General features: G+C 58.9%; 46 protein-coding genes, 1 tRNA gene and 2 pseudogenes (2 of these 49 cut by a window edge). 20 read left to right on the top strand and 29 right to left on the bottom strand.

All coding sequences use genetic code 11. The annotated features are described in order from the left end of the window. From O9X91_RS16985 to O9X91_RS17000, 4 genes are all read right to left on the bottom strand, one after another. On the bottom strand, positions 1 to 425 hold the 5' end (the start) of the coding sequence (locus O9X91_RS16985) for an ornithine cyclodeaminase family protein (protein ID WP_142913360.1). Its footprint begins 568 nt before the window's first position; only the first 425 of its 993 coding nucleotides appear in the window; it begins with the start codon at positions 423 to 425; its stop codon lies off the left edge, out of view. Between the two features lie 208 nt (positions 426 to 633). Next, on the bottom strand, positions 634 to 1,956 hold the full coding sequence (locus O9X91_RS16990; RefSeq protein ID WP_142913361.1) for an NAD(P)/FAD-dependent oxidoreductase: 1,323 nt from the start codon (positions 1,954 to 1,956) through the stop codon (positions 634 to 636). Between the two features lie 50 nt (positions 1,957 to 2,006). Further along, on the bottom strand, positions 2,007 to 2,396 hold the full coding sequence (locus tag O9X91_RS16995; protein ID WP_142913362.1) for a RidA family protein: 390 nt from the start codon (positions 2,394 to 2,396) through the stop codon (positions 2,007 to 2,009). After that, positions 2,396 to 3,553, bottom strand: a complete 1,158-nt coding sequence (locus O9X91_RS17000) for an alanine racemase (RefSeq protein ID WP_244614261.1) — start codon at positions 3,551 to 3,553, stop codon at positions 2,396 to 2,398. Before O9X91_RS17000 ends, O9X91_RS16995 begins: the two co-directional genes overlap by 1 nt. A gap of 192 nt (positions 3,554 to 3,745) precedes the next feature. On the opposite strand from O9X91_RS17000, the pseudogene O9X91_RS17005 reads away from it, so the two are divergent. Together O9X91_RS17005 and O9X91_RS23900 are read left to right on the top strand one after the other, a co-directional pair. Next, a pseudogene (locus tag O9X91_RS17005) lies at positions 3,746 to 3,967 on the top strand (ABC transporter ATP-binding protein); the annotation flags it as partial. 399 nt (positions 3,968 to 4,366) lie between these two features. Then, entirely contained in the window at positions 4,367 to 4,570 is a 204-nt protein-coding gene (locus O9X91_RS23900) for a DUF4143 domain-containing protein (protein WP_423734666.1), read from the top strand. Positions 4,571 to 4,979: 409 nt separating this feature from the next. On the opposite strand, the gene O9X91_RS17015 is transcribed toward O9X91_RS23900, so the two are convergent. From O9X91_RS17015 to O9X91_RS17030, 4 genes are read right to left on the bottom strand one after another with little or no spacing between them, the layout of a single operon-like run. After that, positions 4,980 to 5,756: an ABC transporter permease gene (locus O9X91_RS17015; protein WP_077984695.1), complete on the bottom strand. Its 777-nt coding sequence runs from the start codon at positions 5,754 to 5,756 to the stop codon at positions 4,980 to 4,982. Continuing rightward, entirely contained in the window at positions 5,743 to 6,564 is an 822-nt protein-coding gene (locus O9X91_RS17020; RefSeq protein WP_077984696.1) for an ABC transporter ATP-binding protein, read from the bottom strand. The genes O9X91_RS17015 and O9X91_RS17020 overlap by 14 nt, the downstream gene beginning before the upstream one ends. Before the next feature lie 9 nt (positions 6,565 to 6,573). Beyond that, positions 6,574 to 7,575, bottom strand: coding sequence for an ABC transporter substrate-binding protein (locus tag O9X91_RS17025; RefSeq protein ID WP_162520533.1), 1,002 nt, complete (start codon positions 7,573 to 7,575; stop codon positions 6,574 to 6,576). A 48-nt stretch (positions 7,576 to 7,623) separates the two neighbouring features. Next, on the bottom strand, positions 7,624 to 8,706 hold the full coding sequence (locus tag O9X91_RS17030) for a 4-oxalomesaconate tautomerase (RefSeq protein WP_142913364.1): 1,083 nt from the start codon (positions 8,704 to 8,706) through the stop codon (positions 7,624 to 7,626). Between the two features lie 105 nt (positions 8,707 to 8,811). Between O9X91_RS17030 and O9X91_RS17035 the strand changes: the two genes are divergently transcribed. Both O9X91_RS17035 and O9X91_RS17040 read left to right on the top strand, forming a co-directional pair. Beyond that, complete coding sequence (locus O9X91_RS17035) at positions 8,812 to 9,708, top strand: LysR family transcriptional regulator (protein ID WP_077984698.1); 897 nt, start codon at positions 8,812 to 8,814, stop codon at positions 9,706 to 9,708. Between the two features lie 214 nt (positions 9,709 to 9,922). Then, positions 9,923 to 10,131: pseudogene (locus O9X91_RS17040) on the top strand (IS3 family transposase); the annotation flags it as partial. 226 nt (positions 10,132 to 10,357) lie between these two features. Here O9X91_RS17040 and O9X91_RS17045 read toward each other — a convergent pair. The 9 genes from O9X91_RS17045 to O9X91_RS17085 form a co-directional block, all read right to left on the bottom strand. After that, positions 10,358 to 11,503 carry an alpha-hydroxy acid oxidase gene (locus O9X91_RS17045; RefSeq protein ID WP_269834332.1) on the bottom strand — a complete coding sequence of 382 codons (1,146 nt, stop codon included), beginning with the start codon at positions 11,501 to 11,503 and terminating at the stop codon, positions 10,358 to 10,360. A 50-nt stretch (positions 11,504 to 11,553) separates the two neighbouring features. After that, entirely contained in the window at positions 11,554 to 13,221 is a 1,668-nt protein-coding gene (locus O9X91_RS17050; protein WP_142913365.1) for an acyltransferase, read from the bottom strand. After that, positions 13,218 to 15,092, bottom strand: a complete 1,875-nt coding sequence (locus O9X91_RS17055; RefSeq protein ID WP_142913366.1) for a DUF2264 domain-containing protein — start codon at positions 15,090 to 15,092, stop codon at positions 13,218 to 13,220. Before O9X91_RS17055 ends, O9X91_RS17050 begins: the two co-directional genes overlap by 4 nt. Positions 15,093 to 15,161: 69 nt before the next feature. After that, a complete protein-coding gene (locus tag O9X91_RS17060) occupies positions 15,162 to 16,442 on the bottom strand; it encodes an ABC transporter substrate-binding protein (RefSeq protein WP_142913367.1) in 1,281 nt (426 codons plus the stop codon). 48 nt (positions 16,443 to 16,490) lie between these two features. Then, a complete protein-coding gene (locus O9X91_RS17065) occupies positions 16,491 to 17,195 on the bottom strand; it encodes a YesL family protein (protein ID WP_142913368.1) in 705 nt (234 codons plus the stop codon). A gap of 19 nt (positions 17,196 to 17,214) precedes the next feature. After that, on the bottom strand, positions 17,215 to 18,324 hold the full coding sequence (locus O9X91_RS17070) for an ABC transporter ATP-binding protein (protein ID WP_137412562.1): 1,110 nt from the start codon (positions 18,322 to 18,324) through the stop codon (positions 17,215 to 17,217). A 13-nt stretch (positions 18,325 to 18,337) separates the two neighbouring features. Beyond that, the gene (locus O9X91_RS17075; RefSeq protein WP_142913369.1) at positions 18,338 to 19,510 is read right to left on the bottom strand and encodes a glycoside hydrolase family 88 protein; all 1,173 of its coding nucleotides are present in this window, start codon (positions 19,508 to 19,510) and stop codon (positions 18,338 to 18,340) included. A gap of 4 nt (positions 19,511 to 19,514) precedes the next feature. Continuing rightward, the gene (locus O9X91_RS17080) at positions 19,515 to 20,351 is read right to left on the bottom strand and encodes a carbohydrate ABC transporter permease (RefSeq protein WP_142913370.1); all 837 of its coding nucleotides are present in this window, start codon (positions 20,349 to 20,351) and stop codon (positions 19,515 to 19,517) included. A gap of 3 nt (positions 20,352 to 20,354) precedes the next feature. Then, a complete protein-coding gene (locus tag O9X91_RS17085) occupies positions 20,355 to 21,284 on the bottom strand; it encodes a carbohydrate ABC transporter permease (RefSeq protein WP_202048328.1) in 930 nt (309 codons plus the stop codon). 247 nt (positions 21,285 to 21,531) lie between these two features. Here O9X91_RS17085 and O9X91_RS17090 point away from each other — a divergent pair, with 247 nt between their 5' ends. Beyond that, complete coding sequence (locus O9X91_RS17090; protein WP_142913371.1) at positions 21,532 to 23,319, top strand: heparinase II/III domain-containing protein; 1,788 nt, start codon at positions 21,532 to 21,534, stop codon at positions 23,317 to 23,319. Between the two features lie 10 nt (positions 23,320 to 23,329). After that, positions 23,330 to 24,127 (top strand): carbohydrate-binding protein, encoded by a 798-nt coding sequence (locus tag O9X91_RS17095; RefSeq protein ID WP_137412558.1) that lies wholly within the window; start codon positions 23,330 to 23,332, stop codon positions 24,125 to 24,127. A gap of 56 nt (positions 24,128 to 24,183) precedes the next feature. Here O9X91_RS17095 and O9X91_RS17100 read toward each other — a convergent pair whose 3' ends face one another. From O9X91_RS17100 to O9X91_RS17130, 7 genes are all read right to left on the bottom strand, one after another. Then, on the bottom strand, positions 24,184 to 24,936 hold the full coding sequence (locus O9X91_RS17100) for a FadR/GntR family transcriptional regulator (RefSeq protein WP_077984710.1): 753 nt from the start codon (positions 24,934 to 24,936) through the stop codon (positions 24,184 to 24,186). A 145-nt stretch (positions 24,937 to 25,081) separates the two neighbouring features. After that, positions 25,082 to 26,092, bottom strand: a complete 1,011-nt coding sequence (locus O9X91_RS17105) for a 2-hydroxyacid dehydrogenase (RefSeq protein WP_142913372.1) — start codon at positions 26,090 to 26,092, stop codon at positions 25,082 to 25,084. A gap of 60 nt (positions 26,093 to 26,152) precedes the next feature. After that, complete coding sequence (locus tag O9X91_RS17110) at positions 26,153 to 27,775, bottom strand: ABC-F family ATP-binding cassette domain-containing protein (protein ID WP_077984712.1); 1,623 nt, start codon at positions 27,773 to 27,775, stop codon at positions 26,153 to 26,155. 125 nt (positions 27,776 to 27,900) lie between these two features. Next, positions 27,901 to 29,139 carry a vWA domain-containing protein gene (locus O9X91_RS17115; protein WP_137412556.1) on the bottom strand — a complete coding sequence of 413 codons (1,239 nt, stop codon included), beginning with the start codon at positions 29,137 to 29,139 and terminating at the stop codon, positions 27,901 to 27,903. A 168-nt stretch (positions 29,140 to 29,307) separates the two neighbouring features. Further along, complete coding sequence (locus O9X91_RS17120; protein ID WP_077984714.1) at positions 29,308 to 30,186, bottom strand: transglutaminase family protein; 879 nt, start codon at positions 30,184 to 30,186, stop codon at positions 29,308 to 29,310. A 4-nt stretch (positions 30,187 to 30,190) separates the two neighbouring features. Beyond that, positions 30,191 to 32,596, bottom strand: coding sequence for a circularly permuted type 2 ATP-grasp protein (locus O9X91_RS17125; protein WP_142913373.1), 2,406 nt, complete (start codon positions 32,594 to 32,596; stop codon positions 30,191 to 30,193). 1 nt (position 32,597) lies between these two features. After that, positions 32,598 to 35,924: a transglutaminase family protein gene (locus O9X91_RS17130; RefSeq protein ID WP_142913374.1), complete on the bottom strand. Its 3,327-nt coding sequence runs from the start codon at positions 35,922 to 35,924 to the stop codon at positions 32,598 to 32,600. 292 nt (positions 35,925 to 36,216) lie between these two features. Here O9X91_RS17130 and O9X91_RS17135 point away from each other — a divergent pair, with 292 nt between their 5' ends. Continuing rightward, positions 36,217 to 38,025 carry an ABC transporter ATP-binding protein/permease gene (locus tag O9X91_RS17135; protein ID WP_077984717.1) on the top strand — a complete coding sequence of 603 codons (1,809 nt, stop codon included), beginning with the start codon at positions 36,217 to 36,219 and terminating at the stop codon, positions 38,023 to 38,025. Positions 38,026 to 38,056: 31 nt separating this feature from the next. Here the strand turns inward: O9X91_RS17135 and O9X91_RS17140 are convergent, their stop codons facing one another. After that, complete coding sequence (locus O9X91_RS17140; protein ID WP_269834333.1) at positions 38,057 to 38,251, bottom strand: hypothetical protein; 195 nt, start codon at positions 38,249 to 38,251, stop codon at positions 38,057 to 38,059. A 173-nt stretch (positions 38,252 to 38,424) separates the two neighbouring features. On the opposite strand from O9X91_RS17140, the gene O9X91_RS17145 reads away from it, so the two are divergent. The 4 genes from O9X91_RS17145 (at position 38,425) to O9X91_RS17160 (ending at position 43,212) form a co-directional block, all read left to right on the top strand. After that, positions 38,425 to 38,814 (top strand): acyl-CoA thioesterase, encoded by a 390-nt coding sequence (locus tag O9X91_RS17145; RefSeq protein WP_035260778.1) that lies wholly within the window; start codon positions 38,425 to 38,427, stop codon positions 38,812 to 38,814. 169 nt (positions 38,815 to 38,983) lie between these two features. Then, positions 38,984 to 41,227 carry a polysaccharide deacetylase family protein gene (locus tag O9X91_RS17150; protein WP_142913375.1) on the top strand — a complete coding sequence of 748 codons (2,244 nt, stop codon included), beginning with the start codon at positions 38,984 to 38,986 and terminating at the stop codon, positions 41,225 to 41,227. Positions 41,228 to 41,459: 232 nt separating this feature from the next. Beyond that, on the top strand, positions 41,460 to 42,500 hold the full coding sequence (locus tag O9X91_RS17155; RefSeq protein ID WP_269824948.1) for a four-carbon acid sugar kinase family protein: 1,041 nt from the start codon (positions 41,460 to 41,462) through the stop codon (positions 42,498 to 42,500). 4 nt (positions 42,501 to 42,504) lie between these two features. Continuing rightward, positions 42,505 to 43,212: a FadR/GntR family transcriptional regulator gene (locus tag O9X91_RS17160; protein ID WP_077984721.1), complete on the top strand. Its 708-nt coding sequence runs from the start codon at positions 42,505 to 42,507 to the stop codon at positions 43,210 to 43,212. A 47-nt stretch (positions 43,213 to 43,259) separates the two neighbouring features. On the opposite strand, the gene O9X91_RS17165 is transcribed toward O9X91_RS17160, so the two are convergent. From O9X91_RS17165 to O9X91_RS17175, 3 genes are read right to left on the bottom strand one after another with little or no spacing between them, the layout of a single operon-like run. Then, positions 43,260 to 44,387, bottom strand: coding sequence for an iron-containing alcohol dehydrogenase (locus O9X91_RS17165; protein ID WP_269827169.1), 1,128 nt, complete (start codon positions 44,385 to 44,387; stop codon positions 43,260 to 43,262). Then, positions 44,384 to 45,340, bottom strand: a complete 957-nt coding sequence (gene pdxA / locus O9X91_RS17170; protein WP_269833320.1) for a 4-hydroxythreonine-4-phosphate dehydrogenase PdxA — start codon at positions 45,338 to 45,340, stop codon at positions 44,384 to 44,386. The genes O9X91_RS17165 and pdxA overlap by 4 nt, the downstream gene beginning before the upstream one ends. Continuing rightward, the gene (locus O9X91_RS17175; protein ID WP_269827170.1) at positions 45,337 to 46,533 is read right to left on the bottom strand and encodes a sialidase family protein; all 1,197 of its coding nucleotides are present in this window, start codon (positions 46,531 to 46,533) and stop codon (positions 45,337 to 45,339) included. The genes pdxA and O9X91_RS17175 overlap by 4 nt, the downstream gene beginning before the upstream one ends. A 323-nt stretch (positions 46,534 to 46,856) precedes the next feature. On the opposite strand from O9X91_RS17175, the gene O9X91_RS17180 reads away from it, so the two are divergent. From O9X91_RS17180 to O9X91_RS17220, 9 genes are all read left to right on the top strand, one after another. Next, on the top strand, positions 46,857 to 48,365 hold the full coding sequence (locus tag O9X91_RS17180) for an ABC transporter substrate-binding protein (protein ID WP_173991335.1): 1,509 nt from the start codon (positions 46,857 to 46,859) through the stop codon (positions 48,363 to 48,365). A gap of 76 nt (positions 48,366 to 48,441) precedes the next feature. Continuing rightward, positions 48,442 to 49,356 (top strand): ABC transporter permease, encoded by a 915-nt coding sequence (locus O9X91_RS17185; RefSeq protein WP_077984726.1) that lies wholly within the window; start codon positions 48,442 to 48,444, stop codon positions 49,354 to 49,356. Between the two features lie 15 nt (positions 49,357 to 49,371). Further along, the gene (locus O9X91_RS17190; RefSeq protein ID WP_269833319.1) at positions 49,372 to 50,295 is read left to right on the top strand and encodes an ABC transporter permease; all 924 of its coding nucleotides are present in this window, start codon (positions 49,372 to 49,374) and stop codon (positions 50,293 to 50,295) included. After that, positions 50,288 to 51,931 carry an ABC transporter ATP-binding protein gene (locus O9X91_RS17195; protein WP_142913380.1) on the top strand — a complete coding sequence of 548 codons (1,644 nt, stop codon included), beginning with the start codon at positions 50,288 to 50,290 and terminating at the stop codon, positions 51,929 to 51,931. Before O9X91_RS17190 ends, O9X91_RS17195 begins: the two co-directional genes overlap by 8 nt. Beyond that, entirely contained in the window at positions 51,928 to 52,809 is an 882-nt protein-coding gene (locus O9X91_RS17200) for a dihydrodipicolinate synthase family protein (RefSeq protein ID WP_137412545.1), read from the top strand. The genes O9X91_RS17195 and O9X91_RS17200 overlap by 4 nt, the downstream gene beginning before the upstream one ends. Before the next feature lie 196 nt (positions 52,810 to 53,005). Next, positions 53,006 to 53,095 (top strand) — tRNA-Ser (locus O9X91_RS17205). Positions 53,096 to 53,180: 85 nt separating this feature from the next. Then, the gene (locus O9X91_RS17210; protein ID WP_269834334.1) at positions 53,181 to 54,749 is read left to right on the top strand and encodes a DUF6538 domain-containing protein; all 1,569 of its coding nucleotides are present in this window, start codon (positions 53,181 to 53,183) and stop codon (positions 54,747 to 54,749) included. Positions 54,750 to 54,868: 119 nt separating this feature from the next. Then, entirely contained in the window at positions 54,869 to 55,288 is a 420-nt protein-coding gene (locus O9X91_RS17215; RefSeq protein ID WP_269834335.1) for a very short patch repair endonuclease, read from the top strand. 140 nt (positions 55,289 to 55,428) lie between these two features. Beyond that, the gene (locus O9X91_RS17220; protein ID WP_269834336.1) at positions 55,429 to 56,388 is read left to right on the top strand and encodes a DNA cytosine methyltransferase; all 960 of its coding nucleotides are present in this window, start codon (positions 55,429 to 55,431) and stop codon (positions 56,386 to 56,388) included. A gap of 192 nt (positions 56,389 to 56,580) precedes the next feature. Here the strand turns inward: O9X91_RS17220 and O9X91_RS17225 are convergent, their stop codons facing one another. Beyond that, positions 56,581 to 57,671, bottom strand: partial view of a DUF262 domain-containing protein gene (locus O9X91_RS17225; RefSeq protein ID WP_269834337.1) — the 3' portion only. 37 nt of this gene lie beyond the right edge of the window; 1,091 of the gene's 1,128 nt are visible here — the last part of the coding sequence; the start codon falls outside the window, past its right edge — the gene reads right to left on this strand; the stop codon is at positions 56,581 to 56,583.

Below are 57,671 nucleotides of genomic sequence, written 5' to 3' on the forward strand. Positions count from 1 at the left end.
TGATTGCCCGTACCGATCGATGCAATGACACGGGAATTTTTTCGGGCAAGGGCCTTCACTGAGACGGCGCCAGAAGCCCCAGTTCGAAAGCCTGTGATCAGACTTCCATCCAGTATGCAGATAAGCGCGCAGCTTGTGGCGTCGAACAGCAGAATGGTTCCCATGCTGTTCGGCACGCCATGCTGCTCGGGGTTGTTGGCGAAGCCGCCGGAATGGGCTTTCATCGAAATCATTTCCGCCTGCTTGTGATAGCCAAGCTTGAAATCGATCTCTCCGCGTCCGTCCGGCAGGTGGATGCCGATATAGTCGGGTTGTGCGACCTGGTTGCTGCTATAGGCCCTGTAGGCGTCTTCCACAGCGCCTATCACCTGCCGCATGTCGATCAGGCGCCTTACCTGATCCTTGTTGAGTAGGAGCGTTTGCATCGCTGACATCGGTTTGCTCGCAGTTTCCTGCAGTCGCATGCGACTGCTCGTGTGATGACCATGCCCGATATTTGTCTTCATTTTTCGCCGCATAGACTGCCGGTGAACGCAGATTGTTGTGATTGACGTCGCGGCTTACGCATAAAGTTTGCCGACGACGATCGACCGGACGTGTGCGTTCATCCGTCGGTGGCGATCTCGACTGCAATCAAAGCGCGCCGACATTCACCTTCGATCCGTCAAAGAAGCGCGACAGCCGGAAGGGCGTGGGATCAACGCAGGGTTTGTCATTGGCAACCAGGTCGGCCGCGAGTCGTCCAATGCCCGGACCGATGCCAAAACCGCGACCGGACCCGCCGGCCGCCAGATAAAAGCCGCGCACGCGGTCGACTGCAGAGATCACCGGCACTGCGTCCGGTGTGCAGTCCACATAGGAACCCCAGCTATCGGCGATCGTGACGCCGGCAAGCGCCGGAAACTGGTCGTGGACACCCTTCAGCATGGCGGCAATTGTGCGCTTGCTGGGGGCCGGATCAAGAATCCGCATCCGCTCGAAGGGCGATGTTTCCTGCATCGTCCATCGTGCCAGCGCTTCCGGACCGCGGAACATCGAGGTACTGACGCCGACCTGTACGGCCTTGAGCCGTTTCAGGAACATCGGCATGAACCAGCGGGCATAGCGCATGCCTTGTGGCGTCAGGTCAAGTGTTGCCCTGCCGCTGACGGCAAAGGTGTAGCTGCCATCGAGCCGGCGCGTCAGCGAACATTCGGGTGTGTAAAGGGCATCGCCGACATCCACCGTCGGTACTGTGCGCACCGCCGTCTGGCGGACACTTGCCTGCGGAAATATGACGCCGTAGGGCCGGCTGAACATGGATGCCCATGCGCCGCCGGCATTGAGGACGGCCTGTGTCCTGATCGTGCCCTTTTCGGTGATGACCCCGGCGACCGCGCCGTTGACAACATCCAGCCCGCGCGCGGCGCAATTCTGGTGGATGGTTGCCCCGAACTTGCGGGCACCGCTCGCGATTGTCGGAGCGGCAATGGCCGGCTCGCCCTTGCCATCATCAACGGAATGAACCCCGCCGAGCCATCGACGCCCCTGCGCCGGAACGCTTTCATGTGCCTCCTTGGGGCTCAGCATGCGCGTATTGACATCGAACTTACGGGCGGTCGTCTGCCATTGCTCCCATTCCGCCAGCTGTTGCGGATTGTCCGTGGCATAGAACAGGCCGCACCGGCGGAAGCCGACATCCTCGCCGATCTTCGCCGCGATCTCGTCCCACAGGTCCATGGCGACGCCCGAGAGTGGCAATTCGCGCTCATCCCGGTTCTGCCGGCGGCACCAGCCCCAGTTGCGGCTCGATTGCTCCGCGCCAACCAGACCTTTTTCCAGTAGCGCCACGGAGAGACCACGTTCGGCCAGCGAAAATGCTGCGGACGCGCCGATGATGCCGGCACCGATGACCACGACATCGGCCTTGGCCGGGAGTTCCGGGTCGCTTGGGATGGATCTGAGCAGTGGAGTCATGAATCTTGACCTAGGTGAGTGGTGTTCTTGCAACCGGATGCCCGTTGGATTTAATGGCCAATGACGGCAATCGCGTCAATCTCGACGAGATAGTCATAGTGCAGTTCAGGGACGGGAACGACTGTGCGGGCGGGGCGCGCCTCACCCAGCCGTTCGGCATAGACCGCGTTGAAACGCGGCCAATTGCTGACCCCAACGATGTACGCCGTCACGCGGACGAGATCGGCCGGCTGCCCGTCGGCCGCCTTGAGGATCGCCAGCATGTTGTCGATTGCTTGCGCAGCCTGCGTCTCGAAACTGTCGTCGGGCAGGGGCTCCCCATCGGGGCGGATCGGCAACTGGCCGGATATGTAAAGATGATCACCGCCACGCCTTGCCTGGACATAATGCCCAGCCGGGCGCGGCGCGTCATCCGTGCTGATGTCCAGCAATCTTGTCATTACCAGCCTCCAAAGCGCGGCCAGACGGCTTCCACATCGCGCGAGACCCCGCGCACGATATGATAGGCGCCGTGCTGTGCCGCGGTCGCACAGGCGTGGTTGGGCAGGATGCGGACGCGGTCTCCGACGGCCAAGTCTGGAAGGCGGCCGTTGGAACCCGGCCGGACAGCAATGATCCCGTGCTCTTGGTTCGCATCGGCAACGATCACATCGTTGAAAACTTCGCCGTTGACGTCGCAGACCAGACCAAAGCCCATGTCGACGGGCTGTTTGCTGGTGCCGCGGTCCCGCGACAGCGACATCCAGCCGCCATCTGTGATGATCCAGCCCTTATCGCGCTGGTGGCCGATGACGGTGGCGAGAACGCTGAGCGCAATGTCATCCACCCGACAGATGCCGATCCCGGCCATGACCAGATCGAAGAACACGAAGACTCCAGCGCGGACTTCGGTCACGCCGGTCAAATCCTTTGCGTGATGAGCCGTCGGCGTTGAGCCGACACTAACGATGGGGCAGGGCAGGCCGGCGGCGCGCAGGACCTGCGCGGACTCGACAACAGCCCGGCGTTCTGCCTCGGCGAAGCGTTCCTGAGTCTCCGGGCCGCCGCCGCGATAGCTATCACCGGCATGGGTCAGTACGCCGCGCAACTCGGCGCCGGCGGCAAGTACTTCGCCGATCTGAAGCAGCCGGGCATGGTCATGGGGCGGAACGCCGGAGCGATGGCCGTCGCAATCGATTTCGATGAGGGCTGGAATGCGTAAACCCGCCGCCTTGGATGCTGCGGCAATAGCCTCGGCCTGCTCGACATTGTCGGCCACGACCATGAGGTCGATGCCGCGGTCCCGCATCTCGGCGACACGAGCGAGCTTGTCGGGTGCAATCCCAACCGCATAGATCACGTCGCGCACGCCTGCTGCGGCGAACTGTTCGGCCTCCTTCAAGGTCGATACGGTCGCAGGCCCTTCCGGCGTCGTCATGACCTTGCGGGCGGCCTCGATCGACTTGGCAGTTTTCAGATGCGGGCGTAGAGAAACGCCCAGTGCATCGAGACGCGTCCGCAGCCGCGTGATATTTCTCTCCATCCGATCCGCATCCACGATAAGGCAGGGCGTTTCCAGGGTGTCGAGCGTGCTGGCGAAATTGGGTTCTGTCCGCATTTGAAGCGTCCTTGCATCCATCAGTCCGGTTTCCGGTTTGATCCCAATTTGCCGCCAATTCATAAAGGCTGCAATTAATGACTAGTGAATGTTGGATTTAGCTTTCTGTTAATCTCTTCACCTCCAGGCCTTGCCTTGAGCAGGCTTTTCTCGTGGCAGTCAGAGTTTCGGCCCAGGAATATTGTCTCTGGCATGGTCGTTACGACCGAGCCTGTGTTGCCGGATGACGCGGTGATTGCGGTTCGTGGTTTGACCGTTAACCTACCGCGCGGCATGGAGCGTCCACACGCTGTTGAGAACGTACCCTTCGATCTCAAGCGTGCCTAGATTCTCCGCAACATCGGTGAATCCGGCTCGGGCAAATCGCTGACGGCCAACACCATCTTCGCGCTGTTGCCGAAAGTGATCCCCGTTTTCGGCAGGCACCCTCAATCTCAACACTGTGCCGCCTTCCTGCGATGCTGACCAACGCCCCGGACGCTTCCTTCTGACCGATTCAGCCAATCTCATGACCCTGCCGCGCGTGTCGGACTCGCTCGCAGGGCGGATGGAGGTGGTCAGATTGCTTCCGCTTGCGCAAAGCGAGATCAAAACTGCCGCGGCAGCTTTCTGCGCGATGCATTTCAAAATGAAGCCAAGGGCGGAGAAGCCATCGTCGGCGATGATCTGATGGCCGCGGTTCTGGCCGGTGGATATCCAGAGGCGCTGGGTCGTAGGAACCTGAGCCGCAGACATGATTGGTACGAAGATTATGTCGAGGCGATCGTCCAACGCGACGTTCGCGATGTCGCGCAGATTGAACAGATTGCACAAATGCCACGCCTGTTGCGCATCCTGGCCGAGCATTCGGGACAACTCGTGAACTATTCCGGGATCGGCGCCGCTATTGGGATGAATAACGTCACAACGCAGAAATACGTCGGCATATTTGAGAGCCTTTTCCTTGCCCGAACGGTTCAACCCTGGTTTTCCAATAAACTTAAACGTCTGACCAAGACCCCAAAATCCATTTTCTAGATTCCGGTCTTCTTGCATCTCTGCGCGACCTGTCTCTTGACTGACTCCGACATGATAGGGGGAAGGATTGTCGGTATCGAGATCAAAGCGGCAGCATCCGTGACGAATTCCGATTTCTCTGGACTGCGCATATTGGCTAAAGCAACAAGGGAACGATTTGTTTCAGGCATTGTCATGTACGACCATGACAAGGTGATCCCGTTCGGAGAGCGGCTATCCGCTGTCCCAATCGCGGCGTTGTGGCGTTAACAGGTAACTCGATTGGGGCTTCGCACGCCAGAACTTTTGGAAGTGTGGCGACGAAAACTGGACCGCAAGCGACCGATGGGATAAGTGTAGCAACGTCGTTAAAGAAAAAGCGGGTCGGCCGACTGGCCGCCCCGATGGAAATAGTCTTGTTTCATTCCGCTTACGCGGGACGTTCCTCGCCTGCATTCGGCCGCCAGGTAATCAACCTCTTCTCCGCAAAATCCAGAATGAGGTCAATAACAAGAACGAAGACCGCCAGGATGATGATGCCCGCGAAGACGCCGACCGCATCGAAGTTGCCTTCCGAGCGGGCGATTAGATAACCGAGGCCAGCGGAGGCTCCCAGATATTCGCCGATGATTGCGCCGACCACGGCAAATCCGACGGAGGTGCGCAGCGACGACAGAATCCAGCTCGCCGCAGCGGGGAAATAGACGTGACGCAGCAGATCCGAACGCTTGGCGCCAAGAATGCGAGTATTGGAAAGCACGACCGGATTCACTTCGCGCACGCCCTGCATGGCGTTGAAGAAAGTGACGAAGAAAACGAGCGTAACCGCAAGCGCAACCTTCGACCACAGGCCGAGGCCGAGCCACAGCACGAAGATCGGAGCCAGAACCACACGCGGAATGGCGTTCACGGCCTTGATGAACGGATCAAGCACCCGGGCGACGAAGGGGCTGAGGCCCAGCCAGACGCCGGCGCCGACGCCGAGACCTGTACCGATGAGATAGCCAAGCACCGTTTCGCTCAGCGTGATGCCGACATGCTTGTAAAAACCGGCATCGGCAACCCAATCAATCACCTGTTTGACGATGTCATAGGGCGCCGGAAAGAAGAACCGGTCGATGGCGCCCGAGGTGACACCGAGTTGCCAGCCTCCCAAAAGCACGACCAGAAGAACGACCTGGATGATACGAACATTAACGGCTTGCATAGCTTTTCTCCACTTCGCCACGCAGGGACGCCCATATATCGCGATAGAGCGTCATGAATTTTGGATCGAGTTTGATTTCCGCAACGTTGCGGGGACGTTCAAGATCGACAGGGAAGCTCTCGATGACGCGGCTCTTCGGGCCAGCAGCGAGAACAACAACCCGGTCTCCGAGCGCAATCGCCTCTTCCAGATCATGGGTGATCATGACCACCGCACGGCGGTCCTCCTGCCACAGGCGCAGCAATTCGTTCTGCATAAGGTGGCGGGTATGGATATCCAATGCGGAGAAGGGTTCGTCCATGAGGATGACCTTCGGCTCGGTGATGAGTGCCTGTGCCATCTGCACGCGTTTGCGCTGCCCACCGGAGAGTTGGTGCGGAAAGCGGTCTCCGAATCCCTTCAGGCCGACCTTTTCAAGCCAGGACTGAACCTTGGCGCGCCGCTCATTTTCGGGAACGCCGCGGAACATCAAGCCAAGCTCGACATTCTGAAACGCTGTCTTCCAGGGAAGGAGCGCGTCCTGCTGGAACAGATATCCGATGTTGTTCTGTACGCCCTTGACGAGCGAACCGTCGATGGAAACCTTGCCCTGCGCTGGCTTCAACAGGCCCGCAATGGCGTTGAGAATGGTGGACTTTCCGCATCCCGTAGGCCCAACGATGGAGAGAAACTCGCCATCGCCGACCTTGAGATTTACGTTTTGTACGGCAACAAACGAACCGAACGCCATGGTCACATCATCGATTGCTACCATCGGCGGGGGCTTCAGTTCCGTCACGGGTTCTAGCTTTCTGGCTGGCGAAGACATGGCGGCCTCTCAGTTTGCGGCCTTCGAGGCAGCAGCCTCGACGAACTTGTTGGTGTAGGTGGTGTTGAGATCGATCGTCGCCTTGGCAACCGCATCATTGAAGCTTTTCAGAACGGAAAGCGGCGTTTCGAGATCGGCAGGCTCGAACTTGCCGTCTTCGGAGAAGATCGCCTTGGCTGCTTCGACAGCCTTGATGTAGGTCTGCTTGTCGCCGGACACGAAATCATCGGGAAGCTTCGCCACGATTTCTTCCGCAGAATGCTGCTTCATCCAGTGCAGCGCCCGAACCGTCGCGTTGGTGACTTTCTGAACCACTTCTGGATTGGCATCGATATAGTCCTGCGTCGCGTAAAGGACCGATGTCGGATAGATGCCGCCATAGACATCCCTGGCGCCCTGATCGCTACGGGCATCGATGAGGATCTTGCCCAATCCGCGTTCCACGACGATGGTCGCGGCAGGATCGTAATTGACGAGCAGGTCGATCTTGCCCTGCTGCAGAGCGGCTACGGCTGCAGCACCCGAACCGACGCCGATGATGGAGATGTCGTTGTCGCTGAGATCATGCTGCTTCATGTAATAGCGAATGAAGAAGTCCGAGGAGGAGCCGGGCGACGTAATGCCGACCTTCTTGCCCTTGATCGTCTCGGGCTTGGCCGGATCGAAGTCCGTGTCGTTCTTGCCAGCGAGAACCAGGCCCGAGTTACGGGCAAGCTGCACGAAGCCGACCACATGCTTGTTCTGCGACTGCATCTGGATCGTATGATCGTAGAAGCCCACGGCAACGTCCGTGGAACCCGCGACAAGCGCCTGCAGGACCTTCGACCCGCCTTGGGCAAAGTTCTCGGTCGTTACATCAAGGCCCTCCTCCTTGTAGAAGCCAAGGCTCGCAGCCACGGGGAAAGGCAGGTTGTTGAGGTTGTACGAGCCAACGCTCATCCTGACGGATTCGGCATTGGCTGATGCTGCCAGCGCACAGAGCGCGGCGGTTGCAAGCAGATATTTACGCATAAGGGTCTCCTCCCGGTTCAACTATATTTTGCGCCACTATGGCCGCGTCTAGGCTGCGTCTTCAATCGCAGCGGTTGGTTTGGCAAAGGCGAAGCCTTCGAAAAGCCTGCGCGCCGTTCTTACAAGTCCGGCCGTTATTGCTCCGTTTCGCATCTCCAGCTGCACGTCGAGGCAGCCGGCGGGATGTTCGATGCGGATCTGGGTTGGCACCGAAAGGCCTCCAACCATATCATAAGCGACAGAGCCTTTGGTGACAGCCGCGGTTGCGATGCCAACAGCACCGGTCGTCGCCAGTGCAGGATGACACTCGTTGGGCATGAAATACCGTACCGAGAGAGTGCCGCCTCTGCGGGCAGGCGCAACGAGCACCGGTTTCGGAATGACCATGTCTTTGACATCACCCATTCCCATCAACTTTCCAGCCTCGATGCGGATGCGGGTCATCCGTGCGATGAGGTCCTTGTGAGCGCTCAGGGTTTGCGGATCCTCGTACCCCGTCACGCCGAGATCGGGTGCGCGGATGAGAACCATCGGAATGGCACAGTCTATGGCCGTCACGTTGACGCCATCGATTAGATCAACCGGCTTTCCAGTTGGTAGCAGGTGGCCGGTCTTCGCACCTGCTGCATCCATGAATGTCAATGCGATGGGTGCCGCCAGACCCGGAACGCCGTCGATCGAGGCGTCGCCGAGATAAATAACCTCACGACCGCGTGTCGGAACTTTCGCCTCGATCAGCTTGCCGGTATTCACGTTATGGATTCTCACAAGAGTATCCTTGCCCCGTGCTTCGACAAGTCCCGCTTCGATAGCAAAAGGGCCGACAGCGGCCAGCATGTTTCCGCAATTTGGCGAATAATCGACATACTGCCTGTCGGTCCGAACCTGCGCGAACAGGTAATCAATGTCCGCGCCCCGGACTGTGGAAGGGCCGATAATCGCAACTTTGGACGTAACCGGATTGCCTCCGCCAATGCCGTCGATCTGCAGTGGATGGCCCGACCCCATGATGGAGAGAAGGGCCGCGTCCCGGTCTACTCGATCACGGGGAAGATCGGATGCGAGAAAGAACGGTCCACGCGACGTTCCACCGCGCATCAGCACACAGGGTATCTTCAGCAGGTCGTTCATGGGTTGCCTCAGTATTGCATTTGGCGGATCAATGCGTCGTGTTGTTGCAATATGAGCAAAAGAGTCTAATCTGTTAAATGCAATGTTTTGGAGTTTTATTGCGATATGAGCATCAATTGCGAAATTCTGGATTTGCGGGCGTTTCAAGCGGTGGTTGAATTGGCCAGTTTCCACAGGGCCGCCGAGGCGCTTCACATCTCGCAACCGGCGCTCACCCGCCGTATCCAGAAACTGGAGCAGGCGATCGGGGCGCCCCTTCTGGAAAGAACGACACGCCACGTTGCCCCCACTGCCATGGGACAGGAAGTCATGCCGCTCGTTCGGCGTATGCTCGAGGAATTTGACGGATCGCTTTTTGCCATGAAGGACGGCGCGCAACGGCGTGGGCTTATCACCATGGCCTGTGTTCCGACCGCCGCCTTTTACTTTCTTCCCACCGTCATCAAGACCTTCAGCCAGCAATATCCCCACATAAGGCTGAGGATCAGGGATTTGACAGCCAATGAAGGTCTTCAGGCGGTCGCCAGAGGCGAGGTGGAATTCGGCATCAACCTGATGGGCAATTCCGATCCCGAGCTTTCATTCGAGCCCCTCATCGATGACCCCTTCGTGCTGGCGATGAGGAAAGACCACCCTCTGGCAGCCTACGAGACAATCGAGTGGGACCAGCTGGAGGCCTTTCCGCTGGTTGTCGTGGACCGTTCAAGTGGCAACAGGACGCTTCTCGACAGCGCGCTTGCGCGATGCAATCTAAAATTGAATTGGTTTTACGAGGTGACGCACCTGAACACGTCGCTCGGTCTTGTGGAAGCTGGACTTGGGATTTCCGTCCTGCCGCGGTTGGCAACGCCGCAGGGCGATCACCCATTCCTTATCACCCGGCCGATCGTCAACCCGGTGGTTTCCCGCACGATAGGCATCGTGCGGAGAAGGAGTAACGCGCTGTCTCCGGCGGCGGAAAAATTCGTGGAAATGCTGTTGAGAACTTGGAAAACACATTAATTTTACAGCCTCGTGCGGTCTAAACCTCAGGCCCTGATACGGGGGATTGTTCGTGAGCATCTGGCCACTTTGGAGTAGTGTCGAGCTATTGCTGTTGGTTCTAAACACGAGATCGCCCGCGGTCGTTCCGCGACCAGCGCTCGCCAATCTAGCGCCGTGATTATCTGATCATTTGCCTCGCAGCGAGGATACCCCCTCTTGAAGTGGAGGATGCCGGCGCGGCAACTGCCATGACAAACCGTGGCCGAGAGCCTCTTCAATCTGTTGAGCCGGGAGCGGGTATGCCGAAAGGTTTATCGCTCAAGAGACGAAGCCAGGCAGGACGTGTTCGACTACATCGAGATGTTTTACAACCCGAAGCGCAAACATGTCAGAAACGGGATGCTGTCACCCGTCGAGTTAGAAGAACGGCAGAAAACGTAACCCGAGGGTGTCTACGAAACGCGGGGCTATTCAGTTTCTCTCCGGAGCCAAGCGTCATCGCTCGCTGATTTCAGCCTGCTTTTGCGGGCTTGTTTGTCTGGCGCTCGTCTGGAACATCAGTATGGCGCTTCAGGAGCAGCGACGAAACGCGGCTGAAATGGCATGCGGTTTCACGTAGTCGGTTGCGACCGCGCTTCGCCCAGCTCTTTCCCAACGTCCAGCTTGTTCAACGAAACCGAAGGTTCCGGCGTGTCAGCTGATCGACGAAGGTGCAGCCCATCAGTTTCATGCCGCGCTCGATTTCGATACGCATCAACTCGAGCGCTCTTTCCACGCCCGGTTGCCCGGCAGCAGCCAAGGGGAAAAGGTAATAGCGGCCGAGCCCCACGGCTTTTGCACCGAGAGACAGTGCTTTCAAAACATGGGTGCCGCGCTGCACGCCGCCATCCATCATCACGTCGATCCGGTCGCCGACCGCATCGACGATCTCGGCCAGCTGATCGAAGGCGCTGCGGGAGCCATCGAGCTGGCGGCCGCCGTGATTGGAAAGCACGATGCCGCTGCAGCCGATGTCGACGGCGCGTCTGGCGTCATCCACCGACATGATGCCCTTCAGGCAGAACGGCCCGCCCCATTCGCGCACCATCTGCGCCACGTCGTCCCAGTTCATCGAAGGGTCGAGCATGTCGGTGAAATAGCGGCTGATGGAAAGAGCGCCGCCGTCCATTTTAATGTGGTCGTCGAGCTGCGGCAGGCTGAAGCGCTCATGCGTCAGGTAATTGATGCCCCAGGCCGGCTTGATGGCAAATTGCGCGATGCCGGAAAGATTGAGCTTGAACGGAATGGCAAAGCCGGTGCGCTTGTCGCGCTCGCGGTTGCCGCCGGTAATACTGTCCACCGTCAGCATCATCGCCTCGACACCGGCGCTCTTGGCGCGCGCCATCATATCGCGGTTGAGGCCTCGGTCCTTGTGGAAATAGAACTGATAGACCTGCGGACCGCCGCTGATCCGGCGCGCTTCTTCCAGGCTCGTGGTGCCGAGCGAAGAAACGCCGAACATCGTGCCGTATTTTCCCGCCGCGGCCGCAACCGCCCGTTCCCCCTGATGGTGGAAGAGGCGTTGCAGCGCCGTCGGCGAACAATAGACCGGCATGGACAGCTTCTGCCCCATGACGGTGACCGACATATCCACATCGGCCACGCCCCGCAGCACATCGGGAACGAGATCGCATTTCTCGAAGGCGGCCGTGTTTCGCCGATACGTCACCTCGTCATCGGCGGCGCCGTCTATATAATTGAAGATCGGTCCGGGCAGACGCTGCTTGGCCATGCGGCGAAAATCGTGGAAATTATAGCAGTCTTTGAGTTGCATCTTTTACTCGACCGGTCAGGTTTGAAAGCTTTCAAAAGAGTGTCGGAAACCTATACCGGAGATTTGGAGCGGGCAATCAGGCCACGGACGATTTCCGCAGGCTCGAAGCGATGGATGCCGCGAGGTCGGAACGGCAGGAGATGTTCCGCATCGAGGAGCTTCGCTGAAAGCCAGAGAACCGACATCCACATTTCCGTGCCCTGCAGCCCGGCCGGATGCCCCTCGGCAAAGGCAAATCCTCTGTTCCTTTGCCAGCGTCCCTCATTTCGGCGCAGAATTTCGCGGGCTATCTCTTTCGCCTCGTCCTGCCGGTGATCCGTCTGTTTCAGGCACAGAAGAAGCGGGTGGATTGTATCGAGCAGGTTACAGGCATTAAAATCCTCGCCGTGGAAACCGCTATAGGCACGATAATTGGCGATAACGGAGTCTATTGCTGCGTCCGGATAGGGAAGGGGCAGGCCGAACTGCGCGTAAGAGCCGCGCGTAAGCCGGTAAAAACCGTTGACCGGTTGCAGCAGGCCCTGTGCGGCAGTCGGCTCACCCCAAAGCCCGGTGGTTTTATCTGCATTCATCGCCAGCCAACCGAAGAGAACGGTGAGGTTGTCGCCGGATGTGAAATAGCGCCTGTTGAAATAAAGCGCGGTGGCGATGGCGTCTATTGTGGCGCCGCAATGCCATGCCCGGCTTTGCCACGGCAATTCTTCCAGCAGGAGGATGAGTTCTTCGGCGCGCAGACGCTCAATGAAAGCGATCGGCTGTTTTGGCGCAGCTCCGAAACATTCAAGCGCATATCCGACAGCCAGAATATTATAGAGGACGGCAGGGTCCTTCTCGGGAGATGTAGAAGAGCGGTGGTGACGGTTAAGAAAAAGCCCCGTTTCTTGATCCTGCAAGGCCTGAAGATTGGCCACGGTTTTTCCGGTATCGAAAGCGATCTTTTCCTGTCCGAAGGCTGCTGCGATCTCGATGGCATCGCACAGATGCCTGACGCTTTCGACCTCACCTCCAGATGCATCGGCGGAACGATAGTTACCATCCTCGCCATAGGCGCGGATGGCCGCAAGCCAGTCGTCCGCAATCTCCTTGCCGAGTTCTCGCAGCGGGCTATCGGGTTCCATCAGCGTCGGCGCGGCCGCTTTTTTTCCGCGATATCGCAGAACCCGGGCGGGAACGCCGCCTGCAATGGCCATGGCGGGAATGTCCTTCGCCACCACCGCGCCTGCGGCGACAACAGCGCCGCGTCCTATCTTCACGCCATCAAGCACAACCGCATTGGCGCCGATCCAGACGTCGTCGCCGATCTCTATCCCGAGCGAGGTCAGCGGTTGGCGGTGGATCGGAGTTTCAATGTCGTCGAAGCCATGGTTGAAACCGACGATGCTGACATGTGAGGCGATGCGCACGCCATTGCCGATTGTGACCTTACCGGAAAGACAGGCATAGGGGTTGATCGACACATTGTCGCCGAGTTCGATGTCGCCGCGCACGATTGCGTAACCGGCGATCCACGAATACGCACCCATAAGGAGTCTATCCGTATGTACCTCGGCCCTGGCGGCGATGTAGACGCCCTGCCCGAAAACGGTGTTGGCAGAGCGCTTGAGGCCACGCAACCGCGCCTGATGGTCGGGGCCGTCGATATCCTCCTGCTTCCGCTCCCAGGTCAGGATGTTCAGCCGATCCGATCTTTGGGAAAAGCTCGATACTTCGTCTGTCATCTCCGCCAGCCTGCGCGGGTTTCATCGAGAGCATAGGCGGGAACGCGTCGCCCCTCCCGCCTGAACATCTCTTCCAGTCTCGGGAGATCTGGACTTTCGGGGAGGACAGCCAATGCGGCCTCTGCTTCTCTACCGGCCGGCAGTGCCATGGCCGCCGTCACCAGCAGCGTTTCGCCGGATGCGATGGCGCCGCGCAATTGCGGAACAAGGGTTCTGGCGTGGATGAGGTTGGTATTGGCGATTGCCTGATGGCACACGCCTTCGCGCCGAATGCCAGCCGAAAGATCGACGATGAGGCTGGTGTCAGTCTGTCCGTAACAGACGGCGCGACCTTCACCCGCCTCGGTGCAGTCGCGATTGAAATCGGCCCGCTCTATGGCAAATCCGCCTTCCGATGTTTGCAAGGGGCGCGGGGTACGCATGCGGTGCAGCCTTATGTGCCAGGGGTTTTGTGGCACGAGCCAGGTCTCGATCTCGACATCCGCCCATGGCCGCCAGCGGGAATAGAGGCAGTCTCTCGCAATCAAGGCCTCTTCCATCGTCTCGCGGGTGCGCAAGTGCACGCCATCGTCGGAAAGGCCGAGCATGCCGTCGAAACTCGCGGCGGCGAAATGCCGGTCATCCGCCTCGACATTGAAGGCATAACGGGTGGAATAGACGAATTTCGAGTATTTTTCCTGTGCGCCGCGCATCCTGTCGTGCTGCTGCCCGGAGGACAGGACCACGATATTGCCCGGCGTATGAAAGGCCACCATACCTGGCTCCGCCAAGGGAACCGGTTCGGCAAATTCCTGCGGTTCTGCCTCATCCGCAGTCCAGAATGGGTGATCGGCGGGCAGCGCCAGCGGCAGGAAAAATTTGAGCGCCCAATAGGGGGAACAGGGAGAATTGTAGCTCTCGCTCATCAAAAGATTTGGGTAGCCATATCCGACCGACAGGACGCCGTCGCGGTCCGCGATAGGCCGCTTCGACCACCAGCGGATATGGCGCATGTAATAACCCTTGATCTCCGGCCACGGCAGCGCCTCCAGACCGGAAAAGGCAAGAGCGCCCCAAAAACCGCCCGCCGCAAAACGGTAGGTCTGGCTGCGTCCGAAGGCGAGCGAGGCCCCGTCAGGCCCGAACCAGTGGCGTATGTCACGGGTGAAAATGCGCGAGCGTTCGAGCAAGCGCATTTTTCGCGCGTCGTCGCCTTTTGCCAGCACCGTATAGATCAGGCCGTAAAAATGCATGGCGAAGGGAATATAGTGGTCGACCCGGCGCACCGGCCCGTCGCGATACCAGCCGTTGCCGATATCGAAAGCCTCGAGTTCATCGAGATAGGTCTGGGTCTTGGCGCGGTCGAATTCCACGCCGACCCGTTCCAGCCCGAGATCGATCAGAACCCGGAAGAATTTCCAGTTATTGTCGACGAATTCCCGCTCGCGGGCGGCAAGAAGATAGGCGGCGACGGCCTGCCTGTCCGTTTCGGCAAGCGGCTCCCAGATATGTTCGGGAACCATGGCGAGCGCAAATCCTATCGCCGCCAGCTCGACCAGCCGCTGGTGCCGATCAGCCGTGTCGCCCCAATATTCGGGGTGGGCGGGGTTGGCGCCATTGGCCAGTCCACGCCTGTAGAGATCCCAGTGGGGAAAGTCATAACCGCCGGCGGCAAGTGGAACGATGCCCCATAGTGGCCGGGCAAAACCCTCCAGTTCCGCCGCAGGAAAATCGAAAATCGCCCCCGTCGCTCCAAGTCGGACACGCGCGCCGCCGGGTGAAAAACAGGCAAGCAGCGGGTTGAAGAGATCGATCACCGCCTTTGCGAGATCGTCCCGGCTTAAAAGCGGATTGTGAAAGAGCGGATTGGCTGTGGCGGTCTCGTGAGGCACGGTGACGAATATCCGGAATTCATGATCGAAGGAAGGGCCGCAGGCTCATCGCCCGCGGCCCTGGGGCAATTATTTAATGGCCTTGACGCCGTCATTCATGTCCTTGATGCCATCATCGATGGAGATATTGTCGGTCATCAGCGCATCATGCACGCGGTTCAGCACAACTTCGATCTTGGCCGCATTCGGGTTGACCGCCATTTCCAGATAGGCCTTGCCCGCCTGCAGCGCGTCCTTGCTGTTCTGATCCTGCGGGAAGCCCGGCAGTGCTGCGATCTTCTCGGCCACATCATCGGTTCTGAGCGCAGGGAAAGTGCCGGTGGAGGCGATGATCGCCGCACCCTCAGGTCCGGTAACGAAGTGGATGAAATCCAGCGCCGCTTCCTTGTGGTCGGAATTGGCATTGACCGACAATCCTGCAATCTGCGCGGCCGTCGCCCCTGCCGGCACACCATCCGGATGGGGGAACTTCACGATGCCCCAGTTGGCGCTTTTCGACTCGCCGGATTTCACCTTGGCAATCTGGGTGCCGACAAACCATGTGCCCATGGGCAGCATGCCGATCGTTCCGTTGAAGAAAAGAGCGGAATAATGGGTATTCGAGGTTTTCAGCGAGGCGTAGGACGGTATCGCGCCGCTCTTTTGCAGGGCAAGCGCACGCTCATACCAGGGTTTCAGGAATTCATAATTACCGTCCACCAGCGTGTGCTTGCCGTCCTGAATACCGGGCAGCTGCACCGTCGAACGCCAGGTGTGCAGCAGCGCGCCGTAGGTGCGGTTGGCGCCCATGCCACCCTTCAGCCTGCCGGCGATTTCATCGAACTGCGCCCAGCTCATGTCATTGGTGGGGTAGGGCACGCCGGCCTTGTCGAAAATATCCTTGTTGTAATAGACCACCCAGAAATCCGAGCGGAACGGCAGGGCGTAAATCTTGCCGTCGATGGTCAGTTCCTCGATCAGGCCGCCATAGGGCGCCGTCTCGATCTTCTGGTCCTTGATGAAGCCGCTGAGATCGGTGATGTTGCCGGCGCGCACCAGATTGGCGTAGCCGGGCACGTCCTTGATGGTGACGACGTCGATATCCTTGGAGCCGCCGGTCAGCTGAGTGGATATCATCTGCGTATAGTCCTGCGAGCCGAGGTCGACCACCTCGAACGTCACATTCGGATGTTTCTGCTTGTAGGCCTCCATCAAGGGTTTGAAATAAGCGCCCTTGTCCAAATCCCAAAGCGCCCATTTAAGCGTGACGGGCGCATCGCCCGCAGCAAGCGCCGTTCCTCCCATGCCGATCGCAATGCCGAGACCGGCGGTTGCGAGAGCAAATGCACGTCTGGTTGTCTTAAACTCCATAGCCCGTTTCTCCTTCCCTGACTGATGTCGTTTTGATTTTAGTCTGCCTTAAGCGCCGCTCCCCGCCGGTTCGGGCATCCGCGCGCGTGTTTTCGCTGCAGCGTTTCTCGCTGCGAAACACAGGGCGAACATGCCGAGCGAAAAATTGATGGTGGCCGGCATGAACACCGACACCGGATAAAAGAGGATGTGTGCGATCCACAGCGCTGTGACGAAGCCGAGCGCCGCCAGCATCGGCAACGGTCTGATGAGTGCGGAAAATGCCGCCTGCCGCAGCGTTTCTCCAAGCAGCAAGTCCTGTTTCGCCATGAGAACAATGGCGTAGGCGCTGAGAAGGATGAGAAGCAGCGTCACTGCCAGACTGATCGTAAAGGGCAGGCTATAAACGAGCTGAAGCCGGGCGGCCCCGGCATAGCTGACAGTCGCGTAAACACCGGCGCTCACCAGCAGCGCGCTCAAAACCACAAGTGCGGTGCCGCGAAGAGCGAACTTCCGCAAGGCCTCGAGAAAGTCGCGCAGCAGATAGGTATTCTCGTCATTTGCGAAGGAAACTGAGATGCGGGCCGTGGCCAGCATCGCCGCTGGCATCGTCACCACCGGCAGGCTGGCGATGATGAACAGGAGGTTGAGCTTCACCATCTCCCACCATTCGCGCTTGACGATATCGAGGAACAGGGCAACGCCGGTAAGCGGCGGGGCGTTCTTGTCGATCCCGGCCCCTTCCCTTGTCCATAAGCCTTCCAGCCATTGCATCGCGTTTCTCCCCGTCGCCTCAATAAAGGATCGATCGCTCGGTGGCGGGATCGAAAAGCTGTGCATTCGTCAGATCCGCCACCAGTTCGACGGGATCGCCGATCTTCGCCCTGAAACGCGGTGAGACGCGCGCGACGAGGTTTCGCCCGCCGGAGACGAGGTTGAGATGCACCTCCGATCCCATCGGCTCCGCCAGTTCCACCGTCGCCCGGAAGGGTGCGACATTGGCGGCGTCGATATCCGCCGGGGCGAATTCGTGGAAGTTTTCCGGGCGGATGCCGAGAACGATGTCCTTTCCTTCATATGGGTGCAGGCGTGCGGTATCGATGCCTGCCGGCAGTGGCAAGGAAGCGCCGTCGAACAGGGCGGTGAAGCGGTCGCCGTCGCGGCGTAGCGTTACCGGCAGCATGTTCATCTGCGGCGCGCCGATGAAGCCCGCGACGAACATGTTGATCGGTCGGTCGTAGAGATTTTGCGGCGTATCCACTTGCTGGATATGGCCATCCTTCATCACCACGATGCGGTCCGCCATGGTCATGGCTTCCACCTGATCGTGGGTGACGTAAATGAAGGTGGCGTCGAGCCGTTTGTGCAGTTTGGAGATTTCCGACCGCATCGTTCCGCGCAGCTTGGCGTCGAGATTGGAAAGCGGCTCATCGAGCAGAAAGACTTCCGGATTGCGCACCATGGCGCGGCCAAGCGCGACACGCTGGCGCTGGCCGCCGGAAAGCGCTTTCGGCTTTCGGTTCAAGAGATGGGTGATGTCGAGAATTTTCGCTGCATCCTTGACCTTGGTGTCGATGAGATGGCGCGGCGCCTTTCTGAGTTCCAGACCGAAGGCCATGTTCTTGTAGACCGTCATATGCGGGTAAAGCGCATAGTTCTGGAACACCATGGCGATGTCGCGGTCCTTGGAGGGCACATCGTTCATCACGTCCTCGCCGATGCGCAACTCACCGCCGGAGATTTCCTCCAGCCCGGCGATCATCCTGAGCGTCGTGGATTTTCCGCACCCGGAAGGGCCGACCAGAATGATGAATTCCTTGTCGGCAATATCCAGATCGATATCGTGAACGACCTTGAGCGCGCCGAAGGTCTTGTTGAGTTTTTTCAGGGAAATGCTAGCCATCTGTGCCTCGCGCTCACCAATAGGAAGACCAGTTGCGCGAAAGCCGGATCAGCGCTTCCAGATAATAATAATCGCCCCAGGAGACGCACTCATCGACGCCTTCGCCCCGGCAGGTGTTGTGGGGCGTCTTCTTGGAATAGGTGCCGTGCAGAAGCTGCCCGTTGGAGATCGCGGGATCGCGAACCGAATAGAGATCGGCGAGGCTTTTCATCATGCGCCTTGCCAGGTCGCGATATTCCGCGGCCTTTTCCGGCGTTTCCAGCTCCGCCATTTCCAGCAGGCCGCAGGCGACGATGGCCGCCGCCGAGCTGTCGCGCGGTTCGCCATCGCCATCCGCAAAAATCAGGTCCCAATAGGGTACGAGATCATCGGGCAGGCGTTTAAGATAGAAGGCGAGAAGCCGCTCGAAGGTGTCGCGATAGGCGGGCAGACGCTCATAACGATAGGAAATGGCCATGCCGGCGATGCCCCAGGCCTGTCCACGGGCCCAGTAACTCTCGTCGCTGTAACCCTGCTTGGTCACACCGCGCACCGGCGCGCCGGTCTCCGGGTCCATGTAAAATGTATGATAGGTGGAATCGTCCGGCCGGACGGAATGGGCAAGTGTGGTGCGGGCATGGGCAAGCGCCACGGTGCGGTAGTCTTCCCGGCCTGTTTCACGGCTCGCCCAATAAAGCAGCGGCAGGTTCAAAAGGCAGTCGATAATGTAGCGATATTCGTTGGGATTGTCCCTGCGGCCCCAGGCCTGGATGAATTGCCCGACCGGCTGGAACCGTTCCATCAACTGGTCCGCCGCCATCAGCGCCGCGCGTCTTCCATCCTCATCGGCCACCAGTTTCCATGCGGCGATGCAGGAGGGCGAGTAGAGAAAGCCCATATCGTGATGATCGGTCTCGATGCGCTTTTCGATACGGTGCAGGAAGCTCTGCACCTGTATTTGCGCCGCATGCTGAAAGGTCCTGTCGCCGGTATGTTCGAAGGCGAGCCATATCTGGCCGGGCCAGAAACCGGCGGTCCACTGGTCGTTGGCCACTGCGGGGTAAAAATTCTTCACGCTCGAATGGTTCTGCGCGGCATAGGTGAACTCAGGCAGATTGCGCCTGACCTGCGCGACGGCGGCCGTCAGCGCTACGTCGATTTCCGCTGCGGTGATCGGGGTTGGAAGGGACGTGGTCAAATCGAGCATGAAATCAACCCTTGAGGCCGGTGGAGGCGACGCCTTCGACGAAGAAGCGCTGCAATGCCAGGAAAACGACGAGAACCGGGATGAGCGCCACCACCGAGGCGGCCATGATCAGCCCGTATTCCGCCGAATATTGCGAAATGAACATGCGAAGACCGATCTGGATGGTCTTCAGCTCGGTCTTGGTGAGATAGATCATCGGCCCGAGAAAATCGTTCCAGGTCGTGACGAAGGTGAAGATCGTCAAGGTGGAAAGCGCCGGTTTGGAAAGCGGCAGCATGATCTTCGCCCAGATCTGGTACTCGTTCATGCCGTCGATGCGCGCCGCCTCGCAAAGCTCGTTCGGGATAGACATGTAGAACTGCCGCATCAGGAAGACGCCGAAGGCGGTGAAGGCCTGCAGGAAAATCAGCGCGAGATGGGTGTTGTTGAGCCCGAATTCACGCATCAGCAGAAACTGCGGCACCATATAGACCTGCCAGGGCATGGCGATGGTGGCGATATAGCCGAGAAACAGCGTATTCTTGTAGGGAAAATGCAGCTTGGCGAAGGCGTAGGCCGCGAAGCTTGAGGTCAGCAATTGCAGTAGCGTGACGATGATCGTCAGCTTCGACGTGTTGTAGATGAACAGCGCCAGCGGGATTTTCGTCCAGATTTCCACATAGTTTTCCCAACGGGGCTGGGAGGGTATCCACTCGATCGGGAACGCGAAGACATCGCGGCTGAGTTTCAGCGACGCCGACAGCATCCATGCGAAGGGCAAAAGCATGACGACGGTGACGACGATGACGGTCAGATAGATGCCGATCGTGGCGGCGGGGATTTTGCGGCCCATGATGCGCATGGATCAATCCTCCCGCTGCCGTTTGAACTGGACGATGGTGACCACCAAGACCAGGAAGAACAGGACGAGCGCGATCATGCTGGAATAGCCGAGATCCCAGGAAATGAAGGCCTCATTGTAGATGTGGTAGACGAGAACGAGCGTCGAGGTGCCGGGACCGCCCTGCGTGATCATATAGACCTGATCGAAAACCTTGAAGGACTGGATCGTCAGCATAACGGTGACGAAAAAGGTCGTCGGCGCAAGCTGTGGCAGGGTGACGTGGATGAATTTCTGCCAGGCATTGGCGCCATCTAGCCCCGCGGCTTCATAAAGCTCCGAGTTGATGCCCTGCAGCCCGGCGAGATAGATGACCATGTAATATCCCATGCTCTTCCAGACGCCGAAGAGAATGACCGTGACCATGGCCCAGTGCCGGTCCGCCGCCCATCCCGGCATGTCGGCGGGATCGAGGCCGAGCGTATAGAGCAGCATGTTGACCGGACCCATCTCCGGATTGAAAATCATGTTCCAGACGACGGCCACGGCGACCAATGATGCGACATAGGGAAAGAACATGGCCGTGCGAAAGAAATTGCGGCCGAGGATTTTCTGGTTAAGCAGAATCGCGAGACCGAGTGCGCAGGCGAGCGTGGCCGGCACTGACGCGACGGTGTAGATGACCGTGTTCCAGAAGGCCGCGATGAAGGCCTTATCCTCGAAAAGCCGCCAGAAATTATCGAGACCGGCAAAACGCATGGCATTGGAGCCGTCCCAATGCATGAAGGCCAACGCAAAGGCAAAGAGGATCGGTCCGAGCGTGAAAATCGCAAATCCGAGAAAATTGGGCGCAATGAAGGAATAGGCGACGAGCGCATTTTCTATTCCGCGCCGCCGTTTGGAGACGATGCGGCGTTTTTTCCTGCGATACGGAGTCGCCTGCTTGTCGGACATGGTCGCGGTTGCGATTGCCACAGCATATCTCCCATTGCCGCCGTTTCACCGCTTAATCGGTGGCGGCTGCCTGCATGTTCCATTGCGGTCCAGGTCTTCGCCCTGCCGCCTCCCGCGCTCTGGATAACACAATATCGATATTGGTCAAACAACTTTGAATAAAGTCAGACAAATTTTCTGGTTTTTCGAAAATACGTATGATAGGAGGCCCGTATCGGATTGCGGAACGCGCGGGAGGTTTGAGGGCGTGTTTGTCGAAAGGATGCGTTTTCTGCCAGAGCGGTTCGCCGATTTCGGCGCGGAACTGACGGCGCAGAAAATACGGTCTTCAGCGCCGGGCGCGGTTTCCCGTGGTCTCATCGAGGCGGCGGAGCAGACGCTTGACGAACCTTGGTCCACAATTCTGGCGGGCGACTACCGGGAATATAGCCGCACCGGCAATCGCGATCGTTTCGAGGCGCTTTATTTTTCCCGAAGACTGAAGCTGAACGCGCTGGTTCTTGGAGAATGCGCCGAGGGGCAGGGTCGCTTTCTCGATGCCATCATCGATGGTCTTTGGCTGATATGCGAGGAAAGCGGCTGGCAATTGCCCGCCCATAATTCCCATATTCGCGGCGGCCCGCGAGATTCTCTGCCCGATCCGCAGAACCCGGTGATCGACCTGTTCGCCGCCGAAACGGGCGCCAATCTCGCTTTGTGCCTGCATTTGCTGGCTCCGGAACTGGAAAGAGCGAATGCAAACCTTGTTTTCCGCATCCGCGCCGAGATCGACAGGCGTATCACGAAGCCCTATCTCGCCCGGCATTTCTGGTGGATGGGAAATGGCGACGAACGGATGAACAACTGGACGGCCTGGATCACCCAGAACGTCCTTCTCTCGACCCTGCTATTGCCCATAGACCAGTCGACGAGGCGTGCGGTCGTGGAAAAGGCGCTCAAGAGTCTCGATGCGTTTCAAAAGGATTATGCGGAAGACGGCGCCTGCGAAGAGGGCGTTCTTTATTATGGCCATGCGGCGCTTTGCCTGTTCGGGGCGATGAGCATTCTCGAAGCCTCTGCGCCGGGCTTCATGGCGTCGCTCTTTCATGCGCCGAAGCTGCGCAGCATGGCCGAATTCATTCTCAACATGCACGTGGCGGAAGACCGGTTCTTCAACTTCGCCGATGCGCCGGCGAAGGTCGAGACATCCGGCGTGCGGGAATATCTCTTCGGCAGGGCCGTTTCTTCGCTACCGCTTCAGGCTTTCGCTGCCGCCTGCTGGAACCGCTCACCGGACCGGATGATGTGCAAGGAGTGGAATCTCTGGTATCGGGTCCAGGCAGTTCTCGCCATCCCGGAATTGTCCGCGCCTGTCCCGGCGGAACCGGCAAAGATCGATATCGCCTATCCCGGTATCGGTCTGGCGATTGCCCGCGACGGGGTTTTCGATCTTGCCGTTAAGGCGGGTAATAATGGTGAGAGCCACAATCACAACGATGTCGGCAGTTTCACGCTTTATAAGAACGGCCGACCGTTCATCATCGATGTCGGGGTGGAAGCCTACACCGCAAAAACCTTCTCACCGCAACGCTACGACATCTGGACGATGCAATCGGCCTTTCACAATCTGCCGACTTTCGGCGGCGTCATGCAGGCTGCCGGGGCAGAGTTTGCCGCGACAGATTTTGCGACCGAATTTTCCGAAGAGCAGGCGGAAGTCTCTTTTGACATAGCCAGGGCCTATCCCGCCATGGCGCGTGTTGAACACTATCGTCGCCGCGTCCGATTGCTGCGTGGCAGCCATGTGGAAGTCGTTGACGACTATCACGGCGGGCAGGAGGCGGTTCTGTCGCTGATGGTTGCCGAAAAGCCCGCTGTCACGCCGGGTGTCCTGAACTTTGCGGGGCTGGGAGAGATAGCCTGCGAAGGCGCGGGAGAACCCGCAATCGAAGCCATAACAATCGACGATGCCCGCCTTCGCCAGTCCTGGCCCCCGGTAATCTATCGCATTCTCATCCCCATCGCAGCCCAGCGTCTGTGCCTGACGATCAGTTAAGGAAGTGCCGATGAAACTTACACTCAAGGTCGTCAATGCGCTGGGTGATGTTCTGGCGAAAGCCGAAGCGGAGGACGAAGCTCTGCTCGTTTATCGCGCAGAATATTGCGAGGGTGACAGGATTGTCGTTGAGATTTCACAGCCCGGTCATATCTGGCTTGCGCTCGACGCCGGCATGCAGCCGACGCTGGTTTTCCTGCACGGAAATGAATTCACCCTGCCCATTCCTTCCGCGGCGAAACGCAAATCCTATCCGCCGCAGGCGTTCAGCGGCAATCTTCACAGGATCGCCGCGCGCCGCACACTTGCCGGTGAAATTGGAGTTCGCAGGAATCTGGCGCTCAACCCGTTTGACGATCATGAGAACACCTCGCTGTTTCCGCACGTTTATGCGAGCACGGAAACGCGTGGGGAGGCGGCCTTCGCAGCCCGCAATGTTATCGATGGTGAAAAGGCGAGCGCGGGCCACGGCTTCTGGCCCTATACAAGCTGGGGCATCAACCGCGATCCCGAAGCTTCGCTGACCCTCGTATTCGGCCGCGCAGTCCTTATCGACCAGCTGACTTTTTACCTGCGGGCAGACTTCCCACACGATGCCTGGTGGGAAAAAGCGAGCGTCACTTTTTCCGACGGCGAAAGTGCGAGCTTTTCCCTGCAGAAAACCGGTGTGGCCCAAACCTTCCCGGTTGTGCCGCGCCGGGTGGAGTGGATCCGTCTGCATGATCTTAAAAAAGCGGACGACCCTTCGCCCTTTCCCGCGCTGACGCAGATCGAGGTCTGGGGGGCGGATCTGCGGGAAGCGCCGTAGCCCCTGATCGCGCCTTTCAGAACACAAAGCTACGACCCGGGTTTACGTGAAATCCTTTAGCTGTGTGCGATGCCGCGCATGTCGCGCATCATGTCGCGGTAACGGTGCTGGCTGCCGCGCAGATGCGCTTGCATCGCCAGCTTTGCGGCTTGTTCGTTCCGGTCCGATATGGCGATGACGATTGCCTCGTGCTCCTTGTGGATCAATCGCCGGTAAGCTGTCTGGTCGTTCTCGCCGGTTTCGGAAACCACGCGCGATTGTGGAATCACTGTCTGGCCGTGCAGTTCGAGGAACTGTGTGAAAAGCGGATTGTTGGTGGCGGCCGCAATGGCAAGATGCAGCGCCAGATCCGCCTCACGAATGGAGCGGTTCTCCTCGATACATTGCAGAAGCCGGGCGTGACAGTCGAAAATCGCTTCCTCCTGCGATGGCGAGCGGCGGAGGGCGGCGAGCCCCGCCGCTTCGATTTCAAGCGGCGTCCTGATTTCCAGCACCTCCAGATCGGAAGAAAGCCGGGCGCGGTCAACACCGGGTGTGGGTGACGTGTCCTTTTCATGCTTCAGTACGAAAATGCCCGCTCCCTGACGCACCTCCACCAGTCCGTCGCAGCGTAGCGCCGTCACCGCCTCGCGCACGACGGTGCGGCTGACGCCATGGGTTTCCGTCATCTCGATCTCGCTGGGCAGGCGGTCGCCGGGCCCATATTGCCCGGAGGCAATCGCGTTTCTCAGGCTGAGGCTAACTCTGCTCACCAGAGAACCGGAGGATTTGCTGCGCTGTTTTTGCTGTTCAGGCACGTCGGTCACCATGCATTGAAATCGAGGCAGGCGTGGAGCCTGTCAAATATGTATGATGAATTTCATTAAAACTCAATGATCATACCAATTTTACCCGCCCTCATGCAGAGGAGGCGCAGAATGGTACTAAAAATCTTCCCGATTCTGACCGGAGACACTAGGCCGGGCCAGCAAACTGTTCCGTGGAAACGGCATGCAACGCCCTGCCGGTCCTGAAAAAGCTCTCGATATTGCCGATCGTGGTGTCCGCGATATTTTTGAGCGCCTCCTGCGTGAAGAAGCCCTGATGACCGGTGACCAGAACATTTGGAAAGGTCAGCAGTCGCGCGAAAACATCGTCGCGCAGCACCTCGTTGGAAAGATCCTCGAAAAAGAGATCGGCCTCTTCTTCATAGACATCGATGCCGAGACTGCCGATCGTGCCGTCTTTCAGGCCTGCAATTGCCGCCTGCGTGTCGATGATGGCGCCGCGGCTGGTATTGACGAGCATCACGCCCTTTTTCAGAAGCGGCAGCGTCTCTCCACGAATAAGGTGACGGGTCTCCGGTGTGAGCGGGCACATCAGCGCCAAAATGTCCGATGTTCGGAACAGCTCCTCGCGCGTGACGTAGACCATGCCCAGCGCCTCGCAATCCGGATTTGGCCGTAGATCGTGGCCGACGAGACGGCAGCCGAAGCCGGCCGCAATGCGCGCGAAAATCGCCCCGATCTTGCCCGTGCCGACAATGCCGACGGTCTTCCCGTGAAGATCGAAGCCAAGCAGGCCATCGAGGGCGAAGTTTCCTTCGCGGACACGGTTATAGGCGCGGTGGATCTTGCGGTTGAGCGACAGGATGAGCGCCATGGTGTGTTCGGCGACCGCATAGGGCGAATAGGCTGGCACGCGCGCAACGGTCAGGCCGAGCTTTTCGGCGGCGGCGAGATCGACCTGATTGAAACCGGCGCAGCGCAGGGCGATGAGCCGGACACCCATTTCCGCAAGCTTTTCAAGCACGGGCCGCGACAGGTCGTCATTAACAAAGGCGCAGATCGCCGCCGCTCCCTCCGCCAGCGCAACTGTCTCTGGAGACAGACGTGCTTCGCAATATAGCATCCGCATGTCAGCGTGGGCTGCAGCGTCAAGGAACTGCCTGTCATAGGGTTTGGCGCTGTAGACCACGATCCGCATCTGTTTCTCCAGTCTCCAAACGAAAGCTGCCGTGACAGGGCGATGCGTCCGGCAGATATCTTAGCTGCGAAGACCCGGTGCCTCCTGTCCCGTGCTTTCGACATATTCGGTATAGCCGCCGCCATATTGGTGGATACCGTCAGGCGTCAGTTCCAGCACCCGGTTCGAAAGTGCGGCCAGGAAATGGCGGTCGTGCGAAACGAACAGCATCGTGCCTTCATAATTTGACAGAGCCTTGATCAGCATTTCCTTGGTGTCGAGATCTAGATGGTTGGTCGGCTCGTCCAGCACGAGGAAGTTCGGCGGATCGAACAGCATGGCGGCCATGACGAGGCGGGCCTTTTCGCCGCCGGAAAGAACACGGCAACGTTTTTCCACGTCGTCGCCGGAAAAGCCGAAACAGCCGGCAAGGGCGCGCAACGGCGCCTGCCCCGCCTTCGGAAAACGCTCCTCCAGCCATTCGAGAATGGTGCTGTCGCCATCAAGCACATCCATGGCATGCTGGGCGAAATAGCCGAGCTTGACGCTGGCGCCGAGGGTGACATTGCCGGAATCCGGTTCCGCCGTGCCGGTCACCAGCTTCAGCAGCGTCGATTTTCCGGCGCCGTTGATGCCCATGATGCACCAGCGTTCCTTGCGCCGCACCATGAAATCGAGCTCGTCGTAGATCGTGCGGCTGCCATAGGTCTTGTTGACCTTCTTCAGCGCCACGACATCCTCGCCTGAGCGAGGAGCGGGCGCAAATTCGAAAGCAACCGTCTGACGCCGTTTTGGCGGCTCGACGCGGTCAATCTTCTCGAGTTTCTTCACACGGCTCTGCACCTGCGAGGCGTGCGAAGCGCGGGCCTTGAAGCGTTCGATGAACTTGATTTCCTTGGCGAGCATAGCCTGCTGGCGCTCGAACTGCGCCTGCTGCTGCTTTTCGTTCTGCGCGCGCTGCTGCTCGTAAAAGCCGTAGTCACCGGAATAGGTGGTGAGATTGCCGGCATCGATTTCGATGATCTTGGTGACGATGCGGTTCATGAATTCGCGGTCATGCGAGGTCATAAGCAGCGCGCCGTCGTAGTTCTTCAGGAAGTCTTCGAGCCAGATCAGGCTTTCGAGATCGAGATGGTTCGACGGTTCGTCGAGCAGCATCACGTCAGGGCGCATGAGAAGAATACGGGCAAGCGCCACGCGCATCTTCCAGCCGCCGGAAAGCTTGGAAACATCGCCGTCCATCATTTCCTGGCTGAAGCTCAAGCCATCCAACACCTCACGCGCACGGCCTTCCAGCGCGTAGCCGTCCAGCTCCTCATAACGCGCCTGCACTTCGCCGTAACGTTCGATGATGGCGTCCATCTCGTCCATCCGGTCGGGGTCGGACATGGCGGCTTCCAGTTCCCGAAGCTCCGCCGCCACTTCGCTGACGGGGCCTGCCCCTTCCATGACTTCCGCGACGGCCGAGCGGCCGGACATTTCACCGACATCCTGATCGAAATAACCGACCGTCATGCCCTTTTCAACGACGACCTGGCCCTCGTCGGGCTGCTCTTCGCCGGTGATCATCCGGAACAGCGTGGTCTTGCCGGCGCCATTCGGGCCGACAAGGCCGATCTTCTCGCCGCGATTGAGCGCGGCGGAAGCCTCGATATAGAGAATGCGGTGACTGTTCGACTTGCTGATGTTTTCGATGCGGATCATGACAGGGCCTGTGAATGGGAGCGGCCCTCCTATGCCACGGGCCGCCGCCGCTGTCACCTGCCGGACGTGTCGTGTCAGCCATGCAGCCGACAAGATGCTCCGGAGAAGCCGCTCCGGAAACAGAATCAGTTGGTAAGCGTGGCCATGCTGCCGGCAGCCTTGCGGGCGATTTCGCCAAAGGCTGTGACGATCTGTTCCATGTTTTCCGGCGCGTAATAATTGTCAGCGCTCGATGCACAATATTGCAACAGCGACTTGCCCCTGTCCGGCGCCATGAAGGCGACGCTGAAAATCTTGATCCCGTCTTTCTTGGCGGTCTCGCAGGTGGTGCGTACCGACTGGTCGATGCTGGAGTTCCACGAGGCGCTGTTGCCCGTCATTTCGCCGTCGGTCATGAGAACAATGTAGCGCTCGAACGATTCACTGCCTTTGTCTTTATGTGCTTTCGCTTCGGTGGTGTTGGATTTTTTAAGGGCGTTATAAGCGGCGTTCAGGCTGCTGCGGGCATCTGTGCCTCCGGTAGGGAATTCCGGGATTTGCTTGTCAACGTAGCTGACAACGCTGCCCGTACCCCAGCTGATGGGCTGGGCCGCATAGGTCTCATGCGTATAGACCGAGGCGCCTGTTCGGACGAGCTCTGAACCGCCGTTAGCCGTGTAGGTCGGGTCAGCCTTGTTCAATGTTGCGACGAGGAACCCAACGGCCGTTTTGAGCGAGGTGGCCTTGTTGATGTAGCAAGGGCTGGATGTGGCCCTCGCTTCGCTGCTACCCCAATTGTCTGCCGTATAAACCGGGCACGATTTTTTTGCGGTATTGATGGTATCCGTCTTGAATGACATCGAACCGGAACGGTCAAGTGCCAGATACATGGAGATCGGTGCGCCCTTGTTGACGGTGCTTTTTGCGGTGCCGGTGACCGAAAGATCGAGCGTTTTTGCGCCAATGAATCCCAGGAGCGGATTGAGTTCTATCCGACGGTTGATCGTGGTCTCGACGGTGTAGGTCTTGCCGCGGGCATTTTCCGTCGTCGCAATGCTGGTCGGAGAATTCTGCTCCAGTTCCTTTTTCTCTTCCTCGGTCAGGCTCTTTTCCATCTGGGCGGCGATGAAGTTCTTGGCGATTTCCTTGATCTGCTCGTCCGTCATATCGCCCATTTTCAAACGGGCCTCGGTCGCCGCCGCAAGGGCCGCCGAATCCGCGGTATTCTGCATATCCGCTTTCACCTGCATCACATTCGCCAACTCCATGCCGGCGCCGGCAAAACCCAGCAGGACCGGCAGCAGGATGGCCGTCATCATGCCGAAATTGCCGCTGGTATCGGCAAGAAAACGGCGCTTGGGTTTTTGATGTGCAGAGGCGGTCATGACGGGCTCACAGATTAGAATATTCGACTGAGCACAGAAAAGCCGCAAACGATGTAAAATCCGCTAACGTGATCGGTTCAATTTTACACAGTGTTCACATTGGAGCAGTTTTCGAAGTATTTTCAAGAATTGTCTGGCGCGATGGCCGCAATAATACACATCGTGTCATTATTGGACGGGGATGACGTCGACGGCCTGTTTTATCTGCTGGTTGCCATAGCTCTTCAAGACACCGATCACCGGGGCGACATCGGAATAGTCCCGGCCGTAACCGACAACGATATGGTCGCTTCCGGCGACGATATCATTGGTGGGATCGAGTTCCAGGTAACCGGCCGCTTCTCCGCACCAGACGCGAACCCAGGCATGCATTGCATCGGCGCCTTCAAGCCGTTCCTTGCCCGGTGGCGGAATGGTGCGCAGGAAACCGCTGACATAACCGGCGGGAATGCCGAGGCTGCGCAGCGCCATGATCATGATATGCGAAAAATCCTGGCACACGCCGCGCTTCAGCTTGAAGGCTTCCGATGGCGTCGTATCGACGGTCGTCGCCTCGCCGTCATAGGTAAAGTCCTTGTGGATGCGTTTGCATAGAGAGAGCGCGATCTCGCGAATGGTCATTCCGGGTTTCAGCAATTCCCGGGCATAGGCGGATATTGTTGCGTCCATTCCGATCCTCGGGCTCGCACCGATGAAGTGGTGCGGCGACTGGAAATCGAGCGACCAGACATCTGCCAGGTCCTGCGGCAGGCGGGAAAGCTCGGGCGAGAAATCCGCCGTCAGCGCCGGCGCCTCCACCATCACGCGGGCCTGCATGCGGATATCCAGCTTCTCATGCGGTGCGCGCAGATGCACTGACGTGGCCGATTGATGAAAGAAATCCTCGAAGGTGGCACGTTCTTCCGGCACAGGCGAAACATCGATGGAGCCGGCGACAAGCCGCTGCCGGCCGGGGATGGAGAGCGGGAGAACGCGGATGATGTGGCGCGCGCCGTGGGCCAGCGTGTCATAAGTGTAACCCATATGCAGGGAAAGATCGTAAAGCATAGGATTATCCGAGATAGGTCCGGGCCAGAACATCGGAGAGATGTTCCATGTCGGTTTCGAGCTGGCGATAGATCGCGCCGTTCATGTTTTCCGGCGTCATGACCGCAAGCCCGGAATGCAGGCGCATCGCCTCGCGGTAGAAGGGCGACATCTGACCGTTGACGAAGGCGTTTGGAAGCTGCTCCACCTCGGTGCGGATCTCGTTCAGCTGGAACAGGATCGAGCGGGGATTGAGCGGGTCGAGCGCCAGAAGATCGGTCACGGTCAGGCCGGCCGTATTGACGTTGTAGCGGCGGCGATGGGTCATGACGCTGTCGCCGATTTCAAGCAGCATGTCATAGGAGCCGTCAGGCGCGTCCGGGCCGGTCATATGGCCGAGAAGACGCGTCATATGCAGGCCGCGCTCCAGGTAACGGCCGATCGACAGGAAACGCCAGCCGGTGAAGCGATACATGTTTTCGTGCACGAGACCGGCAAAGCCTGCAAGCTTGCGCAAAAGGATCGTCATGGCATGGGTAGCGTCGTCGCCGGGGGCCACTTTCGCGTGGAAACGGCGGGCGGTCTTGGCAAGGTCGTTCAGCGCCAGCCACCCGTCCGGCGAAAAGCGGTCGCGAATGTTGCTGGCGGAATAAAGCGCGCTGTTGATGTTGTTCAGCAGGCTTTCCGGCACGGCATCGTTCATCTCCACATCGAGCGTTTCGAGATAGCGTGTCACATGCGCGAGCAGCGGCTGGCGCGGATCGGCGGATTCGGCATAACGCCCGTGCCAGGCGCGCAGGATGCGCAGGGCGCCTTCCGAACGCTCGATATAACGCCCGAGCCAGAACAGATTGTCGGCTGCGCGGCTCGGCAGGCTGCCCGGCATATTGCGGGTGAAGCTCTCTTCCGCCGGCAGAAGCGTGGTGCGCTCCACAGGTCTGTCGCTGACGATCCAGACATCGGCAGCGCTGCCGCCCGATTGCATGGCGATGGCAGACACATCGTCGCCGCTGCCGATCCGTGCGAAGCCGCCCGGCATGATCTGCCAGCCGTCCTGGGTGCGCGCAGCAAAAACGCGAAGGCTCATCGGGCGCGGCACGAGCTTGTTGTCGATATAGGCCGGGGTGGTTGAGAGCTTCACCACTTCCTGGCCCACCAGCCTGTGGCCGTCGGAGGTAAGCCAGTCGCTGATCGATTCCTTTGCAGTTTCTCTCAGGGAAGAGCCGAGCACGGACTGGCCGTTGTCGTCGAAGAAGGGAAGCCGGGAATAGGCAGGCCCGATGACCATGCCTTCGATATTGCCGGCGACATGGCGGCGTTCGGCTTCCTGACCGCACCACCAGGTGGCGATGGATGGCAGTTTCAGCTCCTCGCCCAGAATGTGGCGGCAGATGCGCGGCATGAAGGCGAGCAGCGCCCTGGTTTCGAGAATGCCGCTGCCGAGCGCGTTGACGATGGTGAGCGCCTCATTGCGCAGCGCCTGCACCATGCCGGGCGTGCCGATATGGGAGTGCTGGTTGAGTTCCAGAGGGTCGGAATAGGAGGCGTCGAGACGCCGCCACAGAACGCCGATCGGTTTTAGCCCGGCCACGGTTCTGACCATGACGCGGCCGTTGACGACGGTGAGGTCCTCGCCTTCCAGCAACATGAAGCCGAGATAACGGGCGATATAGGCGTGTTCGAAATAGGTTTCGTTGGCGGGACCGGGCGTCAGCACGGCGATCCGGTCATCGGGGTACTTTCTTTGCGCCTGCAGCGCGTCGCGGAAAGCACCGAAAAACGAGGCGAGACGGTGGACATGGGTTTCCGCATAGATATCGGAAAGCGCGCGAGTGGTCGCCACCCGGTTTTCGAGAGCAAAACCGGCGCCGGACGGTGCCTGCGTGCGGTCAGCCAGTACCCACCAGTTGCCGTCAGGTCCGCGGCCGATCTCGAAGGAACAGAAATGCAGATAGTGGCCGGTTGCCGGTTTCACGCCGACCATGGGCCTTAGAAATTCCGGATTGGAGGCAATCAGCGCTGGCGGCACATAACCTTCCTTCACCAGCCGGTTCTCGCCGTAAAAATCGGCAACCATGGCTTCGAGAAGATTGGCGCGCTGCTTCAGTCCTTCGGAAAGTACCGTCCATTCCCTGTCGTCGATCAGGACCGGAATATGCGAGATCGGCCAGTTTCTTTCGCTGCTGCCCTTGCCGTAGTCGCGGTAGAACACGCCGGCGTCGCGCAGATAGCGGTCGGTGCGGGCAAAGCGCTCGTGCAATTCCCGTTCCGACATGCGCGACAGGGCGTCGAGCAGGGTCTTCCAGACCGGCCTGACCTTGCCATTGGTATCGAGCATTTCGTCGGCAACGCCCGGCAAGGGGGAATATTCAAGCCCGCGTGGTTGCGCGCCTGTTTCCGTCTTGCGTTCCGTTGCCGGGGCTTTGGACAATTTACACTCCGTAAGGCCGACGCAGATCGAGCGTCAGCGGAAATTCTGGCGACACGGTTTCCGCCATCAGCGGATATTGCCCGGCCGTATGCCCCCATGGTTCGAAACGGGCGAGGCGGCGTGCCTCGGCCTCATTGCCGTTGACGGGAAACGTCTCGTAATTGCGCCCGCCCGGATGAGCAACATGATAGATGCATCCGCCGATCGATCGCCTCGACCATGTATCATAAATGTCAAAGGTCAAGGGTGAATTGACGGGCAGGACGGGATGCAGGCCGGAAGAGGGCTGCCACGCCTTGAAGCGCACGCCGGCCACCGCGACACTGCGGTTTTCCGTTGGTGTCATCGGCACGGCGCGTCCGTTGCAAGCGACGGTGTAACGAGAAGGGTTGGAGGTTTCCAGCCGCACCTGCAGGCGCTCCACGGAGCTGTCGACAAAACGCACGGTGCCGCCGATCGCGCCCTGTTCGCCCATCACATGCCAGGGTTCCAGCGCCTGGCGCAGCTCAAGCTTCGCACCCTCGTATTCCACCTCGCCGAAGAAGGGGAAACGGAATTCCTGCTGGGCGGTGAACCATTCCGGCTTGAGGTCGAAACCGTTTTCTCTGAGGTCCGCAAGCACATCGAGAAAATCCGCCCAGATATAATGCGGCAGCATGAAGCGGTCGGCGAGCGCCGTACCCCAGCGCACGAATTTGCCGGCGGCCGGATTTTTCCAGAAGCGGGCGATGAGGGCGCGCACCAGCAATTGCTGGGCAAGCGACATGCGCGCGTTCGGCGGCATTTCGAAACCGCGAAATTCCACCAGTCCGAGGCGCCCGGTCGGCCCGTCGGGTGAAAACAGCTTGTCGATGCAGATTTCGGCCCGGTGGGTGTTACCCGTCACATCCGTCAGCAGATTGCGGAACAGCCGGTCGACCAGCCATGGCAGAGGTGGAACGCCCTCACCGGGGGCAGGCACCTGCGCCAGCGCAATTTCCAGTTCGTAGAGACTGTCGTGGCGGGCCTCGTCGATGCGCGGCGCCTGACTTGTGGGGCCGATGAACAGGCCGGAAAAGAGGTAGGAGAGTGAGGGATGCCGCTGCCAGTGCAGCACGAGGCTTTTGAGAAGATCGGGCCGGCGCAGGAAGGGGCTGTCATTAGGGTTTGCCCCACCGACAACCACATGATTGCCGCCGCCGGTGCCGGTATGGCGGCCGTCGATCATGAATTTGTCGGCGCCGAGACGCGACTGGCGCGCCTCCTCATAGACTGCCGTGGTGATATTGACGCAATCTTTCCAGCTCGAAGCGGGGTGGATGTTGACCTCGATCACACCGGGATCGGGCGCGACGCGGATAACATTGAGGCGTTCGTCATGCGGCGGTGCATAACCCTCGATATGGACGGGCAGTCCAAGCTCTGTGGCAGCCGCTTCCGCTGCCGCGATCAGTTCGAGATAATCCTCGATGCGCTCGACCGGCGGCATGAAAACGCAAAGCCTTCCGTCACGCGGTTCCACTGACATGGCGGTGCGCACCGCGCCGCCGATTTCACCAAGCGTCTGCTCTATGCGCTCCTGCCCGGCCACTTCGCTTGCCTGGAACGAGGCTTCGGGCATGGCGCGACCGGAGGGCGTCAAGACATCGGGAAGCGGGCCCCTGGGGATAGAAGGGTCGGCCTCATGGATATAGGGATAGGCCGACGGCGGCACATAGGGCAGGGTGCCGAGCGGCAGGCGGTAACCGACCGGGCTGTCGCCCGGAACGAGAAAAATCTTGCCGCGCCGCGTCTTCCATTTTTCGCTGATCCAGCGTTCGCCGGCGGCGCGCGCATTCCATGCCTGTACCGGCAGGATGTAGCCGGTGGGCGTCGTCAAACCGCGTTCGAAGACGCGGGCGATACGGTTGCGCTCTTCCGGATCCTTCAGTCTGGAATTGGACGGGTCGACATTGTCGGGCAGGCTGCCTTCCTTGATGATCCATTCGGCCGGATCCTCATAGGCTGGCAGCACCAGATCAGGCTCAATGCCGAGCTGGGTGGCTATACCACCCAATAGCTTCTGTGCATCTTCGGCCTTGACGCCCGTATCTGCGCCTTCCTCCGCAATCAAGGCCGGGTTCTGCCAGATCGGCAGTCCGTCCTTCCGCCAGTAGAGCGAAAAGGTCCAGCGCGGCAGGGTTTCGCCCGGATACCATTTCCCCTGCCCGTAATGCAGAAAGCCGCCCGGTGCGAAACGCTCACGCAGGCGGCGGATCAGGGCGTCGGCCTTTTCACGCTTTGTCGGCCCGACTGCGCCGGTGTTCCATTCGTCGGATTCGAAATCGTCGATGGAAACGAAGGTCGGCTCGCCGCCCATGGTCAGCCGGACGTCATGGCTGTTCAGAACGCCGTCGACCGCTTCACCGAGCGCGTTGAGCTCCTCCCAGCTTTCATCCGAAAAGGGTTTGGTGATACGCGGTGTCTCGGCAACACGCCGGACCTGCATGTCGAAGGCGAATTCGGTATTGGCGTGGCCGAAATAACCGCCGGAAATCGGTGCGGCATTGCGATAATGCGGCGTCGCGGCCAGCGGAATATGGCTTTCACCTGTCAGAAGCCCGGAGGTCGGGTCAAGCCCGATCCAGCCGGCGCCGGGCATATAGACCTCGGCCCAGGCGTGAAGATCGGTGAAGTCCACTTCGGTGCCGGATGGGCCATCCAGCGCCTTGAGATCGGGAGTAAGCTGAATGAGATATCCCGACACGAAGCGGGCGGCGAGGCCAAGATGCCGCAGAACCTGCACGAGCAGCCAGCTCGTATCGCGGCAGGAGCCCTTGCCGGAAGCGAGCGTCTCCTCCGGCGTCTGGACGCCGGGTTCCATGCGGATGACGTAACCGATCTCCTGTTGCAGGCGGGCATTGAGGCCAACGACCATGTCCACAGTCGGTTGCCCCGGCGTGCGGTCGACGGTGGCCATGAAGGCGGCAAGCAGCGGGCCTGTCGGTTCCGGCTTCATGTAGATGGAGAGATCGTCCCGCAATTCCTGCGGATAATCGAACGGCCACTTTGTCGCCTCTTCCTCCACAAAGAAATCGAACGGATTGTAAACCGTCATATCGGCGACAAGATCGACCTCGATCTTAAATTCCGTCGCCGGCTCGGGAAAAACGAAGCGGGCGAGGTAATTGCCGTAAGGATCTTGCTGAAGGTTCACGAAGTGATTGGAGGGCGAAACCTTGAGCGAATGGCTGATGACACGGGTTCTGGAGTGCGAGGCGGGCTTTAATCTTATGATCTGTGGTCCAAGGCGAACAGGATTGTCGTATTTATAATGCGTCAGATGATAGATGCTCGCTTTGATCGCCATTAATCTGCCTTGCCCGGTTTTCCGGCTTATGCGGTTTGTCCGCCCCTCTGAAATTATCCGGATTTTGTGCAATGCAGGAAAAGAAAGCAAGGATCATTTCCGGAAGCGACAGCATTGTTGGGTTAAGCCGCGATATTTGCCCGTGGGAAGAATTGTCTGGGCTTTTCAATCATCGCAGCTGAGATTTCGCCGGGATTGTGGACAAGGTTGAACGGCGTGTTATTGCTTGGCAACGAAAGGCGCAGAATCGCGCCCCGCTTTCTTTGCCGACTGACGTTTCGGAATGGAATGAATGGCAACAACGGTGACCGACGATCAGCGCAAAAGCGCGGCTAATCTTTCGGGTTTCGATCTCGATTTTCCCGCGCAGCTGCGCATGATGGGGCGCGCCTTCTGGACCTCGCCGGTGCGCAATCGGCTGATCTTGCTGTCGATGGCGTTGCTCACGGTAATATTGCTCACCGCTTACGGCCAGATCAGGCTCAATGAATGGAACGCGCCGTTTTACAATGCGCTGGAGCGGCGCGATCTTGCCGCCTTCATTCACCAGCTGGAGGTCTTCGCCATCATCGGGGGGGCGTTGCTTCTCCTCAACGTCATCCAGACCTGGCTGAACCAGATGACGGCGCTGAACATGCGCGAAGGTCTTGCCAAGGATATGGTGGATCAATGGCTGAAACCCGGGCGCGCCGCCCGTCTTGCCGGTTTCGGCACAATTGCGATCAACCCCGACCAGCGCCTGCATGACGATGTCCGCAATCTCGCTGAAAGCAGTACGGCGCTTTCCATCGGGCTCGTCAATGCGACGATCCTGCTCATCAGCTTTATCGGCGTCCTCTGGTCGCTCTCGGCGGGCTTTGCTGTCACCATCGGCGGCGATACCTATGCTATCCCCGGCTACATGGTTTGGGCGGCGATATTTTACGCCGGTTCAGCCTCCCTGCTCAGCAATCTCGTCGGTTATCGGCTGGTTGGACTGAATGCCGAGCGTTACTCCAAAGAAGCGGAGCTTCGCTTCTCGCTGATGCGGGCCAGCGAAAATCTTGCCGCCATTGCCCTTGCGCGCGGTGAAAAGAACGAAAGGCGGCGGATCGGTATCGATGTTGATGCGGTGATTGGCGTCATTCGAGGGCTGGCGATGGCCCTGACAAATCTAACATGGGTTTCGGCGGGATATGGCTGGCTGGCGGTGGTGGCGCCGATTCTGATCGCAGCTCCCGTTTATTTTTCCGGCAATCTGACATTCGGCGGGTTGATGATGGCCGTGGGTGCGTTCAACCAGGTCAACACGGCGCTGCGCTGGTACATCGACAATTTCGGACCGATTGCCAGCTGGAAGGCCACGTTACAGCGCGTTTCGGTGTTCCGTAACGCCCTTATCGAGATGGACAGCGTCGAACAGCACGGCTTGGCGATCGATCTGCAACGCAGCGCGGAGAATGAAAAAATCCGGCTCCAGTCGGTGGTGATCTGCCGCGATGCGGGCGGACAGGATTTGGATCGCGGCTTCCAGCTGCGCGAGAGCGAAGTCACGATCGGGCCGGGCGAACGACTGATGATCAATGGCGAGCAGGGCGTGAACCGAAGGCTGCTTTTTGCGGCCATGGCGGGCCTGTGGCCCTGGGGACAGGGCAGGATAGAGATGCCCGAACAATCTGACACGCTTTTCATCGCCCAGCACGGCTATCTGCCGGCGGGGTCGCTGCGTGAAATCCTCGCCTATCCGCGCGCTCCCCAGCGTTTTGCCGATGCCGATTATATCTCGGCGCTCGCTGCCTGCGGGCTTGGCGAGATGGCGTCCCGTCTCGATGAAAACATTCGCTGGGATAAAAAACTGGATTCAGACGAGCAGGCCAGCATCCGGGTTGCAAACGCCCTGCTGCTGAAGCCGAAATTCCTCGTTATCGATGATTTGCTCGAAGGGTTGGAAAAACAGACGCAGGATACGCTGGCGGAAGTTCTGAACGGGATCGACAGTGCGGCGATCATCTATATCGGCCGCTCCGAAACATTTCTGTCGGTTCTCGCCCCGGCCGTGGCGCATCTCGACCATACCGCGCAGAAGGAAAATATCTCCCCGGCAGACAGCGCTCCGCTATAGGCCGTCGGGCTATGGAGTTGTTCGGAGCGGGCTATAGCCGAAGATGCCATTGATCCGAAGCGAGCCGCGGCTGTTTGACAAGGCTTAGGGTGGTGTCCGGCTCCACCTGCGAACGCAGGGCAAATGTGCCGGTCGCCAGGCTGATGGCGACGACGCTGGCGACCACCAGGACAATACGGTCGTAGCGCTGCTGTATTGCGTTGTTTCCACTCCGGTCATAGGCCATTCGCACGCCCTCGCGTTTTTTGGAATCGTGCCTCATCATGGTTAACCGAAGCTTACGACGGCTCTATGATTCCTTGCTGTTTTGGAAGGGCTGCCGCGACAAATCGGCTATTGGCGGATGGGGTGCGGTTGTTTAAGTCCGGCAGCGGGAGGCTTGTGAAAGGACTTTGAGACATGGACCAGCAACCGCCTGCCGATATGGAACTCACGCTCAGAACGCTTGCGATGCCCGCCGATGCCAACCCGGCCGGCGATATTTTCGGCGGCTGGGTCATGTCGCAGATGGACCTTGCCGCTTTCGTCCGCGCCAATGATGTGGCTGGCGGCCGCACCGTCACCGTCGCAGTCAATGAGATCGTCTTCAAGAAGCCGGTCAAGATCGGCGATACATTGTGTGTCTATACCAAAATCGAAAAGATCGGCCGTACCTCCGTCACATTGAAGATCGAGGCGTGGACCCGCAGGCACTATCAGGATTCACGCGAAAAGGTGACGGAGGCCGTCTTCATCATGGTCGCGGTGGACGACAACGGCGATCCTCGTCCCGTCCGCAAGGAGGCGTGAGACGGCTTCCGCTTTTTTCAAAGCAATTCCGAAGCGCCTGCATATGACTAGAAGCATAGGCGTTTCGGATTTTTCGCAATTCGATATCCGTCCGCTCAATACTTTAGAAATATCCAATTTATTTATCAATTTTTGCGATCAAGATATGGAATAGGACGAGGATCAGGCTTTGACCATTCCAGGTGTTGTTATTGTCGGCGGCGCTCACGGCACGCTCGCCCTTGCGCGCAGCCTCGGCGCCCTGAATGTGCCTGTCTATTATCTCACCCATGATTCACCGTTGCCAGGCTGGTCGCGCTTCGTGCGGGAAACAATCCGCTGGGATGGCCCGCACGACGCCGGAGCAATGGAGTTCCTGCGTCAGATGGCGGCGAAACGTGGTTTGAAGGGCTGTCTGCTGGTGCCATCCGGTGACGGAGAGGTCCAGCTCGTTGCGCAGCATCGTGAGGAGCTTTCCGCTCTTTACAAGATCGTTTTGCCGGATTGGGCGGAGCTGCAATGGCTCTGCGAAAAACCGCTGCTTTATCAGCGCGCCGCAGAACTCGGCGTCGATATTCCGCGTACCTATGCACTGACATCGGCCGCTGACATCGACACGCTGGACATATTGTTTCCCGTCATTCTCAAGCCGAATATGGGGGGTGGCGATACCACCATCGCCCGGGCAAAAGTCATTCGCGCCGATGACCGCCATGCTTTGAAAACGGCTTTTGCCGATGCGAGTGAAGAGATCGGCGTCGGCAATGTCGTCGTGCAGGAACTCATTCCGGGTGGGGGAGAAAGCCAGTTCTCCTACGCGGCGCTCTGGCTGAACGGAGAGCCGGTAGCGGAATTCACTGCCCGGCGCGTCCGGCAATATCCTGTCGATTTCGGCTATACCAGCACCCGCGTCGAGGTCGTCGACAACGGGAAAGCGGTGGAGGCGGCCCGAAAAATACTGAAATCGGCCGGCCATAGCGGGCTGGTCGAGGCGGAATTCAAGCTCGACCCTCGGGACGGGAAACTCAAGCTTCTCGATGTCAATCCGCGTCCATGGTCATGGTTTGGCCTTTGCTCGGCGGCGGGCGTCGACCTTGGCGCCCTGCTATGGCGGGTCGCCAACGGTGAGCCGGTCGGTCCGCCCGGCGATGTGCGGCAGGGTGTTTCCTGGTCCTATCTTGTCCGCGACGCCGTTGCCGCTTTCACATTGGCCCGGAGGGGGCAGGCGAAAATTGGTGACTACCTTGCTTCTCTGGGCAAGATCCGCAGCTGGGCCGCCTTTGCGCCGAACGATCCCTTACCGGGCCTGATCGATCTGCCGCTGACGGTCTCGAGAGTCGTGAGAAAACGCCTTCTTCCCGGCCTGAGATCAGGACAATCGGGGAGAATTTTCTTTCAGCCGATAAAACGCCTTGTGAAATATGGAGTCATAAGGGCGGGGCTGGAGGTGAGTTCTCTCCCGGCCGTCCGTTCGGCATTTCCGTCTTTTGCCGGGCGTGGCGTAATCTTTACGCTTCATCATGTGCGCCCCGGAGGGGTTGTTTCGGCTTTCGCACCCAATGTGCAATTGTCCGTCACGCCGCAATTTCTGGAAGAGGCGATACAGGCCGCACTCGAATGCGGTCTTGTTCCTGTCCATCTGCACGATCTGCCGGCTCTGCTTGCCGATAATCACGAGGGCCGGTCCTTCTGCGCCTTCACGCTCGACGACGGCTATCGAAACAATGCCGAGTATGCCGCACCGATCTTCCGTAAATATGCCGTTCCCTACACGATTTTCATCACGCCGGGTTTTGTGGAGCGAACACGCAGCCTCTGGTGGGAAACCGCTGCTGCCTTGACGCAGAAAGCCGCGTCTTTCGAATTCGATTTCGGGGCGGGGCCGGAACTGGTGGCGTGCGCCAGCCCTTCGCAGAAAGCGGAGGCATTCACGCGGCTTGAAGATTTCGTCCAGAATTTTTCGGAAGACGAGGCGGTGGAAAGGATCGATCGTGTCGCGAGGCAGCATGGCGTCGATCCCATCGCGATCGTGGACGAACTTGTCATGGATGAAGACGAGATCAAGGCGCTGGCGCAAGACCCTCTGGTGCATTTCGGCGCACATACCGTGACGCATGTGAATATGCGCAAGGTCGATGCGACGCGTCTGGCTTATGAGATCGCGGAATCGACGCGTCGGGTGGAAGCTTATGTCGACCACCGGCCACGGTCCTTTTCTTATCCCTATGGCTGGGTAAAGGCCGTGGGAGAACGGGAAGCGAAAGCGGTTCACGACGCAGGATTTTCTGCAGCCGTGACCACGCAGGCTGGCGTTATCGATCCCCGTTGCCTTGAAAAGCCGACGCAGCTGCCGCGTGTATCGCTGAATGGTCGCTTTCAGAAAAAGCGTTTCGTCAACGCGCTCATTTCAGGTCTGCCCTTCCGGTTCATCTAGCGACCTTGTTCGTTCGCCATCTCTCGGCCGTCTTGCCAGATGTTTCTGCGGCTCGCATTTGGCGTTCTCTTTTGCCGTTTCCGATTTTTCTCTCGTCCTTCGAGCCTCTTTGCGGCTGATTGGTCAGTGCGAAAAGCTGTGTCGCAAATTTTGTTATTCACATCCACTTATCTATTGATTATAAATAAATTTATCGACAGTAAACATTACAACTTTTATGAAGACATCGCCCTTGCTATTAATTTTTGCCGATGATCTGACCGGAGCGCTCGACGCCGCCGCCCCTTTTGCCGGGCGCGGGCTGGCGACCGAGGTTGCCATCGGGCTTGACGGTGCGCGTGCGGCGTTGGCGGATGCGCCTGCCGTCCTTAGCGTCAATCTCGGCTGCCGCGACGGCGAGGCGGATGAAGCCCGCCGCCGCACGCGGGAACTGCTGGGGATGATTCCGGTCGATACCATCCTTTTCAAGAAGATCGATTCCCGCCTGAAGGGGCATATTGCGGCGGAAATGGATGCGATTTCCTATCGCCACGCGCTTGTCGCGCCCGCAATTCCGGATTTCGGACGCGTCGTTATTGGCGGAGCCGTTTCCGGCTTTGGCGTCGACGCTGCCATTCCGGTTCATGAAAGGCTTCGCGGGCATGCCGACCGTTGCACGATACCCGATACGCGATCAAAGGGCGAAATCGCCGAGGCTCTCGCCGCCGCGCAGGCGCAAGGGGCCGATCTTCTGGTCGGCGCGCGCGGGCTTGCCGAGGCGCTGGCTGAGGCGATGACGGCGCAGGCTGTTCCTGAGGCCGCGATCATTCCGGCCGGAAAGGGGCTTTTTGTCATCGGGTCTCGCGATCCGATCACGGTGGAGCAGATTGACGTTCTCAAAAGCGTTGGACCTGTTTCGATCATTGAGGCGCCGAATGGCGTCATGCCCCGCCACACCGATGACGGTGCCGGTCTGATGCTGGTTCAAGCGACGCAGGGTGCGGAAAATCTGTCGCCGCTTGCGGTTTCAGACCGGTTGGCGCAAGGCGTCGTGCCGCATTTTACCGCCGGAGCGGCGAGACTGCTGTTGTCAGGTGGAGCCACGGCGGAGGCCGTGCTGCGGGCCATGGGCGTTTCGCGCTTGCGTCTTGCCGGCGAATGCCTGCCGGGTCTCGGCGTGGGCTGGTCCGGCGATCAATGCATCATTGCGAAGTCCGGCGGTTTTGGGCAAGCTGACACGTTGAAACGGATCGCGAAAATGATGCTTGGCGACAATGACGCTGGAGAGAGCTGACCAGATGGGGCTGATGAAAGAAACGGCGCGCAAGGCACTTCCGGACATTATTTTCGAGAGAATGCACCGCGCGATCAAATCCGGCGCCTACAAGCCGGATGAGCGGCTGCCGACCGAGCATGAACTCGCCATGGAATTCGAAGTATCGCGACCGGTGGTGCGCGAGGCACTCCGGCGGCTGCGCGAACAGGGTTTCATCTATTCCCGCAGAGGCTCCGGCAGCTATGTCAGGGCCTTCGGCCTGCGCGAGCCGCTCGGCTTCGGACAGCTTGAAAACGTCGCGGACCTTCTCAACTGTTACGAATTCAGGCTGACGCTGGAGCCGGCAGCGGCGGCAGCGGCGGCTCTGCGGCACGATGGTGAGAGACTTGCGGCGATCCGGAAGGCGCTCGAACTGATGCGGGATGCGACCAATCGCCAGTCCCACCGCGAGGATGCCGATTATCAGTTTCATCTCGCCATCGCACGGGCGGCGCGGAACAGTTATTTCTCCACTGCGATGGAAGCGCTGAAAGACCATATTGCCGTGGGAATGAAGTTCCACGGCATGTCATTGAAGCGGGAAGCATCCGGCCTGACGCGTGTTTTTGCCGAGCATGAGGCAATCGCAAAGGCGATTGCCGATGGGGATGCAGAGGCGGCACGCCAGCTGATGCTCCAGCACCTGACCGGATCGCGCGACCGCCTGTTTGAGTCTTCGCACACGGATTAAGCGGGTGACCGAAGACCGATGCGCGCGCCCGCGCACCGGAATTTTGCTCAGAAGGCGTGGCGATAAACGCCGAGCACATCCTCGAGGCTCATGTCGACGGGGTTGTTGTCCATCAGCCGGCGGATGGCATGCGCATTCTCAGCGTAGCGGGGAAGATCGGCTTCAATGGCGCCGTGCCGTGCAAGCGACATTTCGATGCCGAGTCCGGCACAGAAATCCGTCGCCGCCTTGCGCAAATCATCAGGCGAAAGATGTTCGCGAAGCCCGAGCGCTCCCGCCACCTCCGCCGTCTTCGCAGAAACCGCGGGCTGGTTGAAGGCCAGAACATGCGGAAAGACGATGGCGTTCGCCAGCCCGTGCGGCAGGTTAAGAAGCGTGCCGAGCGGATAGGCGATGGCATGGCCGGCGGCCGTATTGACCGGACCAAGGCAGATGCCGCCATAATACGAGGCAAGCATCATGCCTTCCCGCGCTTCAGTATCCGCACCATCGCGGACGGCGCGCGCCAGATATTTACCGACCAGTGCAAATCCCATGCGTGCGAAACCGTCGATCATCGGGTGGGCCTTGCGGTTGGTGAAGGCTTCGACGCAATGGGCCATGGCATCCACACCCGTTGCCGCCGTAACGGCTGATGGGACCGAATAGGTGAGTTCCGGATCGAGCACGGCGAAATCCGCGATCAGATGAGGGCTTTCGACCGCGATCTTGCTGCCTTTTACCGGGTCTGTGATAAGCGAACGGATGCCGGCTTCGGAGCCGGTTCCGGCGGTGGTGGCGATCTGCACCAGCCGCGTGTTGCGCCCGGCAACCCTGTTCGGTCCAGCCACATCCTCAAGCGTCTGGCCGGAATTCCAGAGCGCCGCGACCAGCTTCGCCACATCCATTACCGAACCGCCGCCGAGGCCGATGACGAGATCCGGCTTGGCGGCGCTTGCCGCGGCAAGGGCGGCTTCGAGCGTTGTGGTGTCCGGCTCGCCGGGAATGGCGTCGAAGACAGTGAAAGGACCCGGCAATTGCAGCCGTTCGGCAAATTTGGCCGTCAGCGGTGTGGCGATAACGAGGGTCGATGCGGTTTTCCCCGCCCAGACGCCGACCTGTGAAACGGTGCCAGCGCCAACGGCGAGCCGGCGTGGCTGATGGATGAGAATGGGAGCTGTTGACATGGTGCTCATCCCTTTCGATCCTTGCCGGCCACCAGCTTGCGCGCATAGGCGATGGCCGCATTCATGTTGCCGTGATTGGCGATGCCCTTGCCGGCGATATCGAAAGCCGTGCCGTGATCGACGGAGGTGCGGTCTATCGGCAGATCGACGGAGACATTGACGGCGGTGTCGAAAGCGACAAGTTTGATCGGGATATGGCCCTGATCGTGATATTGCGCGACGACGAGATCGAAAGCGCCGGAATAAGCCCGGTGGAACACGGTATCGGCGGAAATCGGTCCCTGAACTTCGATGCCTTCGGCGCGTGCGGCGGCGACCGCCGGTGCGATCTGATTGTCATCCTCATTGCCGAACAGGCCGTTTTCACCGCAATGCGGGTTGATGCCGGCAACCGCGATGCGCGGTTGACCATAACCGATGCGTTTCAGATGCGCGTTGCCGGCGCGGATGGTCGCAAGCACGCGCTCCGTCGTCGCGCGGGTAATGGCTTCCTGCAAGGAGACATGGGTGGAAACGTGAATGACCTTCAACCGTTCGGAGGCGAGCAGCATATAGGCAGTCGAGGAGCCGGTGAGGCTTCGCAACATGCCGGTGTGGCCATCATAATGGTGACCGGCGAGGTTCAGGGCTTCCTTGTTGATCGGCGCGGTAACGATGCAGCCGATTGCGCCCGCTTCGGCATCGCGAACAGCCTTTTCGATAAAGCGGAACGCGGCGTCTCCGGCAACAGGCGACAATGTACCCCAAGGCAGCGGCGCACCCTCCACTGGCAGGTCGACCACGTGCTGAGAAAGATCGATATCAACGCCGAGCGCATCCCGCGCCGCTTCCAGCGTGGCGAGGTTGCCGTAAATCCGCGTCGCTGCACGATCCGAACCGGACATTTCGGCGAGCGCCCGCACCGTGATTTCCGGGCCGACACCACAGGGATCACCCATGGTGATGCCAATAATATTGCTCATCTTTGTCTCCCGTCGTTCTCGTCAGCCCAGCCGGGCGCCAGCCGGACATATTTGATTGCGCGGCGATGATAGGTGTAGCTTGCATGCAGCGTACCGTCCGGCGCTTCCAGAAGCCACGGATAGGACATTTCCAGATTGCGCCCATCGGTCGAATCGTTCGAAAGGCAGGTGCCCGGCCCGTCTTCGATCAGGATCCGGGTGGCAAAACTGCGCCCGTCATCGTCGGACAGGCAGATCGAAACAGGCGCGCGCGGCACGCCCCAGACGGGAACGCACCCGCCGCTCGGATCGGCATCCGGCCTGTCGTCGTCCTCTCCCAGTTCGTCGTAAAGCGAGGCGCGGCGATCGCTCGACTGCGCGGCATTGACGGGGTTGCAGATCATAGCCAACCTGCCATTGTTGAGCTTGATGACCGCAATGGAGGAATTATTGTTGGGCACATCGGTCGGCTCCGGCTTTGACCACGAGCGGCCGCCATCGGCGCTTTGCGTGCGGTAGACGAAGTCAGCCTGACGGCGGCGGAAGAGGGCGGCGTAGTCCCCATTCGTCACCGCAACCGGGCTCATATGCACGCAGCCGGTCGATTCTTCCAGATCCTGCAATCGCCAGGTCGCACCATTGTCCGTGGATATGCCGAGCGCTGCCGTATCGTGGCTACCGTTCCATTTCTGGCCGGGGCGCTGGATGCAACGGAAGATCGGCAGCAGCCAGGCACCGTCATCTCGGATGCGCAGCGGCGCGCGGATGAAGCAGCCCTGCGGGAGATCGAGAAAACGTCCTTCCTCGGAAACAAGCTTTTCCGGCGCAGTCGCGTCGCGGTGGATCCGCGCCATGCGAATGCGGCATTCATCCTGATTACCGGAGGGCTGAGCGGTATGAAACAGCCACAGAACGCCATCCGGCGCGGTGAAGACAACCGGGTTCTGTTCGGAATGGGAGGGGTCGTGGCTCAGTCGCTGCGGCGGTCCCCACCGGGTTGCACCCGCCGTCAGTACGGATGCGAAAATCGAAATATCCGATTTTCCTTCCAGCGTGCCGCCGAACCATGCGCAGAGCAGGGCGCCATCGTCCAGAAGGTGCAGGAAGCTCGCATGGTTCTGAATCATGGGCGACGGCAGAAAGGCTTCCTGCCGGTTTTCCGACACAGCATGCATGGCTCCGGTCATGGCGCGAGCGATGTCATCAGGGGTCATCATGGTCTCCTCTTGTCTCGATGAAAATGACATATTCAAAAAGTTGTCAAGTTTATTTGATAGAAAATGAGGATTCGATATTTTTGATTTTTGGAATTAAACTTTTGTTTTTAAATAATAAAATTAATGAATTTGGCTTTAATAAAAATTGCCTTCGAAAAATAAATTGACAAAAAACGTGATAGCGTCGATGCTTCGCTAACGGGTGGAGGAGACAATCATCCGCATGCCATGCTCCTTAATGCAGGAGACGGGGATTTTTCAAATGCCCCTTGCGGCGCGCCGCCATGTTGCTGAATTTCTGAATCTGGGAGGAGAACGGAATGAAGAAGTCATTGATTGCGGGCGCCCTTGTCTTGGGTTCCTTCAGCGCCGCGGTTTCGCCGGCGCTCGCGGCATCGGGTCCGATCAAGATCGTGCTGGCGGAAGAGGCGGACCTGCTGGAGCCCTGCATGGCCACCCGCTCCAACATCGGTCGCATCATCATGGAAAATGTCAGCGAGACGCTGACGGAGCTTGATGTGCGCGGCAACAAGGGTGTTCAGCCGCGCCTTGCCGAGAAGTGGGAGCAGAATGCCGATGGAAGCTGGCGTTTCCACCTGCGTGAAGGCGTAAAGTTTTCCGACGGCACGGCGTTCGATGCCAAGGACGTCAAGCACAGCTTCGAACGCATTATGAGCGACAAGAACGCCTGCGAGTCCCGTCGTTATTTCGGTGGCATGACGGTGACCCCATCAATCGTTGATGACTACACGATCGACTTCAAGGCCGAACCGGCGCAGCCTATTCTGCCGCTCTTGATGTCGCTGGTCACCATCGTTCCGGAAGAAACCAAGATGGAATTCATCCGAGAGCCTGTCGGCACCGGGCCCTACAAGCTGACCGACTGGACGCCGGGTCAGCAAATTGTGCTCACCGCGCGCGACGATTATTGGGGGGGCAAACCGCAGGTGACGGAAGCGACCTATCTTTTCCGCGCCGATCCTTCGGTTCGCGCGGCCATGGTACAGACCGGCGAAGCCGATCTCTCGCCTTCGATTTCCCAGCTGGACGCCACCAATACGAAGACCGACTTTTCCTATCTCGACAGCGAGACGGTCTATATGCGTCTCGATCACAATATTGAGCCGCTGAACGATGTGCGGGTGCGCCGCGCGCTCAACCTCGCCATCGACCGGCAGGCCTTCCTCGGCACGCTGGTTCCAGAAGGCGCCGTGCTGGCCACCGCGCTCGTTCCACCGACAACGCTTGGCTGGAACCCCGACGTCAAGGTCTTCCCCTATGACCCCGAGGGCGCAAAAAAGCTGCTCGAGGAAGCAAAGGCTGCCGGTGTGAAGGTGGATACGCCGATCACCATCATCGCGCGTACCGCGAATTTCCCCAACGTCACCGAGATCATGGAGGCGATCCAGCAGCAATTGCAGGATGTCGGCTTCAAGATCGACCTGAAATTCGTGGAAGTGGCCGAGCACGAAAGCTATTATTCCAAGCCCTTCAAGGAAGGCCGCGGACCGCAGATTGTCGCCGCCATGCACGACAATTCCAAGGGCGACCCGTCCTTCACCATGTTCTTCAAATATGCCACCAAGGGCACACAGTCCGGCTTCTCGGACAAGAAGGTTGACGATCTGATTGAACGTGCATCCGCAGCGGTCGGTGACGAGCGCGCCAAGCTCTGGTCGGAACTCATCGCTTATCTGCACGACGATGTGGTGGCCGACGTGCTGCTGTTCCACATGGTCGGCTTCTCCCGCGTCTCGGAGCGGCTGGACTTCAAGCCCACCATCTCCACGAACTCGATGCTGCAGCTTTCGGAAATCGGCATCAAATAAGACCCCGCGTCTTGTCAATTGAGAAGCGGCGGCGCAGCGAAAGCTTCGCCGCCGCATTGAAAAACCGGAGGCAACCATGCTGAGTTTCATCCGAAAACGTTCCGTTGCGAGCTTGATCTCCCTGATCGGCCTCATCGTGATGGTTTTCTTCCTGTCGCGCCTGACGGGGGACCCGGCCGCATTGTTTCTGCCGGTGGAGGCTTCGGAGGAGTTGAAGCAGCAGTTTCGGGCGCTGCACGGGCTGAACGATCCGCTGACGGTGCAGTTCCTGCGCTATGCGGGCGATGTGATGACGGGTGATCTCGGAGAATCACTGAGAAAAGCGCGCCCGGCGCTGGATGTGGTGCTGGAGGCTTTTGTCTGGACGCTCTGGCTCGCTGTCATCACCATGTCGCTCGTTACCTCCGCCGCCATAGTCATCGGTTCGCTTGCGGCTTTCCGCTCTGGTGGCTTCTTCGACCGCATGGCTTCCAGTATCTCGCTCATCGGTGCATCCGTGCCGGATTTCTGGCTGGCGATCGTCGCCATCGTCGTCTTCTCTGTCAATCTCGCCTGGTTGCCCACGTCGGGAACGGGCTCCGTGCTGCACTGGATATTGCCGATCGCAGTCCTTTTTGTGCGCCCCTTCGGCATTATCGTGCAGGTGGTGCGCGGTTCGATGATCGGTGCTTTGTCCTCGGCCTATGTCAAGACGGCGCGCGCCAAGGGCGTGAAGTCGGGTCCGATCATTTTCATCCATGCTTTGCGAAACGCCATGCTGCCGGTCATCACCGTCATTGGCGATCAGGCGGCAAGCCTTCTCAATGGCGCCGTCATCGTCGAAACGATTTTCGGTTTTCCCGGCGTTGGCAAGCTGATGATCGATTCCATTCTTCAGCGCGATTTCAACGTCGTGCTGGCCGCCATTCTCGTGACCGCGCTGGCGATCTTCCTGATGAATCTTCTGATCGATATCGCCTATGCGCTCCTTGATCCGCGTATCCGGCACTGAGGAGGCCGTTCAGCCATGAGCCTTTCCAGCGCCGACAACGAGATCACCGCCGAGCCGTCCTTCGCAACACGTATGCTGCGCATGTTGTGGGCGGATAAATTCGCGCTCTGCGCCGCGATCTTCCTCATCGTCGTCGTTATCCTCGCTTTTGTCGGCCCGGCATGGCTTGGCGATCTGGCGACGAAACAGAACCTGCGCGGGCGCAACCTCGCCCCGTTCGACTGGCAGCGCGAGTGGTATTTCTGGCTGGGGGCGGATGCGCTCGGCCGTTCGCTTCTCGCGCGCATTGTCGCCGCCACGCAAAACACGATGATGATCGCCGCCGGCGCGGTGCTTCTTTCCGCCATTACCGGCGCCGTGCTCGGGCTGATTGCCGGTTTTTCCTCCGACCGTGCCGGTCAGATCATCATGCGGCTTGCTGATGTTATCATGTCGTTCCCGTCGCTCTTGATTGCGGTCATCGTGCTTTATCTGCTCGGCTCCTCCATCCTCAACCTGATGCTGGTTCTCGCCATCACCCGCATTCCCGTTTACATCCGGACGACAAGGGCGGAGGTGCTTGAAGTGCGCGAGCGTATGTTTGTGCAGGCGGCGCGCGTGATGGGCGCATCCGGCAAGCGCATCCTGTTCCGCCACATCCTGCCCGTCGTGTTGCCGACGCTGACGACGCTTGCCACGCTTGATTTCGCCTATGTGATGCTGGCGGAAAGCGCGCTGTCCTTCCTCGGTATCGGCATTCAGCCGCCGGAAATCACCTGGGGCCTGATGATTTCGCAGGGGCGGCAATATCTCACCAATGCCTGGTGGCTGTCCTTCTGGCCGGGACTTGCCATCATCCTCACAACCCTGTCGCTCAACCTGCTTTCCAACTGGCTGCGCATCGCGCTTGACCCCGTGCAGCGCTGGCGCCTGGAAATGAAAGGCCGCAAGCATGGCTGACCGTCTTCTCGACGTGCGCAACCTGTCCGTGGAGTTCCACACCGCAAGCGGTGTCGTCCATGCGGTAAAGGATGTCTCCTACCATATCGACCGTGGCGAAACGCTGGCCATCCTCGGCGAAAGCGGTTCGGGCAAGTCGGTATCGTCCTCGGCCATCATGAACCTCATCGACATGCCGCCCGGACATATCGGCGGCGGTCAGATATTGCTCGACGGTCAGGACCTTCTGACCATGCCGACCGAGGCGCGCCGCGAGATCAACGGCCGGCGCATCGCCATGATCTTTCAGGACCCGCTTAGCCACCTCAATCCGGTCTATACCGTCGGTTGGCAGATCCGCGAGGCGATGACCACCCATGGCATGAGCAAGGCGGCGGCGGAAACGGAGGCGAGGCGGCTTGTCGCCCGCGTCGGCATTCCTGACCCGGACGGGGCCTTGAAGAAATATCCGCATGAATTTTCCGGCGGTCAGCGCCAGCGCGTCATGATCGCCATGGCGCTGGCGCTTCGGCCCGATCTCCTGATCGCCGATGAGCCGACCACCGCGCTTGACGTGACGGTGCAGGCTGAGGTGCTTTCGCTGCTCAAGGAATTGCAGCGGGAAACCGGCATGGCCGTGCTCATCATCACTCACGATCTCGGCGTCGTCGCCGAAATCGCCGATCGCGTGGTTGTGATGGAAAAGGGTGTTCTGGTCGAGGCCGGCACGGTTCGCGAGGTCTATCGAAATCCGCAACACCCCTATACCCGCAAGCTCATCAGCGCAGCACCCGGCAAGGGCGACATGCATGAGCCGCAGGGGGTGGGCGAAGCGCTGCTCAGCGTGCGTGACGTGCGCAAGCGTTACGGCGCCTTCGAGGCGCTGAAGGGCATTTCCTTCGACCTCATGCCCGGAGAAACCATTGCCGTCGTCGGTGAAAGCGGTTCTGGCAAATCGACGCTGGCGCGTATTCTCTTGCGGCTGGACGAGCCGGATGCGGGCAGCGCCTTGTGGAAGGGCCGCGACCTTTTCAAGCTCTCGCCTGCTGAACTTTTTGCGCTCCGGCGCGATTTGCAGATGGTGTTTCAGGACCCCACCCAGTCGCTCAATCCGCGCATGACCGTGTTTCAATTAATTTCCGAGGCCTGGGTCATCCATCCGGAGATATTGCCCAAGGCAAGATGGCGTGAACGGGTTGCCGAATTGCTGCATCAGGTGGGTCTCTCGCCGGAACATATGCGCCGTTATCCGCACCAGTTCTCCGGCGGTCAGCGGCAGCGGATCGCGATTGCCCGCGCATTGGCGCTGGAACCCAAGCTCATCATCTGCGACGAAGCGGTCTCGGCTCTCGATGTCTCGGTTCAGGCGCAGGTCATAGCACTTCTGGATAAGCTGCGCCGCGAAATGGGCCTCTCCTTCATCTTCATCGCGCATGATTTGCCGGTTGTTCGGGATTTTGCCGATCACGTCATGGTCATGCAGGGGGGAGAGATTGTAGAGTTCGGTACCGTCCGACAGGTGTTCGAAGCGCCGTGCGAGGCCTATACCCGTGCCCTTCTGTCCGCGAGCCTCGATCCAGACCCTGATATGCAATCCCAGCGTCATCCGTCCGTTTCCGGCGATGCCGTCGCAAATTCAAGCGGAGTTCTTTCATGAGCAAACAAGCTTTCGTCGCGCTCGTTACCTGTTTCAACGAGGACGAAACCATCAACTATGAGGCAACCCGCGCGCAGGTGCGCCGCCAGGTGGCGGCCGGTAACAACATTATGTGCGCCGGGACCAATGGCGATTTTACCGCGTTGACGCATGCGGAAAAAATCCGGCTGACCGAAGAGGTGGTGGACGAAGTTGCCGGCCGTGCCAAGGTCATCGTGAATGCGGGCATGCCCGCCACATTCGAAACCCTGCAACTTGCCAAAGCCTTCGACCGCATCGGCGTCGACGGTATCGCCGTCATCACGCCCTTCTTCATCGCCTGCACGCAGGATGGCCTGATCCGCCATTTCTCGACAGTGGCCGATGCCGTTGAAACGCCGGTCTATCTCTATGACATTCCCGCCCGCACCCAGAACCACATAGAGCCTGAAACCGCACGCAAACTCGCCATCCATGGCAATATCGCAGGCATCAAGGATTCCGGCGGCGCTCAGCAGACGCTCGAAGCCTATCTTCAGGTGGCAAAGGAGATGCCGGGTTTCGAGGTCTATTCCGGCCCGGATCACCTCGTTCTCTGGTCGTTACAGAACGGCGCGGCGGGCTGCATTTCCGGCCTCGGCAACGCACTGCCGGATGTCCTGGCCGGCATTCTCAACGCTTTCAACGCCGGCGATATCACCGAGGCCGAACGCCAGCAGGCGATCTACACTGACTTCCGCACCGATCTCTACGCCCTCGGCTTCGCACCGGCCATGGTCAAGCGCTCGCTTTATCTCCAGGACTCTTCCGTCGGCGCCAGTCGCCAACCGGCCCTTCTGCCGGATAAAGCGCAGGATGAAAAAATCCTGGAAATCTTGCGGCGTTATCAACGGCTTTGACGCCGTGAGCGACTGTAACGCGCACCGCAGCGGATCGTGTGCCTCACCTTAAAAATATCTGCCAAACGGCCATCATCAAAAGCATTTCCCTAGCCTGATCCATGGCGAATAATTTGTGACATAAACACGAAATTCCCCTTGTCAGCCCCGCCATTGATGTTTAAGAGGAGCGCGCAACGCAAGCGTTCGCGCATGCGGAGAGGTGGCAGAGTGGTCGAATGCACCGCACTCGAAATGCGGCATACCTGCAAGGGTATCGTGGGTTCGAATCCCACCCTCTCCGCCATAATTTCCAAAAGCCATTGAAAACGCTCAAGCTATTGAGTTTCAGGGATTCTTAACCGCCGTTTTGGTACACAAAGGCGGTACACATGGTCCTTCAAATGGCACGCCCTCAAAGACACCCGACTACTGGTATTTTCCAGCTTCGTAAACGTGTTCCAAAACACCTGATTCCACTCGTAGGCAAGCGAGAGGAGAAAGTCAGCCTTGGGACACGTGACCCTTCTGAGGCTAAAATCCTGCATGCACGAGCGCTCGCACTCATAGAGGCCCGCTGGAGGCAATTGTCGGCCGGGGTGATCTCACTGTCTCAAAAGCAAGCTGTAGCCATGTCCGGGGAAATATATCGCGCGATGGTCCGCGAAAGCGAGGACGATCCGGGCTTGCCAGAACATAGACATGCTTCGCTATTGCCCGACTATCTCCATCTTCGCCCGGGGGAGGTCAAAGTTATCCAATTGACAAAGAATGATGCCTTGTTCGAGCGCGTCATGGAAACATATAAGGTACGTCGCAACGACAAATCCATCAAGCATTACCTCAGTACTCGCGGCTACCGCGTGGATGAGGCAAGTATGGAGCTTCTTCGAAACGCGGTTGCCACCGCCGTTCTTCAAGCAAAAGAACATCTTCTCAAACTGTCCAAGGGGGACTATCGGCCCGATCCAGACGCCGAGCGCTTCCCTGCGCTTGATCTAGCTCCGAGAAAAAATGGCACTGAGGAGTCTCGGAAATACGACTTGCTCCAAGTTTTCGAAGACTTCGTCGCCGAGAAGCAACAGGCGTCGTCAACTTATAAGAAATGGAAGGGGATTATTGCAAAGGTGGCGCTCGAGGTGCCAGATATCCGCGATTTGACCGCCGACTGGGTCGTTGACTGGAAAGATAGCCTCCTCAAAAAAGGCCTAAGCGCCGTTTCTATTAGAGATGGTCACTTGGCATGCCTTCGCGCAACATGCACGTGGGCAAAAGGAAACAGGCGTATACAGGCCAACCCGCTTGATGGAATAACGGTGGCGGTACCTCATAAGACGACCACCCGCCAGAAGTGGTTTACAGTCGAGGAAGTGACGTCGATCTTGAAAGGCTCGCTTGCTACGCCGCCGGCAAGGTGCTCACCTGAGATGAAGGCCGCTTATCGTTGGGTTCCCTGGCTATGTGCTTATACGGGAGCTCGCGTAGGAGAAATTGCGCAGCTCCGCAAGGAAGATATCCAAGATCACGATGGACATACACTGATCTGGATCACTCCCGAGGCCGGGTCGACAAAGAACCGGAACCCACGCTTCGTCGCCATTCATTCACATCTCGTGGAGCAGGGATTCCTAGACTTTGTGGAAGCACGACGGAAAGGTCCATTATTCTACGATCCCTCTCGGCACCGTGGCGGAACAGAAGGTAATCCGCAGTATAACAAGGTCGGTGAACGATTGGCGGAGTGGGTTAGGAAGCTTGGCGTTGATGATGACAGGATAAGGCCAAACCACGCTTGGCGTCATCTTTTCAAAACCGAAGCACGCGGTGTGTATATGGACGTGGGTGCACGCGATTACATGCAGGGTCATATTCCCGCGACCGAAGGGGAAGCATATGGCGGTTTCAAACCTCACGTATTGGCGCATGAAATGGCGAAGTTTCCGAGGTTTGAAATTAAATAAAAGGCATCGCCTGAGCGCTTGCGCGACGGCGATGAAGCCCAGTCGCCCCCGCGGGGGCGTGAGGCCCTTCCCTGGGGGAGGGCCGCAGCACCGCCCTTGGGCGGGGTGGGGGGATTGCCATGGCTGAAACAAGTGAGCAGCGGAGCAACACAATGTCTCGCATCCGCTCCACGAATACCAAACCGGAAATGGTTGTCAGGAAGCTGATCCATTCTCTCGGGTATCGCTATCGCCTACACCGCAAGGACCTTCCTGGGAAACCTGATATTACCTTCGGGCCGAGGCGGAAGATCATAGAAGTTCGCGGCTGCTATTGGCATGCCCATCTTCGTTATGACCCTACATGTTGGGAGGCTCGATCCGAAGCCAAATCGAACAAGGCGTACTGGGGTCCGAAGATGGATCGGAACGTCGAGCGAGATCAGAGGAACCTGGCGCTTCTGGATGAGGCCGGCTGGGCGGTGCTTGTTATCTGGGAATGTGAACTCCGTGACATCGATGCCATCCGAGATCGGATCAAGCAGTTCCTCGGGAAGTAATTCTGTGGGTTCTCGCTCCGTTCTCCCGGTTAAGCTTGGGGAAACCTTGTAGAAATATCTTGACGATGAACCCGTTGCGCTGACTCGATCAGCATGCTATTGCGACTGTGTTCTTCTTTTGTTCTTAAATGGAGGCCTCAATGTCTTTTACCTCACTTGAGATGTGCGCCGGGGCCGGCGGTCAAGCACGCGGTCTGGAGCTCGCTGGCTTCGACCATGCCGGCGTTGTCGAGATCGACCGTGACTGCTGCGAGACGCTTCGACTGAATCGCAAGCAGTGGACCGTTCACGAGGAAGACCTGTCTCTGTTCGACGGCACTGGGTACAAGGGCGTCGACCTCCTCGCGGGCGGTTTGCCATGCCCGCCGTTCTCCGTCGCCGGCAAGCAACTCGGCGACAAGGATGAGCGTAATCTGTTTCCAGCCGCGATCCGTCTCGTGGACGAGACGCGTCCCAAGGCGATCATGATCGAGAACGTCCGCGGTTTCCTGTCCGCTGTCTTCGAGGACTATCGTGGCTTCATCAGAGGCGAGTTGAAGAAGCTCGGCTATGAAGCCCACTGGCGTCTGTTCAACGCTTCGGATTACGGTGTTCCGCAACTCCGTCCGCGAGTAATCATCATCGCCTTGCGCGACGACATTAAAGATAACTTTGAATGGCCGGCTCCGTCTCCTGTCGATGCGCCTACGGTTGGTGAGACGCTGGTTGACTTAATGGCTGCCAATGGTTGGAAAGGTGCGAAAGCATGGGCGAAGCGCGCCAATGACGTCGCCCCAACTTTGGTCGGCGGCTCGAAAAAACACGGTGGACCCGACTTGGGGCCGACGCGCGCGAAAATGGCATGGGCCACCCTTGGTGTGAATGGGAAGACTATAGCTGAGGAGGCTCCTGAACCCGACTTCGTTGGCATGCCCCGACTTACAGTCCGCATGGCTGCGAGAATCCAAGGCTTCGATGACGCATGGCAGTTTCACGGTCGGAAGACGGCAGCTTACCGCCAAGTCGGAAACGCCTTTCCGCCACCTGTCGCCAAAGCTGTTGCTTCGAAACTCCGAGATGCGATTGAAACCCGAACGCTTTATCAGGCATTGGCCGTTTAGGGAGTGGAGCTGACACTTCCTTCTGCGTCGAGACACGGAGGGGATTCTATGCTGCCCTAGTCAAGGGTGGGATTACTTCGATTGCCGCTGCCGGCGTTCCTTTCATTGCTGACAGCATCGCAAGATAGCCGTCAGCATCACCTCCCACTTAGAAGATGATGCCAACGGGCGTCGACTCACCGATCGAGAGCATCAGGCGTCGATGATTTCTTCTTCACCTTGTCCCTGATCAGGAGCGGGTGCTGCTTCAGGCAAGTACGCCCCAGTTTCCAGAAAACGCCGCAGTACTGCGATGCGCCTAGTTCGATTATATCGCTTTTGAACGCCTTCGGTCGTCAAACGACGATACTCCGCAGCAGCTTGTTCAACAGGCGTGCCGTAGACTTTGTCAGGCTCCACGGCGAAGTACGCATCGACAAAGGCCTTGAACCGCAGGTGCACATCCTGATTGGCGACGTCCTTCGGCATCTGATCGCAGACGATCATGAGGGAATACAGGTGGACTTTGGAGCGAAGGAATTTTTTCAGTTCTTCATCAACGCCGACAACGTCGAGCGCTGCTTTGGCAAGCGCCAGAACGGCCTTCTCGTCCTCAACCCGTTCGGTATAGGTTTCGTTATATGCGTCATAGATTCTGTTGATGTTGGACTGGCTAAGTTCTTCGCTGACGCCGCGGCGAAGATAGATCAGAATGCTACTCACAAACTGGATGTCCCGCATGCGCCGAATTTCGGGTTCGGCAAACAGCTTGTTTTCAAGCCAGAGGGGATCGTCGGCAATCGTTTCTGCTGCCTCTAAGAACTGTCCGCTGAATTCTGCATGCCTCAGTTCCTGCGGGTTCAGCGTCATATTGGTGCTATTGAGACGCAAGAACATCTTGGTAATCTCGGACCGCGGAACTGCCGAAGAGATAAATTTAATATGGAATTTGTATTTCCAGATTATCGCCTTCTGCTCAGGAGTTAATTCAAAGAACTTTTTGTCCGCAAAAGATGCGTCTTGATAGTCTTTGTTTAAAGACGTCTTCCTCAACTTGTATTCATTGTTAATGAATCCGACGACCGAGCGAATACGTTGCTGGCCGTCTATGATGCTATATTTCGAATCCCCTGTGTCCGGGTCGGTGTCCGTTTGCCATAGATAAATCTCAGGGATAGGAAAGCCGGCCAACATCGTTTCAATGAGGCGGATGCGGTGCTTAGGTAGCCAAACAAACTGCCGTTGGAACGAGTCGTCCACGAAAAGGAGCTTCCTTTCGAAATGGTCCTTGATCCATTTCACGT

Source organism: Agrobacterium salinitolerans (assembly GCF_027498475.1).
Classification (GTDB): Bacteria; Pseudomonadota; Alphaproteobacteria; order Rhizobiales; family Rhizobiaceae; genus Agrobacterium; species Agrobacterium salinitolerans.

What these genes read in the sequence shown, in the direction of transcription:
- O9X91_RS16990 (WP_142913361.1), bottom strand. Translation starts at nt 1,956, where the DNA reads ATGACTCCACTGCTCAGATCCATCCCAAGCGACCCGGAACTCCCGGCC.
- O9X91_RS16995 (WP_142913362.1), bottom strand. Translation starts at nt 2,396, where the DNA reads ATGACAAGATTGCTGGACATCAGCACGGATGACGCGCCGCGCCCGGCT.
- O9X91_RS17000 (WP_244614261.1), bottom strand. Translation starts at nt 3,553, where the DNA reads ATGCGGACAGAACCCAATTTCGCCAGCACGCTCGACACCCTGGAAACG.
- O9X91_RS23900 (WP_423734666.1), top strand. Translation starts at nt 4,367, where the DNA reads ATGCCACGCCTGTTGCGCATCCTGGCCGAGCATTCGGGACAACTCGTG.
- O9X91_RS17015 (WP_077984695.1), bottom strand. Translation starts at nt 5,756, where the DNA reads ATGCAAGCCGTTAATGTTCGTATCATCCAGGTCGTTCTTCTGGTCGTG.
- O9X91_RS17020 (WP_077984696.1), bottom strand. Translation starts at nt 6,564, where the DNA reads ATGTCTTCGCCAGCCAGAAAGCTAGAACCCGTGACGGAACTGAAGCCC.
- O9X91_RS17025 (WP_162520533.1), bottom strand. Translation starts at nt 7,575, where the DNA reads ATGCGTAAATATCTGCTTGCAACCGCCGCGCTCTGTGCGCTGGCAGCA.
- O9X91_RS17030 (WP_142913364.1), bottom strand. Translation starts at nt 8,706, where the DNA reads ATGAACGACCTGCTGAAGATACCCTGTGTGCTGATGCGCGGTGGAACG.
- O9X91_RS17035 (WP_077984698.1), top strand. Translation starts at nt 8,812, where the DNA reads ATGAGCATCAATTGCGAAATTCTGGATTTGCGGGCGTTTCAAGCGGTG.
- O9X91_RS17045 (WP_269834332.1), bottom strand. Translation starts at nt 11,503, where the DNA reads ATGCAACTCAAAGACTGCTATAATTTCCACGATTTTCGCCGCATGGCC.
- O9X91_RS17050 (WP_142913365.1), bottom strand. Translation starts at nt 13,221, where the DNA reads ATGACAGACGAAGTATCGAGCTTTTCCCAAAGATCGGATCGGCTGAAC.
- O9X91_RS17060 (WP_142913367.1), bottom strand. Translation starts at nt 16,442, where the DNA reads ATGGAGTTTAAGACAACCAGACGTGCATTTGCTCTCGCAACCGCCGGT.
- O9X91_RS17065 (WP_142913368.1), bottom strand. Translation starts at nt 17,195, where the DNA reads ATGCAATGGCTGGAAGGCTTATGGACAAGGGAAGGGGCCGGGATCGAC.
- O9X91_RS17070 (WP_137412562.1), bottom strand. Translation starts at nt 18,324, where the DNA reads ATGGCTAGCATTTCCCTGAAAAAACTCAACAAGACCTTCGGCGCGCTC.
- O9X91_RS17075 (WP_142913369.1), bottom strand. Translation starts at nt 19,510, where the DNA reads ATGCTCGATTTGACCACGTCCCTTCCAACCCCGATCACCGCAGCGGAA.
- O9X91_RS17080 (WP_142913370.1), bottom strand. Translation starts at nt 20,351, where the DNA reads ATGCGCATCATGGGCCGCAAAATCCCCGCCGCCACGATCGGCATCTAT.
- O9X91_RS17085 (WP_202048328.1), bottom strand. Translation starts at nt 21,284, where the DNA reads ATGTCCGACAAGCAGGCGACTCCGTATCGCAGGAAAAAACGCCGCATC.
- O9X91_RS17095 (WP_137412558.1), top strand. Translation starts at nt 23,330, where the DNA reads ATGAAACTTACACTCAAGGTCGTCAATGCGCTGGGTGATGTTCTGGCG.
- O9X91_RS17100 (WP_077984710.1), bottom strand. Translation starts at nt 24,936, where the DNA reads ATGGTGACCGACGTGCCTGAACAGCAAAAACAGCGCAGCAAATCCTCC.
- O9X91_RS17105 (WP_142913372.1), bottom strand. Translation starts at nt 26,092, where the DNA reads ATGCGGATCGTGGTCTACAGCGCCAAACCCTATGACAGGCAGTTCCTT.
- O9X91_RS17110 (WP_077984712.1), bottom strand. Translation starts at nt 27,775, where the DNA reads ATGATCCGCATCGAAAACATCAGCAAGTCGAACAGTCACCGCATTCTC.
- O9X91_RS17115 (WP_137412556.1), bottom strand. Translation starts at nt 29,139, where the DNA reads ATGACCGCCTCTGCACATCAAAAACCCAAGCGCCGTTTTCTTGCCGAT.
- O9X91_RS17120 (WP_077984714.1), bottom strand. Translation starts at nt 30,186, where the DNA reads ATGCTTTACGATCTTTCCCTGCATATGGGTTACACTTATGACACGCTG.
- O9X91_RS17130 (WP_142913374.1), bottom strand. Translation starts at nt 35,924, where the DNA reads ATGGCGATCAAAGCGAGCATCTATCATCTGACGCATTATAAATACGAC.
- O9X91_RS17135 (WP_077984717.1), top strand. Translation starts at nt 36,217, where the DNA reads ATGGCAACAACGGTGACCGACGATCAGCGCAAAAGCGCGGCTAATCTT.
- O9X91_RS17140 (WP_269834333.1), bottom strand. Translation starts at nt 38,251, where the DNA reads ATGGCCTATGACCGGAGTGGAAACAACGCAATACAGCAGCGCTACGAC.
- O9X91_RS17145 (WP_035260778.1), top strand. Translation starts at nt 38,425, where the DNA reads ATGGACCAGCAACCGCCTGCCGATATGGAACTCACGCTCAGAACGCTT.
- O9X91_RS17160 (WP_077984721.1), top strand. Translation starts at nt 42,505, where the DNA reads ATGGGGCTGATGAAAGAAACGGCGCGCAAGGCACTTCCGGACATTATT.
- O9X91_RS17165 (WP_269827169.1), bottom strand. Translation starts at nt 44,387, where the DNA reads ATGAGCACCATGTCAACAGCTCCCATTCTCATCCATCAGCCACGCCGG.
- pdxA (WP_269833320.1), bottom strand. Translation starts at nt 45,340, where the DNA reads ATGAGCAATATTATTGGCATCACCATGGGTGATCCCTGTGGTGTCGGC.
- O9X91_RS17175 (WP_269827170.1), bottom strand. Translation starts at nt 46,533, where the DNA reads ATGACCCCTGATGACATCGCTCGCGCCATGACCGGAGCCATGCATGCT.
- O9X91_RS17180 (WP_173991335.1), top strand. Translation starts at nt 46,857, where the DNA reads ATGAAGAAGTCATTGATTGCGGGCGCCCTTGTCTTGGGTTCCTTCAGC.
- O9X91_RS17185 (WP_077984726.1), top strand. Translation starts at nt 48,442, where the DNA reads ATGCTGAGTTTCATCCGAAAACGTTCCGTTGCGAGCTTGATCTCCCTG.
- O9X91_RS17190 (WP_269833319.1), top strand. Translation starts at nt 49,372, where the DNA reads ATGAGCCTTTCCAGCGCCGACAACGAGATCACCGCCGAGCCGTCCTTC.
- O9X91_RS17195 (WP_142913380.1), top strand. Translation starts at nt 50,288, where the DNA reads ATGGCTGACCGTCTTCTCGACGTGCGCAACCTGTCCGTGGAGTTCCAC.
- O9X91_RS17200 (WP_137412545.1), top strand. Translation starts at nt 51,928, where the DNA reads ATGAGCAAACAAGCTTTCGTCGCGCTCGTTACCTGTTTCAACGAGGAC.
- O9X91_RS17210 (WP_269834334.1), top strand. Translation starts at nt 53,181, where the DNA reads ATGGTCCTTCAAATGGCACGCCCTCAAAGACACCCGACTACTGGTATT.
- O9X91_RS17215 (WP_269834335.1), top strand. Translation starts at nt 54,869, where the DNA reads ATGGCTGAAACAAGTGAGCAGCGGAGCAACACAATGTCTCGCATCCGC.
- O9X91_RS17220 (WP_269834336.1), top strand. Translation starts at nt 55,429, where the DNA reads ATGTCTTTTACCTCACTTGAGATGTGCGCCGGGGCCGGCGGTCAAGCA.